This is a genomic window from Reichenbachiella ulvae (genome assembly GCF_025833875.1).
Taxonomy (GTDB): domain Bacteria; phylum Bacteroidota; class Bacteroidia; order Cytophagales; family Cyclobacteriaceae; genus Reichenbachiella; species Reichenbachiella ulvae.
Genome location: NZ_JAOYOD010000001.1, coordinates 2,768,232 through 2,825,902, shown reverse-complemented (window position 1 = coordinate 2,825,902; position 57,671 = coordinate 2,768,232). Strand labels below are relative to the sequence as shown.

Below are 57,671 nucleotides of genomic sequence, written 5' to 3'. Positions count from 1 at the left end.
GTGAAATAATGAAAAATCACACATCTGAGCAGCTAATTCCATTTCAGTGGTTTTGGACTGATACCCATGGCCAAAAAATGAGTTTCATTGAATGGTTTAAAAGCAGACCTTTTAGCATTATCTATTTCACTTTCATTTGGTCCATTGTTGGAATTTTAGGGTTTGCTTCCACCCGAAACTGTGATGACAGCTGGCAGCATGCATTTGCTTGTGATCGCGCTATTTGGATGGGGAAGATGATAAGCAACCCGATTGCCTATTTTTTTAGCTGGTTTACAGCTCCTTTTTTTCATAATGGAATTGATCACATTTTTTTTGTTACGATTTTTGGAATTCTACTAACCATTCAGTCTTTAGAAGTCCAATATGGCTACAAAAAAGCTTTGGTTGTTTTTTTTGGGTCCTATGTTTTCGTGGGTGTCTTCTTCGGTCTGTTTTTTAATGTTGGGTTATATCTATGGCCTCATATTGAGTTCTTTTCCTTCGGATTCGAGAGAAATTGGATGGGAGGATCTGTTGGTCTTTATTCAGCAGCAGGTGCATTGACCTATGATAGTCGTAAGAAATGGGCAATACCATTGATTATAGCTTCTTTTGAAACTCTTAATCTGACAGTCATAGGAATAGATATTCATATTTCATTCATACATGTGATGTCAGCTATAAGTGGGTACCTTACTTTCTGGAGTCTCAATAGAAAGTAGTCATTTCATTTCCTCGATCAGTCTTCGGTCCAATGAATTTTGCCAAATCGCTATTGGAATAAGAAATACAGTGATTGAAATACTAAAGAAAAAGTAAATGTCCATTCGGCCAAACAAACTGCATACCATCAATGCTGTGCGATGAACATTTGTTCCACCGACAAGAGCCCACCAGGTCAGGATAGATGTCTGAATTTTATTGTACTTGTCCTTGAATTTAGCGGATTCTTTACCTAAAGCCCATTGCTCGAACTGTTCTCTGACTGCCCGCTTTCTACCTTGAAACATGGCCTGCTTTTGGATATAGTCAATTTCCATGTAGTGCATTATTTTCAAGCCAATCCCTTTCTTTGGCGGATTTGCCATTACTTCTTCAATGTATGAGACTCGGTGACAACCCTTTCCCTCATTTAAGTAATAAATAAATTCGGTCTTATAAAATTCATAGACAGCAGACTTGATACTGTGAAAGTAACCCGCTCCCACTGCTAATGGCACTATCCACCAACCGTATCCATGATGAAAAAAGTAGAAGAGACCTCCTAAATAGGCAGCACTAAAAACCAAAATGTCTATTAGAGCGTCGACCTTTCTCCCAAACTCACTTGATTGTCCCGTCATTCTAGCCAGTTGTCCGTCTGCAGAATCAAGTAATCCTGCCAGAGTTATCAAAAAGCAGGCCGTCATCATAAGTGTGAAATTCTCTTGGAAATAAAATAGTACCCCTGCAATGAGACCAAAAAACAAGCTGCTGAGTGAAACTTGATTTGGCGTGAGGCTCATCCGTTTTGCAAGTACTGCAAAGTAGTATCCAAAAAACCGACTAAAATAGATGTCAAAAGTTTCTTCCACCTGAGGAAGTTTGATCGATTGATATGATTTTCTAAAATCTTGGCGGATTCTACTGATAATGTTCATCACTAATTCTTTTGCTTTTAGAAGGAAATCAAGCGATTCCTAAATTTACCGCGCAAGTTTAATGAATCACGCAGGTTTTAGGAACGATCTGGATAAGATATGACTTAACTTACTAACGATCTTCAATATCATTTTGGACTTTATGGAAGATACCCCATTGGGAAAGTATGGTTTAGATATTTCTTTCATTGGTCGTACAATCCTTGTTATGAACTCCTGGATCAAGGAGGTTTCCTGACAGACCACTACCACTTCCTGTTCGAAATGATAACTGATCAAATCATAATTGCTGCTTCCAAAAATTAGCTTTCTGCTATCAATTAATATGGCTTTTAGGTGGAACATTCCCGGGTGATGATATAAGTTGAACTGACCTTCAGAGCTTTGAGCTATCAAATAATTGTAAAAAAAACCTTTGTTGTTTTGCTCTGGAGAAATGATATCCACTTTGATCCCTGATTTGGCCTTCTCCATTAGAATGGGTAACAATGGATCTGAAATGTAGGGGGAGATGACTAGAATGTTTTTTTTTGCCTTTCGAATCAAATCAAAGAACTCTTCATACATTCTCTCGCTTTTTATTCCATTGAAAAAAAACAATTGATTGCTGTTAACGCTAATGTTTTTTGATTGATTAACTCCCTTCCAAGTTTGGAGGAAATCTTTAGATAACTCATCACTGGTACTGGGATCTTTCAACTCGACCATCATGTCATACCATTCAAAGTTGTGTTCACTAAAGTTGATTCCCCCAATAAAAGCATACTGTTGATCAACAATCATCATCTTCTTATGATTACGCAAAGGGTATCGCAGCATCATCGGACCCGTTGGGTTGATAAACTTCACCTGAATACCATGGGACCTGGCCTTATCGATCAAATGATAAGTGTTGTGAACTTCTGCTCTAAACTTGGAATCTTTTAAATACCTCGCTCCGAAAACGAAATGATCACTCACCACTACTTTGGAAAAAGAATCAATGATCAACCTTTTATCTTTAGCTGGGCTATGAATCATCAGATTTATTAGTGATTCACCTGCCGAATCTCCTTCAAAAGTCATCGCTTGAACATACAACGATTGGGTCGCTGCTAGAGCTCTAGATTTTAGAGCATTCATAAATTCCTTAGCACCTACAAGGATTTTTGATTGCATGCTGCATTATTCAATTGGTAGCTCACAAGGTTAGTTGAGCTTAGATAGAGACGCAAGGTTTAAATCAATAATAGTTCCGTTTGTTTAGAATAAAAACAAGTTTTCCCAAAGTCAATTCTACCACTAGTTTCACTGGGATAATGGTGTCTTCTTTTTTGGCCAACAAATAAGCGGGGCTTCCCTTCTCATATTCTTCAGTCTCAGGAAAAATCAAATCAAATCGATAATACTCATCCTCCATACCAGAATGAACAATTCCAAAAGGGTAAATGTCATTGGAAAAGTGCATTTTAACCATCGTCGTATCAGACCCATCATTCGAATAAACGATATCCCGAAGGTTCAAATAGGTGCTGAGTAGGTCTAAGACTAGGGTGTCCGAAATATTGACCTTAGCCACTTGGTGACGGTTGACATCCTCCACATAGGTAGATATAGTTACAGAATCGGCATATTCAAACCTGTCTGTACGTATATCCATGCTTTGTCCTATAAAAAATTGACGATAGGAGATCGTAGGTCTCAATGTAGCTACATCAATCCATGATTCTGCGCAGACATCTACAGAGGAAAAAAAATCAAAGACTCCGGTCGTTTGGATACGACATTGCAGGTAATAGTGAGGCTTACCTTGTATGTTCCAAAGTTCCTGATCCATTAAAATGGTGGCTTTTCCAATCGTAAACCATCCATAGTGCATGGAATAGATAAGCTCTTCTCCAGTTTCGAAATGGTGCTTAGGTACTTTTCGATTACTTTGAGCATTAACCAAACAATTTCCCGCCAGGATTAACAACATAATTGCTAATCTTGCCATATAAACAGGGAAGTATCCAAATGAAAATTGCTCAGGTTTGTCCATACGATTTTTCAAGACCAGGGGGAGTCAAAAACCACATTGAAAGCCTTACCAGGTATCTCACACTGGCTGGCCATGAGGTTGTTATCATTGCGCCTTTTCCCACAGTCAACCAATCAAAGGTATATCATTTGGATCCAATAGAAGTCTCCATGTTTGAGGTGCTAAGAATGATTTTTCTGAGCGTGGGTTGGTATTTTATTAGTGCCTGTCTTTTTAATAATTATCTTATCAAACTTGCGAGACGTCTATTTTCAAGATGACTTTTTATAAGTCATCCCATCTAAAACTATAGGAATAAACCGGTTTGGATCCAGCTCCACCAATCCCATCAGATACTTGGTAATCAATGGATTCTTCATCGTCAAGAAGTTCGTAAATTATGCTCCAAGGGTTTCCTCCAGAACAATCTGAACATTGAATGTTGATCAATTTTATAGTTACCGTTTCATCTCCAGTAGTAATGTGTTTAGTAATATCAACCTTAATGCTAACTCCTCCCAAATAACCGACTACATCACTTTCGTATATCAATTCATCATCTACGTATACTCTAGCTTGATCATCAATTTCATGGAAAAATATAACCTTTCTCGATTGACTTTTAGAGTAAAAGGACACCACGAATAGAATGCCTATAAATATTAATGTTCTAATAATTCTCTTATGCATAAAACCAATTCAAATTCAATTCCTTATTTCTATTCGTTTAACTTTTGAAACTAATTCAACCAAAAATGAGGTAATGAGCTTGCAGGCCAAAATGAAAATTATGAACCTCAACCTCGTCTTGATAATACCAATTTTTTCTATAGTTCCATGTTATTTCTGGCCTAATACTAAACTTATGAAAATAATGTACATAATCTATGCCAACACTAATTTCAAAATCAGCAGGGTAGGGGGGATATCGTTGATCCTTCTTTGAATTTACAAAATAGTCGTCATTAAATCTTATTCTGGAGTATGTGAGTCCTAATTTTCCATCTGTGTGGTACCAGTTAAAAGATAAAACACTACCATTTGACCCAGTGCCAATGCCTGCTCCCATGATCTGCCCTTGATTAGTGTATCCGCCAGGAACGTGTGCATGGACATAATATGGTGGGTTAGAATTTGCAGGTAATATCTGATTCTGATTTGCACTTAAAGTGGTGAATTCATAATTAACTTTCAGATAGTTCTTATCGTTAATATTAAATACTTTAGAAAGTCCCCAGTTAAGAGCTCTGCTTCTATCGAACTCTTCAAACCATCCAGCCAAATTGGAATGAAAATCATTCTTGGCATACTCTATATAGCAGACAAACCCCACTTCAGGGAATTGGTATTTAATGGTTACAGAAATCATCTGATCATAGTCATCATTCTTCAAGCTATCATTAAAAGTGTTTCGATAAAAAGCGGCCAAATAATCTAACATGGAATGGGTTTCCTTATTCCATGTTTTATATAATACTCTGTTGACACCTATGCCTAAACCTGGAACAAACTTAGGTTCATAACCTAAAGAAATTCCCGTAACATACTTTGTGTCATTTTTTTGGTTATCATCAAAAAAATCTGATTCATATGCTGCTCCCCAATAGATTTTTCCTTCAAATTTACCAACTCGTGTCTCAATAGGTGCTGGAGTTCCTAAATCCATATGAGGAATTCCTGGGGCGTTATTGCTCATTAAAATAGGATTCCAAATTGACGGCCCCCATTTAAAATTAGCTGTCGACAAACCAAGAGTAATTTTTTTATACACCAATCGGATCTCAGATTGTCCCAGGTTAAACTTAGAATAAGCTCCTTCACCGAATTGTTGCACGTAATCTATTTTGCCATTAAACGGGTATGAATATGGACTTTTATCAAAGTTGGTAACATTGGAAGGTATATTTATCGGAAGATTTTCTGACCAAGTGAAAATGGGGACAAATGTGTAATGTAAGAGGCCTAGTTTTCCCTGAAACCCTCCTGTCAAAGCAATGTTTGAACCTTTTCCTGACCAAATAGCCCCATCATTATACCCTCTTGGAGTGACAGTATTGGCACTATAGTTTATATATGGATCAACCCACGAGAATTGCCTACTTTTATTAGTCTTTTGGGTTAATCGAAATTTATCCCCCCAAAGGTTCCAGGATAAAGTAGAATCTATTTCATACTCAGATATTATTGCTGGATAAATATTAATAGGCTGTGATATTTCTGGATTTTTTAGTGTCAACAACTCATAATAATCTCGAAGATGACTGCCTGGTTGAATAACTTGTGATTGCACTGTAGCAGAACTTACTAACGAAATAATAAGGCAATAAAAGATTTTCCTGCTCATAAACGGGTGTTTTTATAAGGACAAACGTAGTAAGTCTCAATAAATGATTCTATTCTTTTTACATAAATTTGAGAAAATTCTAAGCCTTTGAATAAACCAAGAATCACAATACTAATGGCAGTATATAATGCTGCTAAAACTATTTCTGATTGTATCGAAAGCATTCTAAATCAAACTTATCAGGATTTTCAAGTTTTAATTGTTAATGATTGCTCAACTGATAATACAGTTGAGATTATCGAAAGATTTGGCAGTAACAAAATAGAGGTCTTACATTTTGACGAAAAAGGCTTTATAAAGGCTTTAAATACTGGCTTGGATAAATGTCGAACTGAATATATCTGCAGGATGGATGCTGACGACATTATGTTTAAAACCAAACTAGAAGAACAAATATGCTACATGGATAGTCACCCAGAAATAGCCGCTTCAGGGACCTATATCGAGGTTTTTGGTAAATATTCCAAAATTTGGAAGCGTTTCAGTCCAAATGATGAGCAGTGTCGAAGAAACATATTTTGGTTTAGTACTATTCAAAATCCATCAAGTATAATTCGTAATAGCGTAATCAAAGAGCACAATATTAGATATAAGAGAGAGTATGCCTTTATTGATGGAGATAAGGATTATGCGCTGGCAGAAGATTATAAGTTTTGGTATGATTTGTCTAGGGTAGGTAAATTATCTAACCTTCCAAAGGTCTTGCTTAAATATAGAATTCACCCTTCACAAGCGAGTACACGAAAAAAGAGAATTCAGGATATAGTGGCTAACAAAATCAGAAGAGAGGCTCTCATGGACTTTTTAAGAGATCAAGGTTTGGAATTCCAAAGTATCAATTGGTCAACAGATAAATCCTCGGTTTTTGAAAAAGTCAAGCAAATCAAAGTAGCTAAAATTGACCAGTGGCATTTGGCTATGACAAAGTATATGCTAATTCAAAGTACTAAAGAAATAGGTTTTTTTGAATTTCTTAAATTAGTTTTTTCCAGTAATTTCATTTTTGATAGAAACAGCCCTGAATTATGCGTTAAGATGATAAAGTCCAAATTTGGAAATGAAAGGTCGATGTTGTAATTCTTCATTTGAGGAATGACTCATCTAAACTCTTTTCCTGATCATTGATGGATTCAGAATGGTTAACTCAACTAATGATTATACTTGTTCCGTCCTAAGAAAAAGGAAGTATCCAAATGAAAATTGCTCAGGTTTGTCCATACGATTTTTCAAGACCAGGGGGAGTCAAAAACCACATTGAAAGCCTTACCAGGTATCTCACACTAGCTGGCCATGAGGTTGTTATCATTGCGCCTTTTCCCACAGTCAACCAATCAAAGGTATATCATTTTGGATCCAATAGAAGTCTCCATGTTGGAGGAACTAAGATTGATATCAATATTGCTTTGGGCAACGACCGAAAAGCCTTGAAGAATTTCCTAACTACTCAGCAATTTGACATCATTCATTTCCATACCTTCTGGAATCCGATACTTCCATGGCAAATCAGACGATTTAGCAAATCAAAGCATATTACCACTTTTCATGATACTCCTAAAAATCAATTTGTTGGTAAAAATATCATGCCTTTTGCAGCTAAGTTAGTTTTTAGGCTCATGGATGGAATCATTTCTGTTAGTGAAACTCAGGCTTCTTACATCAACCGGTTTTCGGATAGGGCAATAGAAATAATCCCAAATGGAATTGATCTGGATTACTATTTAAAGCCGGTTATTCCAATTGATAAATACAAAGATGGTAAGTTCAATTTGTTGTTTCTTGGACGCCTGGAGGAACGAAAAGGTTTAATATATGCATTGAAGAGTTACCTCGATCTTAAGCGAGATAATGACAATTTGCGGTTAATTATCGCAGGAGATGGTGAAGAACGAACTCTTGCTGAAGCATTCATTTCAAAACACCACCTTGAAGATGTTGAAATGCTTGGATTTGTATCTGAAGAGGATAAGTTAAGATTGCTTCATACAGCGGATTTATACATCGCACCGGCCTTGTTTGGCGAAAGCTTTGGCATTGTGCTGCTTGAAGCAATGGCTATGGGTACGCCAATTGCAGGGTTTTCTAATCAAGGGTATCTCAACGTGCTCTCCGCCGAGCAACAACAGTATTTTGCTGAACCGGGAAATTTAGAAGGACTTACAAATTGCATTAAGAATTTGATTGTATCCGAAGAATCCATGAAACATCTATCCAAACATGGGCTAGAAGTGGTCAAACAATATGACTGGAAAATTCATGTTCAAAAAATAGAAGAGCTTTACCGTAGCTTGATTTAACCTTCCATGTATTCAGTCACCTTCTTCATTACATGATGTATATCTTCTTGTTGTAAATCACCAATGATAGCTACCCTAAAGGTATTACATTCAGGAATAACTCCAGGATAGATGGTTATTTGGTGTTGGTACAAAAAGTCATGGAAGTCATTGAAATCCAATTCAGGCTTACTGTTCAGATCTAAAGCCAGTAGAATTTTAGATTCATAGGATTCAGGTAAGAAAAACTGAAATCCCAAATTTTTAAACCCATCATAGAGTATTTGCCAATTGTCCTGGTATCGTTTCCAACGCGCTTTCACTCCTTCTTCTAATGTTTCCTTGATGGCCTCCATAAAGGCGTAACAGATCTGAACTGGAGGAGTAAAACGTAACTGGTTCTTTTGCTGCAGATTGTTCCATTGGCTGTAAAGATCAAAATAAAAAGCCCGTTGATTGCGCTTCAATTCTTCGATTCGATCTTTATGAAATACGACAAAGGATAGTCCAGCCATCCCGTGGATACATTTGTTACTTGAGGAAAAAATATAATCAAGAGGAGTCTTTTTAAGGTCAATTGGATAGGCCCCGTAGGAACTCATGGCATCAACAATTAATTTCACATCCCGCTCCTTACAAACTTCTGCAATCTCTTCCAATGGATTCATCATGCCCGTGGAGGTTTCATGATGAATCATGGCCAAATGAGTGAATTGGCCATCTTCTAGCACTTTTTTAACCTTGGCTGCTTCAGGATAATCCCCAAAGCTAAAAGCTGTATCGTACTCCAATCCATAACTCTTGCAAATGGCTTCCATGCGCAGCCCGTAAGCTCCATTGGTAACAATAAGTACCCTGTCATCATCCCCAAGAGCCGATACTAAAGTGGCTTCCATAGCACCGGTTCCGCTGGCTACAAATAGCCCTACTTCATGTGTCTCCAGCCCATTACCAATTTCGAGAATTCCATCACATATCTGATGCATCAAATCTCCAAATTCACTTTCTCGTGGACAAATGTCTTCGATGATCATTGCTTCTTTGACTCTTTTGGAAGTAGTAGCAGGTCCTGGATTGAGAAGAATGTTTCTCTTGATGGATTTTTGATGAGTAAGCTTTCCCAGCATATTATTTCAGGTTATTCATGAAATCTATCTTGTTGTCAATCGGCTTAATAGTAGGTCTTCCCAGATCTTTTCTAGCACCTTTTTTTGTTTTGATTTCCAGGAAAACTGGACCTTTAGCTGCTATGAATTCATTCCAAATACCTGCTAACTCAGCCTTGGTTTTAACACTGAAAGAGGACTGATAGCCACATCCGGATGCGATCTTTTCTAAATCCAAATTAAACCCAATCGTAGGCTGGCCACCTACGGAATCATGGGCGCCATTATTGATTACTATATGGTAATAATTTTTTGGTTTTTGATCTGCAATAATGCCTGCAGATCCCATATGCATGATAAAGGCACCATCACCATCCAAACAAAATACTTTTCGTTCTTGCTTGGCTAAAGCAATGCCCAAAGCAATTTGAGAAGCATGTCCCATACAGCCCACAGTCAAAAAATCTCTTTGATGGCCCAAATGATCTGCAGCTCTTTTTTCAAATACTTCTCGGGAAGTCTTGCCGGTAGTCGAAACTACTACGTCTTGATCAGAGAGCTTATTCAGTATTTCCTTGACAGCATCCTCTCTGTTCATCTCATAGTCTGGGACTTGAGGGAGGTTCTGCATTTTATAAGGCGCGAAGGTGTCTTTTCTCACCAGTAAAATGTAAGGCGCCTGATTTGACTGCATGTAGCTCACAGCAGTCTCTACTTGAGATTGAGCCTCTTCGATATCCGATGACAATATATCGTGCCGTACTTCTAGTGCTTCAATAAGCGCTTCATTTATTCTTCCTTGTTTGATATGCTGGGGTTCATCTTTCACCCCCGGCTCACCACGCCAACCAACCATGATGAGCATTGGAATGCTATAAACCTCTGGATCAATTAAGGAAGTCAATGGATTGATAATATTACCGAATCCTGAGTTTTGCATATATACAAAAGGGATCTCTCCAGTGGCCAAATGATGGCCCGCGGCAAGTGCCACAGCACCACCTTCATTGGCAGCTATGATATCGGAACCTGAATCAACAATGCAAGCACAAAAATCTTTCAGCAAAGAATCAGGAACTCCAGTACTAAAGTGAATTCCCTGAGACTTAATCAGGTCCAAAAACACCTTCGGATCAAGCATATTAATTAGGTAAAATGGTCAAAATTTCTTTGATAGACATGCAGTATTGGTCAGCAGCTTCTTTAGATCTTTTATGCTCCAGAATGGATTGAGCAGTCTTCTGCATGGCTGGAAAAGCACTTCTTAGCAGATGGTTGGCATATATAACGATATTGAAACCTGCTGCCTGCAATTCATTCTCGGTAAATTGATTGTAAGAAGAAGGCACCGAAATGACAGGCACTTTCACCTCAAACTTGTCATACTTCTTCATAAATTCTAGAATCTCATTACCGTCTTTGTGACGACTGTGAATCATAATGCCATCTGCGCCTGCTTCAATGTAAGCCTTTGCTCGTTTTAGTGCATCTTCCATTCCTAACTCTGCGATTAGGCTTTCTAATCGAGCAAAAATCATGAAGTCATCTGTCATCTGAGCTTTCTTGCCTCTCGATATTTTCTCCGAAAACCCTTCAATGGTATCCAAAGTCTGTTCTACTTCTGTGCCAAAAAGAGAGTTTCTCTTAACCCCTGTTTTATCTTCAATCACGATGGCTGAAACACCAAGACGCTCCAGATTTTTAACCAACAGTTCGAAATGCTCGGGAATCCCTCCTGTATCTCCATCCAAAATAATTGGTTTGGTAGTTACATCTAGAATATCGTTGATTGTTTGAAATCTCGATGTTCTATCCACATACTCCGTATCCGGCTTCCCTTTGGCAGTAGAGTCGGTTAAACTACTGACCCACATTGCATCAAACTCTCGAATCTCACCTTCAGCTTCGAATTTTGTGTCCTCGACTATCAATCCAGAAATACCATTATGGGCTTCAAGCACGCGCACAATGTCTTTGGACTCCAACAACCTTTTCAACAGTCTTCTTCGGATGTCTGGGGTAGTCCCTACTTCTTTGAGTGCCTTGCGAAGGCCTGTAGAAGAAATGCCATGGGTATATTCTGGTTCTATTAATTCGCCTCCCCATTCTTTAAGCATGTCAATCACCTTTTGTCTAACATGACGCTGAGGGCCTGTTTTCCAGTCACTCCCATGCACTACATAATCTGGTTTCAATTTTTTTAAGTTCTCCTCATAGTCCAACTCGTACTGAGGAATGACTTCTTTCACACCTTTTAGATTTTCAAGAATTTTCTTTCGCTCGTCAAAAGACAAGAAAGGCATTCTGCTATATTTAGATACAGCTTTGTCGGACAACAAACCAACAGTAACTTCACCCAATTCTCTCGCTATTTCAATAATATTGATGTGTCCATGATGGATGAGATCAGTGCCCATTCCTACATATACTTGCTTCATGTATCTAGTTTTAATAAGATTCGTTCTAATTTCGGGCAAATTAAAGTGAATTTGGAAAGCAAGGGAAATAATGTCAAAAAGAATTGATACTGCGGTGATACTAGCTGCTGGCAAAGGGACCAGATTGCGTCCCTATACTCATGATATTCCTAAAGGTTTCATGCAAGTTGGTGAGGAGAAGCTCATCGAAAGATCCATTCGTCTATTAAAAAAAAATGGGATTGAAAATATAATTATTGGTACAGGTCACCTGCATGAGCAATATGAAAAACTGGCTGAGGCTGAGGGTTTAAAAACATTTCTTAGCCCTGATTTTGCGATTACTGGAAGCTTTCATACCCTCTGCTATGGTCAAGAATTGATAAATTCAGATTTTTTGCTTCTCGAATCGGATCTTCTTTTCGAAGAGTTAGCTATCACTGAACTTTTAATGTCTAAGAATAATGACATTATTCTATGTAGTGGCTTTACCCAATCCAATGATGAGGTGTACGTCTCTGAGCAAGATGGATTATTAAAAAAACTCTCCAAACAGAAGGAAGAACTTGATACTATCAATGCGGAACTTGTAGGAATCTGGAAGGTATCACAAAAACTTTATCAACAGCTACTAGCACTTCATTCATCAACTCCTGATTCGAAAAATATGGATTATGAGTTAGCAATTGCTAACCTTTGCTCCAAAGGTTACCATGTCAACGTACTCACTTGTGAAAATCTAATTTGGTGTGAAATTGACAATGAAGAACATCTCGAACGTGCCTATTATGATGTGTTACCAAGGCTTTAAATGAGCTTGCTAGGTGCATGTGGGTTGCCTACCATATATCTGGAGTCATTAATATTCTGACGCTTATCCGAATAATATTTAGCTCGCTTATCTCCTTCTTTCAAGGGGTTGTATACTCCGTATAGAATTCTTCTTGCTTTATTTGTTGTATTAGTTTTGGATCTGTGCGGTAGCCTTTCTGTAAAGAAAATCACATCGCCGGGTTGAGTTTCCAGTTGGACCCAGTTAAGTTGATCTTCCACTGATTGGGCAATTTTAGAAAAATTAGGTGCATGTGGATACGGTTTTTCCATAGGTAGAATGTTCATATTGTCTATTCCCCATGGTTCTACCACTTCAAAACACCCATTAGATTTTGTTGCAGAATCCACGCTAATTAGTACGGAAATGTAAGGCACTACTTTTGGATCAAAGGCTCCCAAATCCCCGCTTTCATATGCCACTCCATCCTGATGAGCGGCATGTGCACCACCCCCAGGAGGTTTGAAATTGATTCTTTCCTTATACAATACAGGGCTTTCTCCCATAAGTTCTTCTACTATGGCCAAGACCTCTGAGCCATTAATAATAGAAGCCAAGTCTGAGTGATAAGGAATGAAGTTTTCAATTCTACTTAACTTGGCTGCATCATCCATTTCATAGAAACTAAGCCATTTGGACATGTCTTCAGGCCATTTGGAAACCTCCTGAATCCAAGTAGAAATTTCACCAATTCTGTTTGCAAACAATCCTTTAAAAATGATATAAGAATGCTTGTCCCAAAATTCCTTTTGTTGATTATTTAATTTCATATTCTTTCCCAGAAACCTGTTTCTTTATTTCTTTTTGAATCCGTACCTAAATAACCATAAATGTACTCTAAGTATTCTTTTGGTTTGGCAGGAATCAAGCATTTCTTGTTCAGGAATCTCTCCCATTTTAATGGATAAACCAATTCCTTAGGCATCTCCCTGCGCTCGTTGGGCCATTGGGTGTTTTCATAGTTTCTTACCACATCGCCGAGATCTTCGTAGAAATAAATATCAACATCAAATCCTTTATAATTGAAATAGAGTTTTGGTCCACGGTGCCTATGCGAAGTGTCATAGAATTTGACCTTCTTTGATAATAATTTTTTGCTTTTCAGAACCTTCGTGTAAGATTTTTCATGCATACTAAAATCTGCATCAATATCATGTGGAATGATACCATTTTCACGGTAATAACCTAATAACGTTCCGAAATCTACCCAGTAATCTTCCCCCACTTCATTCAAAAAATCTACACTATAACCGTAAAGCTCAGTTAGTACCTCGATTTTTTTTTCTTGATGAGTTCCAAGTATCCTGTAAACGTAGACATGTATAAAACGCTGTATATATTGGCTAACACGCAAAAGGTTCATATTATCGCATTAAAATTTCTAAATGGCGAAGATAAAGGTAGATTTGGTATATACATGGGTTGATGGGGCAGATACTGAACATATCAACAAATGGACAAGCTATGCTGATGATCCGGGAGATGTAAATCCAGAAAGATATCGTGATACTTACCAGATGCTCAAGCATAGTTTGAGATCTGTAGAAAAATACCTTGACTGGTATCAAAACATTTTTATCGTAACTGCAAGACCGCAAGTGCCCGATTGGCTAGAACTATCTCATCCCAAAATAAAGATCGTTCATCACGATGAAATCATAGATAAAGATTTTCTTCCTACTTTTAACCCCAATTGTATAGAAAGCTTCCTTCATAAAATACCAGGCTTAGCCGAGCATTTTTTGTACATCAACGATGACTTTTTGTTTGGAAGTAAGACCAGTTTGGAAGATTTTATGCCTGGTGGAAAATATCGGATATTTAATACACTTTTTGGAGAAAACCTGAGTTGGAGAATTTTTGATGGTAAAAACGACATAGTTGGTCTCGGCATCATCGAACATACCCCTCTTTTCATCAAAAAGGAGTTTTGGGAAGAAATGACTGCATTATTTCCCGAAAAGCTGCTTCTGACTCGAACCAACAAGTTTCGACAGCCGGAAGATCTTATGACTTATAAATTATATCGCTACTATATGCTTTCGCAGCATAGAACACTGAGTAATCCGGTCTCTTTTTTTGAATTGCTGAAAATTAATACTTTTCATAAAATCACCAACAATCTTGCAAAACAACAAATGGCTATTAATAAATTGGAAACCAAAAAACCGAAGTTCTATTGTCTGAATGATGACCAGCGTGACAGTCCAAACCAGGAGGTAGTCAAACTGGTTCAGGGTTTTTTGAAAAGAAATTATCCCAATAAGAGTCAATTCGAAAAGTAATGTAATGCCTTAAAATTTGACATAATCAACAACTAGGTACAAACAAATGGCCCTAGTTAGCTCAGAGCTTTCTAGTTTTGGGCTACATAAAACAATTAGAGTCTTCTCATAATGAAAGTAATTTTACTTTTAGTCAAATCTTCTAAGTCACTTTTCCTTATCGCTGCAATTGCGAGTATCCTCACAGGCCTTAGCTCAACCATGGTCATTAAGAGTATTCATGAAGCTGTAAAGGATGATACTTTAGATGTTCAATCATTTGTTATAGCTTTCTTAAGTTACTGGTTATTATACGGGTTTCTTTCTCTTGTTGCGTCATATACAGTGGCTAGGTTGACAGAGAAAATCATCCAGCAACTACGGATGAATCTATCCTCCAAAATATTAAGCTCTACCTTCGAATCAATTGAGCACCATCAATCAAAACTACTTCCAATTCTAACAGAGGACATTAAAACGATTGCTTATTCAATGGACCGACTACCGGGGGTTACTACAGGACTAGCCACAGTTATCGGGATACTAGCTTACATGATATGGTACTCGCCCATTTTATCAGGAGCTACTCTTATCTTATTTGTATTAGTCTATCTTTTTACCAGATTTAGTTTGCCATTTGTACGAAAGTATGCCTATACTTCTCGGGATTATTTGAATGATCTCTTCATCAAGTTTGAAGGTTTGGTTTTTGGTATCAAAGAGTTAACCCTTAATAGAGATTTTAGTGAGTCATATTTAAACGATCAAATAGAACCAGTAAGCACACTTCAGAATAAATACTATCTGAAGGAAAATGTGGTTTCGGCTATCACTAACCGATCCACAGACATGATCCTTTTATTAGGTATGGGGATTTTGATTTTCTTGATTAATCACTATCAATTCGTTTCCTTACCTTTCTTCGGAGACTATATCACCTTGGTGCTATTCACCCTTGCGCCACTATCTACAGCTGCGGGTTTTTTGAGCAGTATCAAACGAATTGAAGCATCTCTAGAGCATATAGAAAACGTTGGTATCACAATCGACGAGGTGAAGTCGGAAAGTTTAGAGATTAACTCAGAAAACTGGGAGTCTAATTCACCTGTGATTTCTTTGAATGCGGTTGAAAGATCATACTATCATTCTGAAGAAGATGCACCTTTCACTTTAGGCCCCATTAACCTAAATATTAATAAGGGGGATTTGATTTTTCTTGTTGGAGGTAATGGTAGCGGAAAAACAACTCTTGCCAAGATGATACTCGGTCTATACAATCCTCAAAATGGTTCCATTTCATACAAAGGGAATAAGGTAGAGTCCAAACATCTAAGTTACTATCGGTCAAGATTTTCTGCTGTATTCACAGATTCATATGTGTTTGATCAACTATTGCATATAAAAGAACAACAGCTTCAGCAAAAAAGTGAGGAGCTTATTGATATGCTTGAGTTGAGTAAAAAAGTAAGAATTGAAAATGGGAAATTCAGTTCCAAAAGGCTTTCTGATGGTCAGAAAAAACGACTTTCACTAATAGTCTCCATTTTGGAAGATAAGGAGGTTTATTTGTTTGACGAATGGGCTGCCAATCAAGACCCACATTTTAAAGAGGTGTTTTATTATAAGATATTGAACTATCTCAAGGAAAATGGCAAAACAGTTATTGTCATTACTCATGATGATCGTTATTTCGATGTTGCCGATCGCATCATAAAATTGGTAAATGGAAAGATCGCACAATATGCCCAATAACAACTACATCGTCTCAGCGGCAAATAGTCGATACTACAAGAATTTTTGCCAACTGATGCATTCTTTTAACAAATTGAAAGAGTATCAAAATAGTCGTGTAATATTATATGATTTAGGTCTGAGTGAAAGTGAAGCTGAAATTATTCAAAATAAAGAGATAGCATTATTTGAGTATGTAGAATATCGCAAGTTTAAATTCGAAGAGTACCCGGAATTTGTGCGCCCTCAATTCAATACCTATTCATGGAAACCTATCATCATTCATACAGTAGCGAAGGAGATAAAGGCTAGTTTTTTATGGATGGATAGTGCTAATTGTATTTTGAAAAACCTTAATCCAATCTGGTCAGAAATAGAATCCACATACAGTTATGCCCCTATTAGTGGGTCAGGTACTTTGAAAGATTGGACAGTACAAGAGACTTTAGATTATTTGAATGTTCCTAAAAAATTCTATAACCAGCCTAATCGTGCTGGGAATACCTTCGGGTTTTTTAGTGGGAGTGAAGCAATCATGAGGCTGCTTGATAGATGGGAGAGTTTTGCTTTAATCAAAGAATGTATTCGGCCGGAGGGTGCAAATAGATCTAATCACAGAGACGATCAATCTTTACTAACCATATTGTTATTGGAAAGTCAAAGTTCTAAAGAATTAAACCTAACTCGAGACCGAGTTAACATAAGTGCATCTTTACCTACCCCTTATATTAGCGTCCGAAATATATTTCCAAAATGGATTAATTTGAAAGTGGGGGAGGTTGCGCATTATTATTTCTTTTGGTTAAGGTTTCTGGACATGTTGATCAATAAATTAAAAGGAAATTGATGGTAGTTTATTTTCTAACAGCGTCTATTGTATTATTAATTTTTATTGGAATTCATTCCTATAACTATCTATCTGGTAAGCGTCTTATTAAAAATATCCTTTATCAGAATTGCCTTAAGAAAAAGGATATCTCTGTTCTTGACAAAGAGCATAATGACATTTCAATAACTTCAGATATAATAATCTCATTGACTACTATCCCTGAGAGAATAAATGATATAGAGCTTACAATAAAAAGTTTACTTAATCAGTCTGTAAAACCTAAGTCGATCAATCTGTACATACCCTATCGATCATTAAGGAATAATAAAGAATACGTTATCCCTGAATGGCTTCATAAGCTCAAGAATGTAAAAGTTATTCGAATAGAAAAGGATTACGGATCAGCTTCTAAGTTTATCCCGGCTATTGAAAGCTGCTCCTCTGAACAGTATATTCTTGTAGTGGATGATGACAATATCTATCCTTCAAACTATGTTCGCGATTTTTCTGAAGCTTCTAGTAGTAATCCTGAAGTAGTTTTAGCAGCTTCTGGTTGGAGAGTTCCCAAAGACTTGATTGATCGATCAACTACTCTTTATAGCAATATTTTTAAAGTTCCTCCAACCCCAGTGCCAGGCACAAGGATTAAAGAGGTTTATCCGATTGATATTGTACAGGGTTATTCAGGTTTCCTTATCAAGCCTGCATTTTTTAATTTGGAAATATTAAAAGATTACTCAAATGTTCCAGAAGCAGTTTTTTTTGTAGACGATGTTTGGGTGAGTGCACATTGCAAAGTGCCTAAGTATGTTTTTCCAATTAGTCGTTTCTGCTTTGTTCCATTTGGGTTGCAAGATTATTTCAAGCAGTCCAGCCTAGCAAAAATCAATAATTGGGATAGAGTAAAAGATGAAGATCGTAACAATTCAATTGCCATAAAGTTTCTTAAGGATAAATGGGCTCATTAATCATACCTGTTATTTGATTACAGTATGCCCTTTCAGTAACAAAGTCTCACTAAATCTTAGATGAGTTTCACATGCCAATAAGTGAGGTTGCTTTTGTGAATGAGGAGGTAACTGAGATTGGAAATACAGATTTCTTTCATGTTTATGAGGAGACGGTCAAATGATTCTATGATTATTTTCAAAAATGAGTGGCTTACTCTTGAACGAGTTTCTGAAATAATCCAAAAATTAAAAGGAAGAACAATATGAATAGTTGGTGCTAGGCTTAGCATAGTCTTAAATTGTTTTTTTCTTTGCGGTCATAATAATTAGAAGCAAAAATGAACAACGATCCTGAATTGAATGGAAAATATCTCGGTACCATCACCGAGGATTTTGTGAAAGTGAGCGATAACCTTAAGGAAGCCTCTTATCACATCAGAGATAGGGGCTTTTCTGATTTTCCAATTTTCCCGATTAGTAAGCACGAAGTTTCTATTGGTCAAGTGCTGTTCAAGGCTAAGGAGTTGGAAAACGAATGGAACTATTCTGCCTCCTATTTAGACGAATTTGTTCAAAGAGAGGTGGTTCAAAAGGACAAAGTGGACCTGTTTAAGGAGGCTTACAAAAACCCAGATGAATTCTGCTGTCTATTTGTGATTGATCAGGAGTTTACCAATTTCATCTTTATTCCTTATCCTGAGGACTAAGTTTAGTTGAAAGTTGGAAAGTGAAAAGAAGAGGTGATTCTACCTGTCTTTGATTTTATCATTTCAATCTTCAATTTCGAACATCGAATATTGAACGCCGAATAATGAAGGTTTTAATTCTTTCAGAAATATTGGTTGATCCATTATAGTGGATGTCAATTTGTGCATTTGCTAGAAAAGTTTGAAGGAGATAAAAAAAAACGGCCCTACCGTCCGACAACCGGTAGAGCCTATAGACTTGAAAACATCAAATACACAGAGATGCTATGCAAAAAGGAATTTTCTTAACTTTTTATTATTAGCAAAATGTTATTGAACTAGTGGGTTTTTCTAAAACCCTACAATACAAATGTAGGGTCGAGTTCAAAACATTACTATGAACATCAGCAAGTCAATAGGAATTTTTTCAGGATTTTTAAACTGTGATATCGCAGTTCTTGGTGTCAGATGCTTATTGAGTGGCTTCAGACAGCTCTTTTACATAGTTTTTGTATTCTTTTCTGTATTCAGATAAGAATGCATCCACGCTGTTGATACACCATTCTTGCATTTTTTGACTCAAAAGAAAGGGCTCTTTTATCTCACAGGCAAACTTGTTGTTTCGAATGCGCTTGTCAAAATTGGCCATTACTACAGGTACGATCAGCGGTTCGCGTTCCATTTCGAGGATCCTCTCGAAGACATCTGGATTGAATACACCAGGTGATTGCTCTGTGGCATATGCGGTGTGCTCTGGTGCGATCAATACGTTGTTAAATTCAGTTAGAAACTCTTCTATCTGATCAGATACCCTTTCGTTCTTTTCGAAGCTGTCAGTCCCTTCTGAAGCCTCAGTATAAGCATTGATATAGCCGAGACGTTCGTAATAGGTCTGGTGACCATGCTCGATCTCACGACCACTCCTTACGATTTTCATCAGTACCTCTTCGTTGTAGGCATCAGCTACGATCGTACTCAACAGTTGGCAGTCTAGATTGATCTGAAACTGGTTTGGTAGCGCGTAGTAGGGCGGATTCAGAATGTGATTGTATATAAATAGATGTCCAGGTGTCTCTGGAATCAATTCTTTTCCTTTAACAAATGTACTGGCTAGCTCAAAAGTCTTTTGGGAAAGCTTAATGCATTCGCGATTGACCTTGTCAGGCATCATGATGGCTGGAGCAGAAACTACGGCGTTGTAGATGTCTTGGAGGCTTTCATAAAAGTTTACTTCTCGCTGCGTGTCGTGGAGATTGTCCAGACATAACGAAGCAATGTTCTTTTCTATTCCCCCACCATTTAGCTCCACATGATGTAGGATGCTTAGTCCGTCTGTAATCGTATGTTTGAAGCTCAACAAATGTGGAACCTTGTGCAATGGAGAGTTAAGTGATAAACTCGTACGATTGCTTTCGATCAGGTTGGTGGCCACAGTTACCTCTTCATTGAACTGTGCAGAAATCAATCGGGCGCGCAAGCCTCTTAGCTGATTGTTGATCAACCAGCTGATTCGCTTTTGTAAGTTCAGAGCGAACTCTGGTCTTTTGTTGCTAAGGTTTTTTAGCGCATCGTAGGGCAGGTGAAGGATTACCGAATCCTTTTTGGCCTTGGTAGTCATTACATTTTCAGCTCCCAAAAAGCCAGAAGGTCCTAGCAAGTAGCCAGGAGTAGAAATGGCACGTAGCGAGACTTTGTATTTGCCTTCCTCGTTGTATCTCGAAAAACGTATGTCACCCACACGCAATAGGTTGACCCCTTTACTCACTTCGTCTTGCAAATCGATGATGTTGCCCACCTTGTATTGCTTACGAACGAAGAATTTAGACAGTGCTCTCAAATCTTCCTCTTCGAAGATTTCGAAAAAGGGAGATTGTAGTAGGAATACTACCAGATCATCTTCGGTAAAACCAAGCGGCGAATCATAACCTTTAGACGCTTTTTGATTCGGATTGCTGGTTTTTGAAATCATCGCCGTGTTGGCAAAGAGATAACTCGACTCTTTGATCAATGTCAGCGCATTGGTGTTGATCATCTCATAAAAGAGGATCGCCTTGTCAATGTTTTTTTCCAGGTAAGCATTGAGTGCTTTTCTTTCCCATCTCAGGACAGTGACTGTATCTGAATAGGCCTCTATGGTCGAGTCATGACGAAAAGGTTCGTTCATGACATCCAGCCCTAAGGGGGAATTTACCGCCTTGTATCTCCCCAATTCAACTCTTCTCTTGTCACTACCCAAAAAGGAAAAAACACTCACTTCGCCTTCTTGTAAGAGAAAGTAATAATGGGTCTTTTCGAATTGACCAGCCAGTTTTTCGCCTTTTTTATAAGTCGCTTTTTCTGCTTTGGCGAAGACACTGTCAAGTGTGGTTACGGAAGATTTTTTATAGAAGTTGAACAAATTGATTGCGATTATTTCAAAGTGCAATTTTATTGAATAAACTTCAATATTAAAGTTAGATTAGTGAGAATTCATCAATAAATAATCATAAATTCTCTTCTATTCGTACAAAGTTGTTTCATGAATGATAATTAGATTTGAGTTATATGGCAGGTCAAAATATTGATATCAATTGTGATATAGGCGAGAGCAGTTCGGAACACATGGCAGGTCGAGAAGGAGACTTGATGCCATGGGTGAGTTCGTGCAACATTTCATGCGGATTTCATGCGGGTGATCCTTGGGTAATAGAACGTGCCCTGGACATGGCAATACGTAGGGGGATTCGAATTGGTGCCCACCCTTCTTACATGGACAGGGCTGGATTTGGTAGGCAGGAAATGGATATGGATCCAGATCAGTTGCGTTCAGTTATCAAGTATCAGGTAGCTATGATGAAGGCGCTGACTGAAAGTAAGGGAGGCAAGTTGACTTATGTCAAGCCTCATGGCGCGCTTTATAACCAGGCAAGCAGAGACGAAGAGATTTCGGAAGCGATCGTGGCATCATTGATTGAGATTGATTCTTCATTGGCTTTGATGGGGATGGCCGGTTCGGTGACAGAACATGTCGCCAAAGAATTTGGTGTTCCATTTATCAAAGAGGCCTTCATTGATCGTACGTATGAGGCAGATGGATATCTGACGCCTCGCGGCAAGGACAATGCTTTGATCGAAGACCCTGAAGTTGCTTTGTCGCAATTGCGTTCTATGGTTGACAAAGGAGTCGTTCCGGTCAATGGAGGTGGAGAGCTGACTATTCAGGCTGAAAGTTTTTGCGTACATGGAGACAATGAAGCGGCCCCTAAAATCCTTAGATACATTCATGAACAAATGAGTGGTTTAGGGTATGAAATCAAACCTGTATGACTTTTGAGATTAGCCCATATGGAGCGAATCACATTTTAATTCAATTCGAACAAATAGTAGACCTATCTGTCAATGCTCAGGTTCATGCGATGAAAATAGCATTGGATCAATCTGCATGGAAAGGTGTCGTTCAGGTCATTCCTGCTTATTGCTCCGTGATGGTGGAGTTTGATCCCAAAATGGTGAAGCAAGCCGATTTGCTGAGGAAAATCCAGAAGCTTTCGGTTGATCCTGAAGAGGAGGAGCAATCCTTGTTATATAGAATACCGGTCTGCTACGATGGCGATTTTGCTATGGATATGGAGGAGGTCAATCATATCACCTCCTTGTCAAAAGAGGATATTATTGCGCAACACTGTCAGTCGATCTATCACACTTTTATGATTGGGTTTTTGCCGGGGTTTCCTTATTTGGGTAAACTGGAGGAGAGCCTTCAAGTACCGAGAAGGTCTAAGGCCAGAACAATGGTACCTCGTGGTTCGGTAGGACTAGCAGGGAGCCAGACAGGTGTGTATCCCAGTGATGCACCCGGCGGTTGGCAGATTATTGGTCGTACCCCCATACCCATGTTTGATAGGCATTGGGATAAGCCAGCTTTGTTAGGAGAGGGAGATCGGGTACAGTTTTTTTCAATTAATTCCCATGATTTTCATTTGATAGAAAAAGATATTGCTTCAGGGCAGTTCAATTATAAGTCACTCCATGTCTGGTAGACTCACATTACATATCGAAAAGCCCGGATTGCAAACCACTGTACAAGATTATGGACGCCTGGGCTGTCAGGAGCAAGGGATACCTGTGGGCGGCGCGATGGGGATTGATCTTTATGCACTGGCCAATCAAATAGTTGGCAATGAGGATGGAGAGCCCGCTCTTGAAATCACCGTGGCTGGACCGAAAATCACCTTTGAAGGATTTGGTCTCCTGGCTATTACGGGAGCAGATTTGTCACCGAGTTTGAATGGTCTCCCCATCTCTAATGGTGAGCCAATATCTGTGTCTACGGGAGATTGTTTGGCCTTTGGTCGTGTAGTTTCGGGTTGCCGAGCTTATTTGGCTATCCGAGGCAAATGGCCCCAGCCCCAGTGGTTAGGTAGTGTTTCTCCCTTGAACAGTGCTGGATTTACTGAAAACCTGCTTCGAAAGGGTAGTCGTTTTACGATAGATACCTCTCTCGATCAACCACGAAAGGAAATTAGCGTGAAGGGAGCTTTTCCCAATTTGAGAAAAGCTATTCGTGTTACTGTAGCTCCCGAATCAAAATATTTTGAAGGGGCGATAGTACAATTGCTTGATCAGGAGCACATGGTGGCCCACGAAAGCAATCGAATGGGAATTAGACTGGAGGGGTGTTTGTCTTTGGATCAGAAACATGAGATTATTTCTTCTCCGGTATTTCCGGGTGTCATTCAATTGACACATTCTGGCCAGCCCATTATTCTAATGGCCGATGCACAGACGACTGGTGGCTATCCCCGAATTGCCGTAGTTGACAAACGGCAGCTCGGTCAGTTAGCTCAACTCAAACCTGGAGACAAACTCAGCTTTGAATGGAATAATTAATTCGAGCCTTTTTTTATTTTTGACCCAAATTTTGTTTTCAAATCAAAAGATTAACTAAGATGAAATATTCATGGATAGCTGCTTTCGTGTGTGCAACTCTTTTTTCTTGTCAGCAATCTTCCATTGGGACAGCCAGTGGTGAGATGGAAGATTTGCCTGAACATGCGGAAGTGGTAGACTACAGTGATGTCCCGGGACTGTCCAAGGCTACAATCAAATTTGGCAACAAGGTGGAGGAAGAAGGTCAATACTTCAATGGAAGACGAAATGGGGCCTGGACCGTATATCACAAGAATGGTATGCCAAAATCAGTCACTTCTTATGTGAATGGATTGAAGCAAGGAGTGCACATGGAATTTGAAGATAATGGTGATCTCAGTTTGTTAGCCAATTATGTGAATGGCTATAGAGATGGGGAATTCACTCTTTATGATAGAGGAAGAAAGTCAGAGTCCCGTTTTTATGTCTTAGATAAGTTGGAAGGGCCAAAGACCAAGTACTACACCAATGGCAAAATCATGGAACAAAGTATGTACAAGGATGGTAAAATTCATGGGACTGCAAAGTGGTTTGATCAGGAGGGAAATGTGACCATACAATATGAGTATGAGAACGGCGAACTGGTTAATTAAAAGTTGATTAGTTTTCTCTATGAGCTCATTCAAAAAAACGATATTCTGTCAAGAACTATTTCTATTATATTTGCGTTTTCAGAGGACAAGAATTAAAGGAATTAATTAAATTTTATAATCATGGGTAACAAAGCAATAGAAATTACTGACAGCAACTTCAACGAAGTTTTACAGTCTGATCAGCCAGTATTAGTGGATTTTTGGGCAGAGTGGTGTGGACCATGTAAGATGATCGGACCAGTTGTCGAAGAGCTAGCTGGTGATTATGAAGGAAAGGCCGTAGTAGGAAAGGTAGATGTAGATTCTAACCCAGAAGTATCTGCTAAGTATGGCGTAAGAAGCATCCCAACTTTGTTGGTATTCAAGAATGGTGAAGTAGTTGACAAGCAAGTAGGAGCAGTTCCAAAAAATGTTTTGGCTGGAAAACTTGATGCTCAATTGGCTTAAGAAATAGAAAGTACGAATCGAAACCCTGATCAATACATTGGTCAGGGTTTTTCTTTTTATAGACTTTGTCTAACTTCCCAGCATAACTAAGAACAGTATTATGAAGAACTACATGAAATTTGCACTAGCCTATATTATTGTTGGCGCCTTTTGTGTCTATTGGGCAATGACTCATTCTCCAAAGGCTGGATTGGGCGATATGATCAAGAATGAATTGTCTGGGTCATATACCATGAGCGAGAATGCATATTACCTCACCGTGTTCGTGGGGGCTGTAGCACTGGTATTGGGTGTGTTGAAACTAATCCGTAAAAAGTAATTGCATATCTGAATTTTGTAATTCAGGATAAAAAAAGCTTCATCGAACTGTTCGATGAAGCTTTTTTGCTTTATTTCCTTTTGATCTCTGACCCCTCTATCCTGACCATCGATGAGCCGTCCTCATCCAGCACTACGTCGATTTGTTTGGTCTCGACGATATGTTGTCCGATAGATTCGTTGACATAGGGAGACAGTACTTCTACACTTTTGTATTTCTTGTTAGATGCTTTGTCAATATTGAAAGCAAACAATTCTATACTTCCAATTTCCTTTTGATCTGCGTCCAGTAGATGCACAAAAAAGTCTATTTTTTGTAGGTCATAAGGAGAGTTGTTTTTTAGTCTGTATTGAATCTCCAGATTGTCCCAGCCATACTTTTCTACTCGTTTGATTTCAAGAATCTCGATGGTCACCTCTTTCTTGATTTGATAAGCCTGATAGGGGGTGATTTCCTGGGCCATGGTGCCGATGGCAGCCAATACTCCCACGACGATTAAACTAATTTTTTTCATAACACTTTCATTTTATTATACACACTATGAAAATAACCAAAAAGAAGGAGCTTTAGTATTTGAACTGTATGAATTTTAGATTGACAGTCAGTTAGTTATGGGTTGTGTCTTTTTTTGTCAATCCGCTATTTTTTCTTGTGTTTGACTTAGCTGCTGGGAAACAAGGTCCAAAACCTTTTCATTCCAAAGCATACGATAGTGTCCTGTTCCTTTGATCATGGTGAGAACGCTATTCGGCCATTGTGAAGCGACCTTTTCTGCATGCCTCTTGTCGATGATTTTATCTTTTTCATCATGGATGATAGTGAGGGAGCGACAGTCCACCTGGTTGCCCATCTTTGATACGCTTACTTGATCCACTGGCTCTCCTAGCAAGGAGGATCCAATATCCAGAACTTTTTGAAATGCAGGAGGGTTGAGTCCGACGAAATCCGCAAATTCCCGGAATACATCATCCAGCTGATCGGGTGTGCTGAGGTAAACCAATTGGTTGACAGGCCATTCCGATCTGGCCAGCGCGTAGGTGGTAACGGCAGATCCAAATGAGTGCGACACGACTGAAAAAGGCTCAACTGGTTTTATAAAATCAATGACTTGCAAAAATGCTTCTTTACAGATTTTGAGATTGGCTCGTTTCAGTTTCGAATAGCCATGAGCCGGTAGATTGAATGCAATGACTCGATGCCCCTCAGCAGCCAGACGGTCCGCAATGGCATAAAGACTCGCAGCACTAGACTCCCATCCATGTACTAAAAACACCAATGGCCCGTCCTCAGACCCCATGCTATAGGCTTGGATATCTTCCAACTGCCAGGGTATGGTAAAGGCTCTCGCCTTTTCAAAAAAAGGTAGCTCTTTGTCTCTGATTTTCTTATTCATTGGGACTTGAAATAAGCTGAAAGCTTGCTTTCCTGCCAGACTAGGTAGGAGTACTGACAGTGTCTTAAAATAGATTTTAATTATTCGTATCATAGGAAAATACCAATTGGTATATTTAGGTTTAAAATTTTTTAATTCTTCATTTCCCTATCAATCATTAGATCGATATGGTCCATCATGTTTTTCATGTTTTCGTTGCTTTTGCATACCACAGCCATAAAAATACTGCCCTGAATCTGGGCGTATATTTTGCTGGCATAGGAGCGTGCGTCCAATTCGCCTTTAATGCTTCCTTCTGATTGCGCTTGTTCGATCACTTCCTGTATGCCCTTAGTCATTTTTCCTATTACAGATACGACTCTATTGTATAGGGCATGGTTGTGATTGAGTGAATCAATGCCTACGTTAAGGACTGGGCAGCCCCCATATTCCGAGACATGATCATAGTAGTTTCTGTAAAAATCAGTGAGTGCCCTTAGCTTAGCAACACCAGTTTGTTGGCTATTGATTGCTTCTATTACTGGCCAGAGTCTGGTCTTTACAGTATAGTTGAAAGCTTTGATTGCCAGATCTTCCTTGTTTTCGAAATTGCCATAGACGGCCCCTTTTGTCAGGCCAGTGGCTTTAGTGATGTCAGACATACTTGTGCCTGTATATCCGTGCTTGTTGAAAAAGGGGGCTACCTTTTCAATGATGTATTGTTTGGTTTTATCAGCTTTAGTTACTGGCATACAAAAGCAAAGGTAGTGAAAATAATAAAATATACCAATTGGTATATTTTAAGGGTTCGTAATTTATCCTCTAGGTCAGACATTTTACCTAATTCTTAAATTAGGCATAAACCTTAGGATGGGATTGGCCAACTGGCTGCATTTTTGCATTGTCTGGATGTGAAACAATCGAGATGCAGCTATGAGTAAAAGAAAGGTATGGTTAGTAGTCTCTGTCCTTTGGGGATTGGGTACGATTCTAGCAGCCAGGGAGGTGATCTCTAATCATCGACCTGACTGGTGGGTGCAGGAGGGGGCTATGTTAGAAGAAACAGTGAGTTCTCAATCCTTCCATCTGGATAAGAGGTCGGATGGTAATTATTTTGTGTGGTCAGCCAGTGAGTTTGAAGGAGCTGTGCTTTTCGAAATGCAAATCAAATCTGCAGCAGATGCTGACTTTCGGACCTTGGAAAGTTGGCATGCCCATCAGGATAGCTATGAATACAAACTGAAGCCTCATCATCTACTCAGCGAGTATCGACTCAAGGTGGTTGGTGAGAACGAAGCGGTCTCCTACAGCGAAACGGTAGAGCTACAGCCAGGAGAGGCAGACGAACTTATGCTTTATCCTAATCCCACAAGAGGCAATGTGAAAATTACCGGACCTGAAATCCTTTCTTATCAATTAGTGGATGTAAGAGGAAATGTGCTGGTGACAGGAAATCCAAGTGCCAATATGGAGGTAGAAATGGTTGTTTCAGCAGAGCTATTCCGATCTGAGGATGGTTTGTATTTTTTGAAGTGCCAAACCACCCATGGGTCTCAAGTCATTCAAGTCAAGAAGATTTAGCTTTCTTTTCTATTTTATTGGAGATGAACTCGTCCATACGAGACAATAGTCTCCACCATTCAGAGCCGTCTTCACGAAAATCCCTGATGGCACCTGCACGAACCAGGATTTTTCGCAGCTCGTCATCGTCAAATCCTCCCAGGTGTTTTTTGATCACCTCGAAAGATCTATCAGTAAAGCTCTTATGACTCAAAAAATGCTTGACAGTTTCTTCGGCCATGAACTCTGTTTTGTTGGCCAGTTTTAATTTCTCTGTTTCGTGAGCAAATTGTCGTTTTTGAAAAAGGTAGCTCATGATGCCGCCTAGTGCCGTGCCGGCCAAAGCGGAAATAGCTGGTATCAGTGTTTCAATCATCGGCTAAAGATAATCGGCGAAACTCAATCTGTCAATCTATAAGCCCATCAAGAACTCCTGAAAACTTTCTGTATTGTATTTGGCCATCCCTGATCTACTAGCAGCAATCTTACCTTCTGGGCTGATCACGTAGGTGGTCGGGATTGCCTGACTCTGAAATACAGCGGGTCTCGCAGTGACCAATTGATAAATAGGGAAGGAGTATTCTTTTCTGGTTTTAAAGGCTTTGGCTTTTTCAAAATCATCATCTAAACTGACCATCACAAATGTCACAGCAGAGGGATCCATTTCCTCATATAAGTTGTGTATGTCAGGCATCTCGGCGATACATGGAGGACACCATGTTGCCCAAAAATTCAGAAATACTGTTTTGCCTTTGAAATTCTCGAAAGGCACGCGCTCTCCAGCTTCATTCAAGAGCATAAATCGATAGTCGGCCTTCAGATCTTTTTCTACGATGTCCGGTTGGAAAATTCTTGTTTCTAATAACCCACGTTGCAGCAATGCAGCTGCGTCCTTCAGATAGCCGGTAATATATAGTGTGCCAAATATCGCTGCTATTACACCCCATTCAATCCATTGTTTTTTCATCTCCTCGTCCCTTAAATATTGTGGATAATTTTTTCGTAATTAATACAATTCCTAGACCAAAATAATTCCCCGAAGGGGTTACTTTTGGCACCCCCAAAAATATAATTTGAACGAATACTATTAATCAAGGTCATGAGTCAACAACACATTTCGAAAATAGCTTCCGAACTGAACCTAAGTCCATCTAAAGTTACCGCTACCATCGCTCTACTAGACGAGGGGGCTACCGTTCCCTTTATCTCCCGATATCGAAAGGAGATGACTGGAAGCATGGATGAGGTGCAAGTAGCAGATGTCAAAGACATGATTCAGCGTCTGAGGGATTTGGACAAGCGTCGAGAGGCTATCTTGAAATCTATCGACGAACAGGGTAAGTTGACTCCTGAGCTGAAAAAGAAAATAGAGGCAACCGAAACGCTGGCTGTATTGGAAGATATTTATTTGCCTTACAAACCAAAAAGAAAAACCAAGGCATCCATTGCCAAAGAGAAAGGTTTGGAGCCGTTGGCAGAGGTATTGTTCAAGCAAGGACTCGATGATCCGGAAACGCTCGCAGAAAAATATGTGAGTGAAGAGAAGGAAGTAGCTGATGTAGATGCGGCCCTACAGGGAGCTAGAGATATCATTGCAGAATGGGTCAATGAGAACAGTGAGGTACGTGCAGCGATGAGAAAGCTTTTCTTGCAGGAAGGTGTGGTCAAGTCGACTGTGATGAAAGGCAAGGAAGAAGAAGGACAGAAATACAAAGACTACTTCGAATGGGACGAGCCGTTGAAGGGTATCCCTTCTCACAGGTTGCTGGCCATGAGACGTGGAGAGAAAGAAATGATTCTCTCTTTGGATATCTGCCCGGAAGAAGGTCGAGCCATTCAGTTGTTGGAAGATAAAGTGTTGACAGGCCAGAATGCGTGCGCGGAGCAAGTGAAATTGGCTGTCAGCGATTGTTATAAGAGACTATTGAAGCCATCGATGGAGACTGAATCCAGGGTCGAGTCGAAGAAGAAGGCTGATGAGGAGGCCATTGCTGTTTTCTCTGACAATTTGAGGCAATTACTGTTGGCACCAGCCTTAGGACAAAAGAATGTAATGGCGATTGATCCGGGCTTCCGTACGGGCTGCAAAGTAGTATGTCTGGATCGTCAGGGTAAGCTGTTGGAATTTGAAGCCATCTACCCCAATGCTCCTCAAAACAGAAGATTGGAATCAGGAGCAGTAGTTAAGCTCTTTGTAGAAAAGCACAACATAGAAGCCATTGCTATTGGTAATGGAACCGCCAGCCGTGAAACAGAGAGTTTCGTGAGAGGTCTCGGTTTACCATCTAACATCATCATCGCCATGGTCAATGAAAGTGGTGCTTCGATCTACTCGGCTTCTCAGGTGGCTCGTGAGGAATTTCCTGATCAGGATGTAACTGTACGTGGGGCTGTCTCGATTGGTAGAAGGATGATGGATCCATTGGCAGAACTGGTGAAAATCGATGCGAAATCTATCGGTGTAGGCCAGTATCAGCACGACGTAGACCAAAACTCCCTCAAGGGTTCTTTGGACGATGTAGTGGGTAGCTGTGTGAACGGCGTGGGAGTAGAGTTGAATACGGCGAGTAAGCAACTCTTGACCTATGTCTCTGGATTAGGTCCTCAGTTGGCTGACAATATCGTCAAGCACAGAGAGGCCAATGGCCCCTTCCAAAGCAGAAAGGATCTTTTGGAAGTCCCTCGTATGGGAGCTAAGGCTTTCGAGCAGGCGGCTGGTTTCTTGCGCATTCGCAATGGAAAGAATATTCTGGACAGAAGTGCCGTTCACCCTGAGCGATACAAACTGGTAGAAAAAATGGCTAAGGACATCAATGCTTCGGTAGAAAGTCTGATGTCCGATGCTGAGATGAGAGCGAAGATTAACCCTAAGAATTATGTGTCTGAAGAAGTAGGACTACCTACGCTGGAAGATATCATGAAGGAATTGGACAAACCGGGACGTGACCCTCGTGACAAGTATGAGGTGTTTTCTTTCCAGGAAGGAGTGAACGAAATGAGTGATCTCAAAGTAGGAATGAAGCTACCAGGTATCGTGACTAATATTACCAAGTTCGGGGCATTTGTAGATGTTGGGGTTCATCAGGATGGGTTGGTACACGTCAGCCAGTTGTCTGACAATTTCGTGAGTGATCCGTCTACTGTGGTGAAGCTTCAGCAACAAGTGATGGTGACTGTGACTGAAGTGAATATTGCTCAAAAGAGAATCTCTCTTTCTCTCAAGTCTGATCCTTTCGGAAAGGCCCCTGCGAATCGTAATGAAAGGAAACAAAACAAAAAAGCGGATCAGAATGTCCCAGATGGAGATTTGCAATCAAAATTGGCTATGCTCAAAGGGAAATTTAATAGCTAATATTTCGTTGCATAGACATGGCTATGGTTTTTCATCGGAAAATCCATAATTTCATGCTTTGAAAGTACCTTTAATTGGAACTGAATCTACGAAAACAAACACTATGTTGACTATAAGAAAACCTATTCTGACTCTCGTTTTTGCGTTGGTGGCTTTGAGCTCATTAGCACAAAGAATCAAATACAAGGATGTCTATCCTATGTTGGAGGTTAAGAATTATGATGCTGCTATACCCATGTTGAGGCAGTTCTTGTCTGATGATAAGAACGATGATCATGCCAATGCACACCTGCAGATGGGGATGTATTACGAAGGGAAAGTTGCAAATTACCATTTGATCGAAGACTCAACTGCGATCATTTCAGCGGCAGATTCTGCTTTGTTTTATTTTGAAAAAGCCAGTAAGCTTATCGATGACAAAGAGTTGCGTAAGAATGATGAGTACTATCAAATGTACTACCGAAGAGATTTGCGTACCGGTGATTTTGGAATCAAACTTTCGGATGTGCAACTGGATGTCGAGAATAAGATAAAGGCCACTCGAGCCATCGTAGAAAATGCTGGAGAAGTGTACCAAACGCTTTTCACGATTAACAAGAATTACGGCTTTTGTCATGATGCCTACGCGAGTTTTGTATCAAGGTATAGAACTAAGAAGAATTTCTACATCAGGTGTAATCAGGATCAACTGGATACTTTGGAGTTGATCATTAGCAAGATGTCCTTTATAGAGTCAGACTTCAAAAAAGTACGAGATGCTGTCAGTTTAACTGGCGTGAAGGGCTATAGTCCAGAATTGGAATTTATGCCGATTTATGAATTTGGGATAGATGGAGTCAGTGAAGTGAACTTTTTTGCCAATGATGTCAAAGCCTGGGACTTTGGTAACTGGGCTGATGAAAGCCTAAAGGATATCGAACGCAATGTGTTGACGATGAAAAAAGCAGTGGTGCATTTCGAGCACAAGCTGAAGGCAGAGCATGAACAGTTGGAAGGGCTCGCAACTCTTACTCCTGATCAACTGACTCTATCTATCGATAATGAGTTGTTGGCAAGTATGCATGAGCATGATACTGAGCCATTGCCTGAGAAACTATTTAATATCTGGATTAATCGAAACATCTACACTTATCTAACCAAGCCTTTACAAAACCCCAGGGTGGAGGATGAGTCTAATGTGGATTATCAATTGATGTTGACTGATAGTATCATGAGCATTCTTGATAAAATAGAGAAGGATGCGTCGACACTAAAAGAACCTTATATAACTGAAGGACGTCACAAATATCCTGCTTTGGTAGATGGAGAGTATGGTGGCGATTTTGGTCTCATCAAATTGAGACAGCAAATGGAAAGCTTTGTCGATCAGGGCCGTGTGAAATGGGAGGAGAAGAATGATTTGTTCAAAGAAAGAAGTAAATGGGGTGTAAGCCCAGATGGTGCAGATTCACTGTATTTGGCTGCTTCAGTAGATTCTCTGAGTGCGCCTAGATACTTGAGCGACTACTATGTGTTGGCTACAATGAGAGACGATTCAGCCAATATTTATGCAGTTGGCCTGGATTTTAAAAATGGAGACAAAGGCTTCCTGGCCATGATAGACAAAGGCAGAATCATTCAATGGAAAAAGGAATTTAATCTCAATGGCTTTAAATATGACAAGTCTAATCTGTTGGTGTTTGGAGAATTTATCCCAGCTCAGGAAGGAAATGTAGCGGCCTATATGTTCAGCCTGGCGGATGCCTCGACTAGTAGCATGATAGCGGTGTCTTATGATAAAAACGGGACGAAAAACTGGGTGAATCCTATGGATGCTCCGAGAAAACCCGTATCAGTGAAGTTGAATGATATTGTGAAAGAAACCATCTTTTATTTTATCACAGAGGAAGAATTAGAAACCTATGTGGGAGATGATCCCCCATACAAGGTGATCGATAGAACAGGAAATGTCAGATAAGATTAATTACATAAAACATACACTCAAAGCGCTTCTGATAGGAAGCGTTTTGTTTTCGTGTCAGGACGATATCACAACCAATTTCAAGGGTATTGAGGCCAATCGCCTGTTGTCAAACGACTTTTATAAAAGTTGGGAACGTGTGTTCTCGAATTGAGGATGGAGAGCAAATCGAGGTGTCTTCATGTGAAGATCTGAATACTCTCACCTTTGCTAATATCTCTAATGAGGAAGATGATCCTGACTCAGTATTTATTCTTAATCGTCCCTTTGACTGTGGCAATGGTGTGGATTCCCTGTTACTATATGCGGCAAATTATGTTGTTGATCAGGATGCTCAAGGCGTATTTGAAAATGGGGTGGTGTTTACAGATGAGGTTTTGTCTGATATCAATAGGATGGAGATTACAGAACTGACTTCTGAGTATTTGAGCGTAGAATATGTCCAGGACGGAAAAAGAGTTCAGGAATCTTACGTTCAATATCCCTGATCTAAGTAGCTAATAAACCTTTCTTTTAATACTCTCCTTTTCTTGGGTGCCTATTGAGGAATATCTTCTTATTTTTAGAGAAGACAACAAACCCAAGATGATGAAATACTATAACTCTATTATTGAAACCATAGGAGATACTCCTTTGGTTAAGCTCAGTCATGTGACGAAAGGAATACCCGGGACTATTCTGGTCAAGCTGGAATACTTCAATCCTGGGAATTCGATGAAGGACCGTATGGCACTGAAAATGATTGAAGATGCAGAAAAGGAGGGCTTATTAAAGCCCGGCGGTACGATCATAGAAGGTACTTCTGGCAATACCGGTATGGGACTTGCACTTGCGGCTATTGCTAAAGGCTACAAATGCATTTTTACCTTAGCTGACAAACAGAGTCAGGAAAAGATAGACATACTAAAAGCAGTGGGAGCGGAGGTCTATGTGTGCCCCACCAACGTATCTTCGGATGATCCACGATCTTATTATTCCGTAGCGAAAAAGCTGAATCAGGATATCCCGAATTCTTTCTATCCTAATCAATATGATAACCTGTCCAATAAGCTGGCTCACTATGAAAGTACGGGTCCGGAAATTTGGAGAGATACGGATGGAAAAATCACCCACTATGCTGCAGGAGTGGGGACAGGAGGGTCGATGTGCGGTGTTTCGCAATATCTGAAGGAGCACAATCCAGAGGTTGTGACGGTGGGGATTGATACCTATGGATCGGTGTTTAAGAAATATAAGGAAACCGGTCAGTTCGATCAAAATGAAATATATCCGTATCTGACGGAAGGAATAGGAGAGGATATTTTGCCCAAAAATGTAGAGTTCGATCTGATTGATCATTTTGTGAAGGTGACAGACAAAGATGGAGCGATCATGACCCGTCGTTTGGCTCGTGAAGAGGGGATGTTTGTGGGTTGGTCATGTGGCTCTGCTGTGCATGGGGCTCTGGAGTATGCCAAAGAGCATCTAACTGATGATGATGTGATGGTCATCATCATGCCGGACCATGGCACGCGATATCTCGGAAAGGTCTATAATGACAATTGGATGAAAGATCACGGTTTTTTGGAGGGTAGGAATTTTGCGACCGCTCGGCAGATCGTAAGTCAGAGGTCAGAGGACAATGAACTTTTTGTGCTGCCCTCTAAAAGCAGCATTGGAGAAGCCATTGCTCAGATGAATACCCATGGAATCGATCAGGCACCTGTCGTAGATGGGGATCAGTTCGTTGGGAGTGTTTCTGATTCCAAAATATTGAAAAATTTGATTGAAAAACCAGAGCTTAGAGAGCAGCCTGTCTCGGAAATCATGGATGGAAGTTTTAATTTTATTGCCATGGACACGACTGTGGATGTGATGTCGACTTTGCTCAACAAAGATTCCAAGGCACTACTCGTCAGAGATGAGAACAATCGGGTTCATATCATCACACAATCCGATTTGCTGGTGTCGCTTACTAATTAACAAACCAAGTTTATCTATGAAATATACCCATGTGTTATTCTTGTCGCTGATTCTGTTTTCCTGTAGTGGAGACGTATTTACTCAATCAGATATTCAAGTAGTTGAGGCTTTTACTGAGGCGATAGAAGAGAAGAATTTTGCGGTGCTTGATTCGCTGACCAAGGACGATTTTATATTGGTAGGTCCTGCTATAGGCGATACCATCAGCAAGAAGCAGTTTATTGACAACTGGAAGGCAAATACTGCCAATTATATCAAGTCTATTGAGTTTGAACATTCTCAGCTTTCGGGCCTTTCCATCCCAACTGATACGCTCTTTGGCAACTGGATAGGAAAATGGTCGGTGGCCAGAATTAATTATCAGGCAGATAGTCTGACGCCAGTTACACTACTATTGAGCAATGCTTTCCTGGTAGTGGAGGGGAAGCTATCCAAAGGAGTATTGATTTATGATCGAGCAGATATGTATGATCAACAGGACTATTTTTTTGGAAACCTCGAGGATCAATTGTCAGTAGGTAAGTTGATAAAGGACAAACGCTAAACCGATACTATGAAAATAAAAACCTATACGCTCGATTCTTTTACGAATCATCCCTTTAGCGGTAATCCCGCGGCTGTATGTCAGTTGAAGGAGACTCTGGACGAATTGATGATGCAGCAAATTGCTCAGGAATTCAACCTGTCAGAAACTGCTTTTTTGATTCCACAGGATGGATATTATGACATCCGATTTTTCTCTCCATTCAAGGAAATTCCACTCTGTGGGCATGCGACTTTGGCTTCTGCCAAGATGCTATTCACGACCAAACAAATGGATGAAGTGGCATTTAAGACGATCGAAGGGTTGATGCTAAAATGCTATAAGCGAGACAATCAGGTGATGATGAAATTTCCACTTTATGAAACACAGCCAGCTGATGCACCAAAGGCGATGATTGATGCTTTGGGGGATATTAATCTGATAGACGTGAGGCATTGTCGCGAGACGAATATGCTTTTGATCGAAATGGAATCTGCAGAACGATTGAAAGAGCTAGATCCTGATTTTGTTGCCTTGAAGAAAAGTCATGACAGCATTAGTGGGCTCATCGTTACCTCCTCAGGTGATCATATCTATGACTTTTATTCCAGGTATTTTTGGCCATGGTCTGGGGGCAATGAAGACCCGGTGACAGGTGCGGCCCATACGGTGCTGGCTAAATATTGGGGCGATAAATTGGCGAAAGTGAACATGAAAGCATATCAGTCCTCTGCCAGAGGAGGGTATATGGAACTCTTTATTGCTTCGGCAGACGAGTTGCAAATAACCAGTACTGCGGTAGTAGTGCATACGGGTGATTTTTTACTGCCTGATTAATTGGTAAGCCCCATCATTGAAACCAACCGTCAGTGGATTTAATTAAGTCGAGCAACGGTATTTTTAGTATATTGATTGCCCAAACATATTCAATTGACCCATGAGAAAATTCAGCTATTTATTTCTATTTGTCTTATTGTCATTTGGCTTAAATGCCCAATCTGTCATGACCCCAGAGCTTCTTTGGGAGCTGGGCAGGGTAAGTCCGGCAGGTCTTTCGGAGGATGGTCAGCAGGTGGTATATGCGGTGACCAGCTACAGCGTGGATCAGAACAATAAATCGACTCAATATTACTCTATTCCCATAACTGGTGGCGAGCCTAAGGAGATTTCAGATCCCTATGAATTGATAGAAAATCCGAATTATTCTAGAGATGGGAAATACAAATTGAGCCATAGGCCAGTGAAGGTTGCGAATGTATATGGAAGCGACTATTATCCCGATTTGGAAGAATCAGAGGCCCAGATCTACGATGACCTGATGTATAGACATTGGGATACCTGGGCGGATGGTAGTTACAACCACGTGATCATGACCAACCTCGAAACGGGAGAGGAGACCGATATCATGGCCAATAAATTATTTCACTGTCCTACTATGCCGTTCGGCGGGGAGGAAGATTATATATGGAATCCGAGAAGTCACCAAGTGCTGTATGTGACCAAAACGAAGGTAGGGTCGGCCTACGCAAAGAGTACCAATACGGACATTTTTGTTTATGATTTAAACTCTCAAACGACTATCAATCTGACCAAAGGAATGATGGGATATGACAATAGTCCCGCGTACAGTCCAAAAGGCGTATTAGCCTGGCTGAGTATGAAGCGAGATGGCTATGAGTCGGACAAGAATGATATTGTAGTTTTATACAGAGGAGGAAAGTTCAACCTCACAGAGAACTGGGATGGTACAGTCAATAGTTTCTTCTGGGGAGAAAAAGGGAAGTATATCTATTTCGTGGCTCCAGTAGGTGGGACACAGCAATTGTTTGTGGTTGATTTTCCTGGTAAGTCCAAGAAGCAGCCTACGGTTCGTCAGATTACTAATGGGCAGTTCGATGTAGTCAATATTGCAGGGCAGTCTGGAGATGTGATGGTCGTGGGTCGTAGAGACATGAATCATTCGACGGAGCTCTTTACAGTTAATCTGAAGGATGGGAAAATGAAGCAGCTGACCCATGTGAATGATGAGGCCTATGCCTCTATCGCGATGAGCAAAGTTGACAAGCGAATGGTCAAAACAACTGATGGTAAGGACATGGTCACCTGGGTGATATATCCGCCAAATTTTGATCCTACCAAAAAATACCCAACGCTGCTGTATTGCCAGGGAGGTCCTCAGGGAGCCTTGAGTCAGTTTTATTCTGTTCGTTGGAATTTTCAACTGATGGCAGCCAATGGCTATATCGTAGTAGCTCCAAATCGTCGAGGCATGCCGGGTCATGGAGTAGAATGGAATGAGCAAATCAGCAAGGATTACGGAGGACAAAATATGCAGGACTATCTATCGGCTATAGATGATGTGGCCAAGGAGCCTTATGTAGATACCGATCGATTGGGAGCTGTGGGTGCTAGTTATGGTGGCTATTCCGTGTTTTATCTGGCCGGAATCCATGAGGGTAGGTTCAAGAGTTTCATTGCACATGATGGCATCTTTAACTGGCGCAGTATGTATGGTACTACCGAAGAAATGTTCTTTGTGAACTGGGATCTGGGTGGACCATATTGGGAAAAGGATAATGAAGCTGCCCAAAGAACCTATGATGAATTCAATCCAATCAATTTTGTAGAGAAATGGGATACGCCGATTATGATCGTGCAGGGAGGTAAGGATTATCGAGTGCCTATTGGTCAGGGCTTAGAAGCTTTCCAGGCTGCTCAGCTGAAAGGGATCAAAAGTCGATTGCTTTATCTGCCAAATGAGAACCACTGGGTGCTGACTGCACAGAATGGAATCGTCTGGCAGAGGGAGTTTTTTCGATGGTTGTCAGAGACCCTTTGATGCTGCTATTATCAAGGGTGCTGTTGGTATAAAAAAACGATGAAAGTACACGATTGGCTAGGAGTAATTTGAACTGAGAATGCTTGAAATAAGCTGTATACGCTATTTAATAAGTAGATATACCTATTTTTTTATTTAAGAGTTTACTTTTTTGATGATGATAAAGCTTTGACTCTCTTTGTGCTAGGGATTAAATGTCATTAAAATGAGAAAAGTAGCTTTAGTATTAGCCATTCTAACCGTCACAGTAATGACGGCCAGTGCACAGAGAGAAACACTTTGGAAAAGCACAAATGTAGAATTAGAAGAGTATACCAAGGAAAGTGGTGAGGTAGTTTACCATGTATATTCTAAAGAAATGAAGTACGAGGAGATGTTTTATCTTCTGACCGTCAGCAGCGGTGAAATTGCAGAGGTTTATGAGGACATGCAGTACTTTGACAAGATCTGTGAATTGCCAAAAGGAACTTCTGAAACCAGAAAAGGAATGGATATTGCCTCGAGAGATGGCAGGTCAATCTTTGTCGTTGTGGAAGGTGAAGTAGGGTTTACAGCGATCTTTCACCACGATCTAAAACGTGTGATGAAGAAGTTGGAAAATAGAGCAGAAGAAAGAGGCGTGAGCCTAACGGGTACCACAGGTGCAGTAAGTCAGGCCGCAGATGCCACTCAAGCTAAGTAATTAGCTTTTGAGTTTCTGACGCTTTCGGCGTTTTTCTTTAAAGAAAGATTTAGAACTTATATAGATGGTCTTTTCCACTTCGGAGAAGACCATTTCTTTTTTACGGGCATCGGTGATTTGAACCTTTTTCACAATGTCGATTTCTCCTTTTTCAGATACATCTGATTTGATCTGATCGATCTCCTCCTGGCTAAATTTGAAACAAGCCCATGCATCTGCATGAGCAGGTCGGATAAAATGTATGGTAGATCTCTTGTCCCAGACCACATAGTCTTTGCCCAATATCTGTAGCAACTGAATCATATAGATAGGATCAGTAGCCGAAAATAAACTGCCTCCAAACATGGTCCCGACATAGTTACGGTTACGATAGGTCAGCGGGAGCTTCACATCTACTCGTAAGATATCGTCTGAAACATAGGTTAACCGTCCACAGCTCCTACGGTACATCGGCGCAATGTTGAACATCCATTTGAATATAGTAGAGGTCTTGAAAAAGCGATTCAAGAATTGAAAAATTCGGTCGTACATTTTAGGTATTGGGATAATTGTTAATGGTATTTCTTGTCGAAATATAGGTCAGAATTTCATGATAAACCTAGGGGGCAATCGCAAATGTCTGTTGGCTGCCTAAGACCTATCTGGTGACCGTCGGTCCTGATAATTCACATTCAACCATGAAAAACTTTCGGGTAAAAAACCATCTCAATTGTGAGATGAGACGGTTTTTGAAGAAAAAGTAAATCTTTTTTTGAATCCCATAAATCCAGCTGGTGAAGGGCTCTCGTAGGTATGAGTGTAATTGAAAAAGTAAAATCAAATATTAGAAAAATGCTAAATACTAAAAATTATCTACCGAGAATATGGAATGTACTGATGCTGGGAGTTGCCTTTGTTGGCCTGGTATCATGTAGCGAAGACGATGGAACGGATGGAGAGATGATGTCGATGAAATACGATTATGCTTTTCACAATGGACAGACCGTAGCGAGCGCCCCTTATGATGGAATGCACGACGCGACCTTGTCTGCACAGTTGATGTTAGAAGAAATGGATGGCGGAACAATGGTGACCGTCATGCTGATGAATACAGTGGATGGCGAGATGTATCCTGTCCATGCGCATGATGCAGCTGATCCTGCCTCTACTCCGAATGGTACTCCATACAACGAGTCGCCTAATTCAGATCTATTGGTTCAGATGGCTGCTGGTAACGGAGGGACTGTGACGGTATCACAGATGACCGAAATGAGCTATGAGGAAATCACTTCTTCGTACGAAGGCTTTTTGGTGGTGCATGATCCCTTGCAGGATATCAACACCGCTGATATCTCTACTTATTTGATCGTAGGGTCTTTCGCCAGAGAGCAAGCTATGCCAGCGTATGAATCGATGAGTTTCAGCTATGACTTCAATACAGGCCAGGTGGCAGAAGCCTATGCCTACAGTGGCAATCATGCAGATAACCTGAGCGCGATGATTACTGTACAAGAATTGGCTGAGGGTCAGTCAAGAGTGACAGTAGATATCATGAATACGATGGATGGCGAAACGTATCATACGCACTCACATGATGCAGCTGATCCAGCAGAGACACCAAATGGTACTCCATATATCGAATCTCCTAATTCTGATGTATTTGTACAGATGATCATGGGCAATGGTATGACAGCCAGAGGTTCTCAAATCAGCACCTATTCTTACACAGACCTGACGACTAGCTATGAGGCATTCTTCGTAGTGCACGATCCCTTGCAAACCATCACCACGACTGATCCTACTACTTATGTGATTTTAGGATCTTTCGCGAGATAAGAACTTAGTTGGTTAATTCTGTTCTCATGGAACAGGTTGAGTTTAGAGCCCCATTTTTGGGGCTCTTTTTCAATTATAGGGGATAGGAGCACGTATAGGCTGTTTTTGTTGAAAGTGTAAATGCTACACTTCACCGGAATAAAAATGAAGTTCACCGAAATCGTCTTTTGGCAAGGGGTTTGCTGTGCTATAATTGTATCGTAGTTAATCACAAAGAACTACTCGCCGATGAAACACTCGGCCACTGAAATAGAATAGTAATTTAGTCTTTCATAATCATGCTTAAGCTGCTGGTCCGGACGGGATGAGCAGCTTTTCTTTTTTATAGGGTTTTGTAAATCCAATTACTACTGACTCTTCCGGATCAGTCCGTATTTCGGATCAGTACTGTAAAGTACGGGATTTGGAAAAATCAAGAATCAGTCACTAAAGTTAGGGAGTTACTAAATTTTAGATTTTACCTTTTACATTTTTGATTTTCTGTTTTGTAGCGCATTAAATGAGCATCAAAATAATCAATTATAAATGTCGAATATTGAACACCGAATGTCGAAGTTTTTCGTCATCCCCCAGAAATATAGAATGATCCTTATTGTGCGGTTCAAAGGTGCATGATTTTGACTTTTTAGGGGAAAGACTAATTCTGATTTGTGAAAGCTATATGATCATTTTTACTGGATAGAAAAGGGAGAATAAGCATATAGCGCTATAGGAGTTACAAAGCCTCCGGCGGCCATTACAAAAGGGGTGGTAAGCGATACAAGGCCCCTGGCACCCGGTACAATCAGGTCGGTAGGCCATACAAAGGGAGTGACAAGCGATACAAGGACTATGGGGATCGATACAAATTGGTCGGTAAGTCAAACATTTGGATGGGGAAGGAATACAAAGCCCCCGACACCTGCTACAAAAGGGTTGGCAGGTATTACAATACCATCGGCACCCAATACAAAGCGATCGGCAAGTCAGTCATGAAAGGTGACAATCCTTACAAGAACAACGGCAGGCCAAACATCACAGTGAGCCACCTATACAAATCACCTGGCAGGTCAAGCATCTGGGTGGGGCATCTGAGTCTCTCAGTTGGCGAGTAATGCAGAGCGCTCGGGCAGGAAAGCAAATCGATGGGTAGTAAGAATATTAGCCTTGGAAACTAAGTAAAATTGGGGTTGTGTTATATTGCAGATATATCACGCACTGTGCGTGATTTAGAAATGTTAGATGTAATTTTTCCCTGATGAAACTACTTAGCCTAAGATTCTTAACGATTCAAGCACTATTTCTCAGCCTAGCTGGTTGTTCTTTGGATGAAGATCAGTTTAAGACTTGGAGGAAATACTCCAAACTGTCAGTTGACGATTTTCAGGCTGAAGCTCCATCTCCAGAAGGTCGAGAATTTGATGCATGGCTATTTGCAGGTTTGGCTATCGAACAGCAGAACGGAAGACCAGTGGTTAAGGCAGTAATCGACCGTTACAATTCATGGTTTGACAGTACGAGAAACAATGCTAGAGTTCTAAACCATGAAGTATATCATGCGAACCTACACTTGATTTTTGCCAACGAAACTAACAGACTGATTCGACAGAACCATCTTGATTGGGATGAATCAACAGAACTTACCAATAAAATGTCTTCTAAATCACATGAAGTTCAACTGATGTACGACGCAGATACGAAACATAGCCGAGACACTCTGCAACAAATGAGATGGCAATTGAGAATTGATTCCATTTTGAACGGTCAACTTGTATTTGAAGACATAGAAGAATTACAGTAAAAACATCTAACATGGCGTGATAGTGCATGTGCGAACTGAGCATTTAGCCAGTTTCGGCGGAACGAACCCGTGCATCTGCCGGCGGAATTTACTTCTCTGCATATAGTGAGATCAGTTCGCCGCATCGGAAGATCGGCGGAATGTAGCTCTTACCGGTTCGCTAGTAGGTTCGGCAGATTTTCACTACTTTGGCTGTATTATCAAACGACACGCACACGCACCATACGCAGGCGTTACCTCTCATAAGCATGAAGTTCATTAAACTGCTTTTCCTAATTTCTATTATTATTGGTTGTGATTCTACTGATGAGCCAACACTTTCTGAAGAACCATTCTCGGTGCTCATCAATGGTGAACTTTTCACCCCAGATCGAAGTGGTTCTGCTTCATACTATAATGGAAGGCTAGGGTTTGGAGCAATTGACACAATCGACAGAGTAGGTAATGACGAAAAATTCCAGATTTTCTTCACAATACTTAACCCCGAAATTGGAGTCAACTCCATTGATAATCTTAACAACAAAAGTAGTATTCAATTGTACAGATGGATTGGAGGACAGGGAGTTGGCCCATTTGCTACGAGTGGAGAATTTCATTTAACAGAGTTTGATACGATTAACAGGGTTTTTTCGGGAACTTTCAATTGCATTTTTGACTATCCTGAACATGATATTTATTACGAGTTAACTGACGGACAATTCAATGATTTTACCTTGTCAGAATTATTCTGCGCACCCGAGCTTCCCTTCCAACAGCCTGACTCAATATCGCTATTCAATAATTGGGGGCTAACTGGTTTCAAAAACCCAGACGGCTCGTATTCGTATCCGCCATGTGGAACGGAATCACGAATCAAAATAACTGAGTATTCAGCAGAGAATTCCATTGCATATTTTCAAGGAAAAGGACCAATCAATTCATTTAGTCTAAAACCTCAGATTCTTGAAAATAACAAATTCATTACTGGATCAATTGCAACCACAAGAGCAGGTGGATCGCAATGGGAAATGGATTATGAAAGTGATTTTATTGGTTTCCTGGATAACGATACCATTTCATTTGACATCCAAGATGATGAACTGACTTTAACTAACACTACTTGGAACTCTCAACTCGTATTTAGGACAATTGAGAAGTGAGAAACGAGAGATAACAGACTATATAGCGCATGGCCTTGCTTAGCCATTTGCCAAAAATTTGCTCAATATCCCGCTTATCAGCCGCCAAGAAAGCGAGGTATTTTCTGCATGAAACAAACTAAGATTAGGGACTTCCTGAAATACAACTGTGTGTAACAGCCTATATAGCAAAAACCCAAACTACTTCTTCCTCTTCAATAGCTTCCTGGCTTTTTCCCAGATGGTTTCGGGTTTCTTGTTGAGGAAGTCCGATATGATTTTGCCCATCTCGGGGGTGCGCAGGTAGCCAAAGGACTTGTGGGCATTGGCAGTCACCCAGTTTTTGTAGTCATTGTCTACCAGCATATCGGTAGGGGCGACATGGTTGGAGTTGGAGGCGAAGAATTGTGCCAGCTCGTCGAATACCGCAAAGTGATCTTCCTTGTCCGAGAGGTTGAACCAGTGCTTGATGTTTTCTGGTGTAGGCAGTAAGTCTCCTTCTTCATATTTGAATTTGTGATCCCTCGCGATATTCTCTCTGATCAAGGGGAGCCCAAGTGGTGAGCCCATCGAGATGAAAGTGTCTATTTCGTAGATGTTTTGTAGGAGCCATAATACATCGTAGGTGATGATGGATCCCATGGAGTGTGCTACGATCAGTATTCGTTTGTTGCGGTGCTTGTATAGGAATCTTCTGAGTCGATTGCGAATCAGTTTTTTGACCGGCAATTGATCCAAAAATTCCGCCTTGCTTTGCTCTTCGTCATAATATGCCGCCAGGTCTCTAAAGGATTTTTTGACGACAAAATTGAAAGGCAAGCGATAGTTGGCCAGACCATTTTTGCTGAGGAAGGCTATTTCCTTGATCTTATCAAAAGTGATTTTAGCCAGATGCCAGGGTGTGTATCGGATTTTGGGAGTGGGGATCGGCTCGGGGATATAGGGCTCCTCGATATGCAGCTCATGATCCGGGTCCTTGATCCGCGGGTTCAGCGGATAGGGATACATGATGTCTGCCCAGTACACCATCTCAAAATGAAAATGCTTTTTGGATCCCTCTACTTTCTTCAGACCCTCGATGATGGATTTTTTCCACCAAAGCTTGATCATAGGGTGCGGAGGCTTGTTGCCTAAACCATGTACACCTAGAATCAGTGTGCCTGGTTCTTTGCGCTTCTTCTTTTTTAGCTTAAAAAATCTCCTCCCCGTCATGAATGCAACTTACAAAACAGATTTGATTTTTTTGAGTAAATAATCTCTCCCCAAAATTTCGGTACAAGTGACCACAGAACTGATCGTAGCGCCCAGTACGCCGTGGAGGATGATGTTCTGCCCGGTGAAAAACATGTTTTTCATTTTCGTGCGGGTGTTGATCTGTGACTTCAGCGGGAAGTTGTGATCGCGAGAGATCCCATAGAGCGAACCATCCGTCGTATTCAGATAGTCCCGCTGGGTCAGTGGGGTAGAGGTATGGTAGCTCTTGATATGCTTGTTGATACCAGGCATATAGTTCTCTAATCTTTTGAGTAAGATTTGAGCCTTTCGTTCTTTGAAATCCTGGTAACTCTCCGATCGATCACTCACCTGAAGCGTGGTGTTGTAGGTTTCGATCCAGGGCTGAACTTCATCCATTTTCATGTAAGCCATCACCGTGATCACGCCGGCATATTCTGGTTTTTTCTCGTCTGGCAAATAGAAGATCGCGATGTCTTTGCCCCAGTCGTCGAGTTTGTAATCGGTCAGACCCCAGACCTTCTCCTGACTGAAGTTGTAAAAGTTTGAGTTGACATATTTCACTGTTTCAGGCTTCAATACCAGATACAGGGTGAAAACGGATACAGTGTTTTCCAGGCTCGCGATTCTGGAAGTATAGGATTTTCGCATCAGGGACTGATCCATCAGTTTGATGGTTTCTGATGGGTGTACGTTGGAGATGAAAATGTCCCCTTTGATGGTACGTCCATCTGCCAGGGTCACACTCTCTACAGTTCTTTCATTGTGATTGATAGAGGTGACCTCTGCATTTCTTACGATGTTGCCACCTCGGTCTTTGATCGAATAGTTGAGCGAGCGGCTGATCTGACTCCCGCCCTTGTGGAATTTGTAGGCACTCATCATATATGAGTTGATGATCAGTGCATGTACATAAAATGGCGTTTTGTTTTCCTCTCCTGCATAGAGGAGGTTAGAGCCTGCCAGTACTTTTTGAAGCTTTTCATTGGAGGTATAGCTGTTGATTTTTTCGCTAGCCCCGGTGTACATGTACTCTAGCTCATTGCTCTTTTCGGGCAGGTCGTAGATGTTGTAGAGGGCAAATTTCTTACAAAGCTCCTTGATGTCGTGAATATATCGATCCAGGTTGGCCTCTTCGTCGGGGAAGAATTGGAGCAATTGGTTTTTGAAATTATCATAGCCTTGCGCATGCGGATACTGGTTGTCGTCTCCAGCGAAGGTGATGATGTCATAGCCGTTTTCGTCCAGCTTCATGATGTCGACATCCTTGAAGATGTCCAGATACTTGAAGTAGGGATAAAGAGGCTGTCCTTCCTCCAGACCACCAACATAGTGCACGCCGGTATCGAATTTGCCCCCATCACGCTTGAAGGTCTGCAAAGTACCGCCGATCTGAGCGTTTTTCTCCAGGATACAAACGGATTTGCCTTCCATGGCCAGCATCAGTCCACAGGCCAATCCGCCCATGCCTGATCCTATGATTACTACCTCGTATTTGTCGTCTATCTTTTTCACTTAATTGCCTCTCTTTTGTCCACGAATCTGCGGGGTTTTCTACTGCCTTTCGGGAGTATCTCGCTGGAAATATAAGCAGCCGTATTTTGTTCCAGTATTGGATTGACTCTTAATCGTTGCTGGAGTAGTCTCTGGGCACGATCTATGATCCCCTGATCCAGATGGTCAGGTAGGATCACTTTGAGTTTGTCCAGCCCCAAGTCATCCAGAGATAGTTCGATGATATAGTTGTCAATCTCAGAGATATGGTTCAATACGTTTTCGATCTGCTGGGGAAAAAGCGTTGTGCCTTTCCATTTGATCATCTGACCTTTTCGTCCTTCGATCGGCCCCAGTCGGAGGGTATTGCGACCGCAGCTACAAGCGTCCGAATGTACTCGGGCCAGGTCACCTGTTTTGAATCTGAGCAGTGGCATGCCCTTGATCCCAAAAGGAGTCACCGTCACTTCACCCACCTGTCCATGGGGTACAGGTTGATTGTTTTCGTCCAGTATCTCTATGTGAATCAGCTCTGGCAACAGGTGCCCTCCTTTTCCTTCCTTACATTCGGTAAAAGCGGTGGCCATCTCTGTACTGGCATAGGTAGAGTACAACTCTACATCCCAGATCTCACTTAGTTTTTCATTCAGCGTATTCGGTTCGAATTCCTCGTCCTTGATCGGCTCCCCGATGCATACAATTTTTTTGATTGAAGTGGTTTTGGGGTCTATGCCCTTGCCCAGCAGATAGTTGCCAAACTTGTAGGCAAAAGAAGGGACTGCCACGAGCACGGTGGGTTTGAATCTTTTTATGTTGTCCAGCTGAAAGTCCGGATCTCCTATGCCTGATCGAATCACTGCAGCACCCAGAGCCGTGGCTCCCAGGTAGTAGGCCATTCCAGCCATGAACCGTTTGTCTAGTGTAGTGGTGATCTGTATTACATCATGGGCAGTGATACCGCACATCTCCAGGGATCTACGCTCATTCCATTCCAGTCTTTTCTGGTCCTCTCTGGTGAGGCCTATGCTGATAGGATCACCCAATGTCCCGGAGGTAGTAACATACTCGATGATGTCCTGATTGCTCACTGTCTGGAATTCCAGATTGTACATTTCCACCTCTTCTTTGGTAGTGACAGGGAGCAGATGGATGTCCTCCAGGCTCTTGATGTTCTGCCAATCCAATCCTGATTTTGCGAACTTCTTTTGATAGTATTTTGAGTTTTCCCGGATGTATGTCAAATGGGAAAGAAACTGCTCGTTCTGCAGTTTTTTGATGTTTTCTAAACTCGAATAGTCCTGTTCTATCTCCACGTTTGCCTACTTGGTTATGGTCACATAAGCGACCGCATATTCGGCGGTATGGCTTATGGATACAAATATGTCTTTCAGTTCTGATTTATCAAAATATGATTGGGTTGCTCCATGTAGTTGGATGATAGGAGCTCCCTCTTCATTGTGGGCCACTTCGATTTCCTTAAAATCGGCTCCCTGTGCCCAACCCGTACCCAGGGCCTTCATATAGGATTCCTTGGCTGCAAATCGTGCGGCCAGATGCTGTTCGGGATGTCCTTGAGACATGCAGTATTGTTGTTCTTCAGGACTGAAGACCAAATCAAGGAATTTTTGATTCTTCAGTTTCTTCTTGAAACGAGCCGTTTCTGCGATATCCGTACCTATGCCATGAATCATTGCTGAAGGCTTTTGATTTGCTCTTCGATAAAAACCTTGTCCTCCATGTAGGCGATATCCAACTGCAGTGCCTTTTGGTATTGTGCAATGGCTTTTTCTTTGTTGCCAAGAGCTGCATGGTAGTTGCCTAGCAGACGGTGGGTTTCGTAGTACATGGGGTTACTGTTTTCGAACGCTGCTAGCTGCTCCTCGCTGAGTGGTTTTTCTTCTTGTGTCGCAGAGATCAATTCAGCTTTCAGGGATTTGAATTTTTCGAAAGTCTGAAAATCCGTACTTTGGTAGAAGCTGTCAGGCGCCAACTGCAAAGAATCTATGCTAACGCCCAAGGCGTTTCCTTTCCATAGATCGAAATCATCCAGATCATAGGCATCAAATACATTTTCCTGAAAGGGGTAGTTCGATACCCAAACGCGCTTTTCTACATTGTCGAAAATCACCGCATGATGAGCCAGCAGTTGGTTGATGGCTTTTGGATTTCCTATCCCCAGGTCTTTGCCATCGATGCCCTTTTGGTTTCTCAGTATTTTGGCAATGTTGTCAGGCGAGGTAGAGTCGATTCGGGTGCAAAGCTGCTCAGTTCTCAGAAAGCGGTCTTCCGATTCAGAAGTGGCCAAATGGTCTAGATTGATCGGTAGGTCTTTCATTTCCGGACTTTGATAGTGGTTGGCCACTACCAGTGTGTCATCCTTTGGGTAATAGTAGCCTGTACGCTCTGGGGACTTTTCTATCACCATCATTTTTTCATCCTCCAGAGAGGAGATCGTAAAGAGTTCGGACACAAAGCTGTCATACTTTTCTGCAATGGCTTTTGCCTCGGCTATATTGGAAGCATACTGCAAGATGTCTCTGGCGATAATCGAAACGGGAGTCCCTGACTGGCTTGGGATCTCAGATTTGGCAGAGTTGAGGGTAATGCTGAGCCCTTTTTCGTTCATACCAGATACCACTCCGCAGAAGCCTCCCCAGGTGACTGATAGATACTGATAGCCCTGGTCAGGATTACAAAGCAAAACGATTTTGTCCTTGGCAAAGTCATCCCCGAAATAGAAATCGAAATTGCGACCCGACATCATGAGCTGGGTGCTGTCACTGAAGTTCCAGATTCCAACAGAGGTGCAGCCAACTAAATGCATATTTTGAACGGCATGCCCGATATCATGTGCTGCGTGATAGTTGACGATGCGGTTGAATTTGGGGCCGATGAAATCATACTCGTCCGAAAAGAACTCCGATACACCGTATATTTCTTGTCGATATTCTAGCGGTATGTACTCATCCAGGTCTCTATTGAACCAGGCGATACCTAATAAGAGTACTTTTCTCAAGAACCAGGAGGGTACATTGGTGTTGATTTCATCCACGAAGATTTGTTCTTGATTTTGGATCAGCTGCTTGTGTAGAATGCCCATGGTTCTGCCACGATCGTAGGCATTGCCTTCTATGTAGCTTTCCCAATTGCCGTTTTCGTTTTGACGAATCCAGCTATTGCCCAGCTGGTAATGGTTTTCTGCTACTACCACCATCTGGTCAGCTGTGATTTCGCTTTCACCTGTCTCTGGGGCAGGGTAGACCACTCTCATCACAAAATAGACGGCTCCTATCAGTAACAAAGAAGCGAGAATGATGAGGGTGATGTAGCGTTTTTTCATATTAGACAATGAGACTCGGTTCTATACCTGAAGTCTTCGGTATGACTTCATGCGGTGAGGGTTTACATGGACGAATCCAACCCGTGGCTCGAAATTAATCTAAAAGTCAGATATGTCTAGCTGCTCACAAGGCTTTGTGTGAAGGCAAGCTAAGAAAGGGTAGCTTTCCGACACATGATGGTTACAGACTAAACCTGCTGTACACGCAGCTGCTATGCCTTTTTACACTCTATAATGGTGTGGAAATTGTCTTCCATCAGAAGATGCGTGTTGATGATTTTTAAACCAGCCTGGTCGATCATGCTTTCAAACTGAGGTAGCTTGTACATCTTGCTGTTGCCATTGGCGATGCAGCTGAAATAAAGTGAGGTAGCAGCGAGTGAATAGCTAGCGGCTTCATAGGGTTGATTGTCAATGAAAGGCTCCATGATAAATATAGAAGTGTCAGCATCAGCAGCCTCTTTGCATTTAGATAGTATATCAATGATTTGCTCTTTGGAAAAGCAATCCAGAAACTGACTCATCCATATGATATCTGCACCTTTTGGAATGGCATGTTCTGGATCGAGAATGTTCATTGGATGAAATTCAATCCTGTGCTCCAATCCTTTTTTTAGCACATTCGCTTTGGCCATTTCGATCTGTCCTGGTAGATCCAGGATTTTAATCTTTACGTTTTCATCGTAATCACAGCATTTGAACGACCATTTTCCCGTATTGCCACCAATGTCAAATAGTGTTTTCGGCTTCTTTTCAAAAACTATTTTCAAAGCAGAGTCAAAAGCATCCTGAGAGTAGAAATGATCGAACTCCAACCAGGATTTTCTCACATCGTCTTCTAGATGGGCCAGCGCTTCGTAGACGGTAGGCCAGCTGCCAAATACTTTCAGACCTGAGGGCTTCCCCTGTTTTAGAGAATCTTCCAAAAATGCAGAACCATTGTAGCATACATCATGGGAGAAATTCATATTGACTCGTGTGAGCTCGTCTCTTAATAGGAAGTATCCAATTTTGCTGAGCTGTATTCGTCCGTCCTCGACCTCTATTACATTCATGACTTCTGCTGTGTCGAGTAGTATTTCGACCGTATAGTCATCCAGATCCAGATCGGCCATGATCGACTCCTTGGTGGCCTGGCCTTGGCTGCTGCGGATGTTTTCCATCACTCCCAAATTTTTCATGGCTCTAATCGCCTGAAAGGTCAATGGCGCAAAAGCGATTTTTTGTGCTTCAAATTTTGCGTCAATGGCTGAGAGTTTCTGTTTGTTCATGCTTTTTTGATTGATAAATCCTATTAATAGAAAATGAAAGCACAAGTAAATAAGGAAAGCGCTAAAATTTATTTATTAAAGAGAATTTTAATCAGATTCTAATGTGCATGGATTTGATGTTTTGTTTTTATGTTGCATTAAAAGTACTATTAGAGCGAGGAGCGTTATTTCAAATCTTATTATTTTTGAATTCAATTAAGAGACTAATTGATCCTATAGGGACGGTTTACAAGAATGTGAACCAAAATAAGGAGAGTCACGAATCAGCCATTTGGTCTCAAAATAATAATTCAACAAATCTATGAAGGATGTATTGGTGATTGGAGCAGGACCTGCAGGGAGTGTAGCGGCGGCTTATTTGGTGAATCAAGGTTTTAGTGTGACGGTGGTTGAAAAATCTAAGTTTCCCCGTTTTACCATTGGCGAAAGTTTATTGCCACTGAGTATGGAGCATTTCAAAGAGGTAGGAATGCTGGAAGCCTTAGAAGCGGCCAATTTTGAAGTAAAGTCTGGAGCGCTGTTCGTGCGAAAAGATCAGGAAATGGATATTTCCTTTGATGAGAATTTTACACCTGGGTGGACTTGGACCTGGCAAGTACCACGCGATGAGTTTGATCACATTCTGGCTAAAGAAGCCGAAAAGAAAGGTGCGGAATTCAAATATGAAACGGTCATTTCTAAAATTGACTTTCAAGAAGATAAAGTGGTAGCCGATATCGATGAGCAGGGAAGCGTGAGCACCGAGGAGTTTCGCTATGTGTTAGACTCTAGCGGCAATGCAGGTGTGCTGGCCAAGATGCTGAATTTTGATGTGGAGTATCAGGCGACCAACAGAAGATCACTTTTCACTCAGGTAAAAGAGGAAGATCGATCTCCCTACAAACGTCCTATGAGGATTACTTTCGAAGTGCTACAGCAGGATTTGTGGTATTGGGTGATTCCTTTCTCGAATGGCAACACTTCTTTGGGTTTTGTCGGGAACAAAAAATGGTTCGACCTACCGGCAGAAGATAACAATGAGCTATTCAGAAAAATGATGGCTCAGTCAGATCATTTCGTTGAGCGATTCGAGGGGAAAGAATTTTTGTATGATGTACGTGGTGCGAATGATTACACCAATTCTGCTACCAAACTATACGGACACCGATTTGCACTGGCAGGTAATACCACTGGTTTTATCGATCCGGTATTTTCTTCAGGGGTGGCGATTGCTACTGAGTCTGCTATCAAAAGTGCCAAACTGATCGAACGTGAATTGAATGGGGGAAAGCCTGATTGGGAAATGGAATATGTAGCCCATATGAAACAAGCCAGTGAGGTGTTCAGAGCAGTAGTAGAAACCTGGTACAATGGAGATTTACAAAAGATTTTCTTCCATTCGGATATCAAGTTGGAAATCAAGAAGCAAATCACTTCTATATTGGCTGGATACGTTTGGGATATGAGTAATCCATTTGTGAAGCGAAACAAGAAGCTAATTAAGACGGTAGCTCATGTGGTTGGTATGGAAGAGCAAGCGACACTTTTGGAAAAATAGAGGGTAAAGAAAAATCAGTAAAAAAGCCTTGACAGACGTGTGTTTGTCAAGGCTTTTTTTGTTTCATCAGATGCTATGATTATTGTCATATGATTATATCATTTATACATGTGTAATAAATTGCTCAAGACAAAAATTTTCGCTAAATTCCTCTAAAGGTAAATCCCTACTTTGGAATTTTTAGCTACGTACATTTTTTCCCTTCAGCAGGATAGTAAAATGTGATTGTCAGCTCCAGGCTGATTAGATACCCTCACTCCTTTATGGAGATTATTAAACGCATGAACACATAGAAAGATGACCACTAAACCCGATGAAATTACCCTTAACGTATTTGGCAAAATACTCTACGCTCTGGCAATGGCGGATGGAGAAGTCCAACAAGAAGAGCTCGACGAATTAGAAAGAATAGTTCAGGAAGACGAATGGGCCAAAGAGATAAAATTGTCTTTTGACTCTGCCATGGAATTGGATATGGATCCACAGATTGTCTTCTTTAAAAATGTGAGAATATTCCAAACTTTAAGTAGGGATGAACACATGCCCTTCTTTTTGGACCTGATGCGTAGAGTCGCTGAGGCCTATGATGGAATCGTTCCTGAAGAACACGACCTTATCCTCAAATTCAGCGGCAAGGTGCCGGGGGAGTATCTGGTAGAAATGGACTGAGATTATTCCTCTGACGACACCACTGATACTTCCTGGTGTAGCACACCTGCGGCCCATTTCAATTCACCAATCGACTGACCATATTTAGCACGCAATTCAATAAGCTTGAGTTCACTTTCAAGCTTTTTGTTTTCGCGGCTATTGAGCAGGAATACTGAACTTTCTCCATTTTCAAATTTGGTTTGCTCGGCTCTCAAGAGTCTCTGGTAGTTGGCCAGAATTTGTTCTTGCTGATCGATCATCTGACGCAGCGTTAATACCTTGTTGTAAGATTGCCTTACCTTATTTAGGGTTTGACGTGTCTTTTCGTCGATCTTATATTCATTTTCCTGAATTTTCAACTTGGTCGCTTGCAGTTTGGCTCTTTCCTTACGGATAAGTAGCGGGAACTCAAATTCGACACCTACTTTATAGTTGTTGTTAAAATAGTTGTTGTATTCATCATCTTGCTGATAGAGCAAAAAGTTGTAGTTGACATCCAATACAGGTTTGATCTGCTCAACGCTCAACTTTCTGTCCAGTTCCAGCATTTCGTTTTTGATGGATAGTTTTTTGAGTTCTGGATGAGCAGCCAGAATTTGGTCCTCGATCTCTACATAATCAGGTGTGGTAAGAGGAGCGGTCGTGGACGGATGGAAATAAGCTATATCCAGACTGTCGGACCATATGTAGTTAGACATGTACAAAGAGCTGTTTTGTAGCGAAAGCTCAGTGTCTCTGTAAGAATTTCTCCATTTCTGAACTTGAATCAGTGTTTCGACAGAGTCAATGGCAGCACTCTCTCCATTGGCTACAGACTGTTTGATTCCATCATAGCGTTCGAGCATCAGTGTCAGACTATTCTCGATCACCGAGTACTTTTGGAAGTATTCGAACCACCACCAGTAGGCATAGTTAGCGTCAAAGAGTAGGTTGTTCATGACCAAAACAGACTCATTGATAAACTGTTGTTCTTCAAAACGGCTTTTTTGAAGGTTGATTTTCCTTGGGTTGTGAATCAATCCCTGACCTAAAGGAACAGAAATCCCTGCGTAGTAAAGGCCGTCTGTGGGTACGTTGTGTTCTGGGTTGAGATAAGTTCCATTGTTTCTTTCATAGCCCGCCTTTAGGTCTACATTGAGAAGCGTAGGCATTTCCAAGTAGCTATTCCATAGACTGTAATAGTCCTTTCCACCATATTCTTTGTTGTTGAATTGGGATTTTAGCTTTGGATCGAATTGTCCTCTGGCCTGTTTCACAGCTAACTCGCCCCGGGCTTGCAACAGTATCGCCTGTTGAGCGACCGGGTGGAAGTCGCCCACCAGTTGGTAAAACTCCTCCAGGGTAAGAGTGTTTCCATCATCCTGAGCCCTTGAGCCAAAGGAGTAGAATGACAGAGCGATGATGACAATATATTTGCTGACTCTCATCATTTTACTTGACCTTTTGCTTTCATTTTTTTCAAATCTTCGTTGGTATAAAAATCTGGAGGGAAGCCATTTAGATTTCGCCAGAGTTCATACCAGATAGGTACGTTTTTCAACAAGGCGATACCATAAGCGCCAGAACCAATGCGTAGAAGTTTTGGCCATTCTGGTGATTCAGGGTCTGGTGCTACCAGTACTCTGAATTCTCCATTGGCTGAAGCAGCCTTGTCATAAGCGACTACCGTTCCTCTGTAAGTACCAAAGGAAAGGTTTGGCCATCCGCTAAATACTAAAGCTGGCCATCCATCGAACTGGATTTGAACCTTGCGACCTTCATGGATCAATGGAAGATCTATCGGTCGGATATATAACTGCACGGCCAGGTCATAGTTAGCAGGGATGAAACTAAAGATGGCATCCCCTTCTTTTACCGTTTCGCCGATACCTGTTGTGATTGCTTTGGTCACATAGCCATCTTGAGGAGCTGTGATGTGGTAAAATCCCGATCTTCTGGAATAGTTGGATTGTTGGATCGAAAGTTTGTTGAAGTCACTTACGGCTTCTAGTGATTTGGAAATGGCAGATTGTAAATCAGATTGAGCCTTGGCGATTTTTTCCTGAAATTCTCCTTCGATCGTATTGATGTTCAGTTCCGCATTGATCAACTGATTCTGACTGGTAAACCATTTGTTTTGGTAATAGTTGCTCTTGTTTACAGCCTCTTGAAGCTTTTGTTTTCTGGCTTCCAGTTCGGTCAAAGACTTCAGTCCTTGCTCGTACAATTTCTCTTGACGGGCAAATTGCTTCTGAGCGATATCCAGATTGACCAATGCAGTTTGATATTCTATACTATCAGAATTGACCTTCAACCTGTTTTGATTCAGGTAGTTTTTGGCCTGCTTTAGTTTTAATTTTCTATTGTTTTGAAGTGCGGTAATTTGTCTTCTCAGTGCGTCTGCTTTGTCATCATAAGATTTGACTGAGGCTCCTTTGGCATCAGCTTGATTTTGAGATTTCTGAATCAAGTCAGGATCCAGGTACTCAGATTTCATCTCAGATATAAATATGATCGTATCTCCTTTGCTTACAAATTGACCTTCTCGGACATACCATTTTTCCACTCGTCCTGAGATCACTGAATGAATCTCCTGCTCTCGATTTTCAGGTCGCAAGGTAGTGAGTGTGCCTCTGGCTCTGATATTTTGAGTCCATGGAAAGAATAACAGGATGAATCCTATTAGAAACAATGCGGTGAGTAGGCGAACCAAAGATTTGGATGCCTTGGATTTCATCACATCCTGATAGGAGGATTGATCCTTTAGTATTTCTTCTCTGTCGATCGAATTGTGCGAAATATTAAGCATACTATCTCCTTTTTTGGTTTGAAGGTTTTTGAGTTTTGATATCCACTACTGTTCCTTTTTCCAGGGTTACGATTTTGTCACAGCCATCCATCATGAGTGGGTCGCTGGTCACGGCTAGCAAAGTCCAGGGCTGATCCGGTGAGGTTAAAATCTGACTGATCTGCTTGCGGTCTTCGAACTCTAGTCCCTGTAATGTTTTATCCATCACAATGATTTTTGGTCGTTCGGCTATGGTTCGGGCCAAAATGATTTTTTGTCTTATACTCGAAGAGAGTCCTTGCCCTTCTGGTTGTATCATGGTGTTGAGGCCTTTGGATAAGCCTTTGAAATAGTTATTTAGTCCTACCTTTTCGATGGCCCAAAGAATGTCTTCTATTTCTATCTCCTCTTTTCCTACAGTGATGTTTTCTTCCAGCGTACCAAAGAACAAATCCTGCATGCCTAGATTGTCTCCGATTACAGATCGGAAGCTCATGATGCTAATATTGTTGAGTGGTACTCCATTGAATAATATAGAGCCCTGATAGTGACTGTAAAGTCCTGAAATCAGAGCGATTAGTGTAGACTTACCAGATTCGTTTATCCCAGTGATGGCCACTTTTTCTCCACCTTCGACCTTCAGGTTCAGGTTTTGGATGGCGGGTTTGGTATCTGATGGATATGTGAAACTGAGATCTGACAGTTCCACCGATATTTTCTTTCCTTTGGTGATGGCTTCCAAATCCAACCCTTCGTCACTTTCCATTTCGATATCTGTTACCTGACCTAACTTTTCGATTCCTGTCAGTACATCGTACACTGTTTCCATGCTTAGGATGAGTTTTTCAACTGAACTTAAAACCAAAAGAATGATGATCTCAGATGCTACAAACTGCCCCAGGTTGATCTCCTGGTTGATGACCAGAGCACTACCCAAAATCAATAGACCTGCCGTAATCACGGTTTTGAATCCTACGATGTTTGAAAACTGAAGGATGAGGATGTTGAAGTGTTGCTTTCTGAATTTCAGGTAGTTGCCTACATATTCATTCATTTTCCTAATAGGAAGGTCGGTTTTTCCTGCAAGTTTGAAGG

The 57,671-nt window shown here is 40.9% G+C and carries 56 protein-coding genes (1 of these 56 only partly in view); 30 read left to right on the top strand and 26 right to left on the bottom strand.

Translation table 11 applies throughout. From position 1 onward, the window contains the following. The first annotated feature begins 8 nt into the window (after positions 1-8). On the top strand, positions 9-704 hold the full coding sequence (locus N7U62_RS11285; RefSeq protein ID WP_264138076.1) for a hypothetical protein: 696 nt from the start codon (positions 9-11) through the stop codon (positions 702-704). Here N7U62_RS11285 and N7U62_RS11280 read toward each other — a convergent pair whose 3' ends face one another. The 5 genes from N7U62_RS11280 to N7U62_RS11260 form a co-directional block, all read right to left on the bottom strand. Next, on the bottom strand, positions 705-1,622 hold the full coding sequence (locus N7U62_RS11280; RefSeq protein WP_264138075.1) for a CDP-alcohol phosphatidyltransferase family protein: 918 nt from the start codon (positions 1,620-1,622) through the stop codon (positions 705-707). It lies immediately after the preceding gene. Positions 1,623-1,688: 66 nt separating this feature from the next. Continuing rightward, the gene (locus N7U62_RS11275; RefSeq protein WP_264138074.1) at positions 1,689-2,780 is read right to left on the bottom strand and encodes a phospholipase D-like domain-containing protein; all 1,092 of its coding nucleotides are present in this window, start codon (positions 2,778-2,780) and stop codon (positions 1,689-1,691) included. Positions 2,781-2,844: 64 nt separating this feature from the next. Beyond that, entirely contained in the window at positions 2,845-3,654 is an 810-nt protein-coding gene (locus N7U62_RS11270) for a DUF3108 domain-containing protein (RefSeq protein WP_264138073.1), read from the bottom strand. A 252-nt stretch (positions 3,655-3,906) separates the two neighbouring features. Further along, positions 3,907-4,311 (bottom strand): hypothetical protein, encoded by a 405-nt coding sequence (locus N7U62_RS11265; protein ID WP_264138072.1) that lies wholly within the window; start codon positions 4,309-4,311, stop codon positions 3,907-3,909. Positions 4,312-4,366: 55 nt separating this feature from the next. Continuing rightward, positions 4,367-5,965 carry a capsule assembly Wzi family protein gene (locus N7U62_RS11260; RefSeq protein WP_264138071.1) on the bottom strand — a complete coding sequence of 533 codons (1,599 nt, stop codon included), beginning with the start codon at positions 5,963-5,965 and terminating at the stop codon, positions 4,367-4,369. Between the two features lie 87 nt (positions 5,966-6,052). On the opposite strand from N7U62_RS11260, the gene N7U62_RS11255 reads away from it, so the two are divergent. Both N7U62_RS11255 and N7U62_RS11250 read left to right on the top strand, forming a co-directional pair. Beyond that, positions 6,053-7,042, top strand: a complete 990-nt coding sequence (locus tag N7U62_RS11255; RefSeq protein ID WP_264138070.1) for a glycosyltransferase family 2 protein — start codon at positions 6,053-6,055, stop codon at positions 7,040-7,042. 116 nt (positions 7,043-7,158) lie between these two features. After that, positions 7,159-8,259 (top strand): glycosyltransferase family 4 protein, encoded by a 1,101-nt coding sequence (locus tag N7U62_RS11250; protein ID WP_264138069.1) that lies wholly within the window; start codon positions 7,159-7,161, stop codon positions 8,257-8,259. Here the strand turns inward: N7U62_RS11250 and N7U62_RS11245 are convergent. From N7U62_RS11245 to aepX, 3 genes are read right to left on the bottom strand one after another with little or no spacing between them, the layout of a single operon-like run. Continuing rightward, positions 8,256-9,365, bottom strand: a complete 1,110-nt coding sequence (locus N7U62_RS11245) for a 2-aminoethylphosphonate aminotransferase (protein ID WP_264138068.1) — start codon at positions 9,363-9,365, stop codon at positions 8,256-8,258. The two genes, N7U62_RS11250 and N7U62_RS11245, sit on opposite strands and share 4 nt — an antisense overlap. 1 nt (position 9,366) lies before the next feature. Then, a complete protein-coding gene (aepY, locus tag N7U62_RS11240; protein WP_264138067.1) occupies positions 9,367-10,485 on the bottom strand; it encodes a phosphonopyruvate decarboxylase in 1,119 nt (372 codons plus the stop codon). Position 10,486: 1 nt separating this feature from the next. Further along, positions 10,487-11,782 (bottom strand): phosphoenolpyruvate mutase, encoded by a 1,296-nt coding sequence (aepX, locus tag N7U62_RS11235; protein WP_264138066.1) that lies wholly within the window; start codon positions 11,780-11,782, stop codon positions 10,487-10,489. A gap of 70 nt (positions 11,783-11,852) precedes the next feature. On the opposite strand from aepX, the gene N7U62_RS11230 reads away from it, so the two are divergent. Next, on the top strand, positions 11,853-12,572 hold the full coding sequence (locus tag N7U62_RS11230) for a phosphocholine cytidylyltransferase family protein (RefSeq protein ID WP_264138065.1): 720 nt from the start codon (positions 11,853-11,855) through the stop codon (positions 12,570-12,572). On the opposite strand, the gene N7U62_RS11225 is transcribed toward N7U62_RS11230, so the two are convergent. Together N7U62_RS11225 and N7U62_RS11220 are read right to left on the bottom strand one after the other, a co-directional pair. Continuing rightward, a complete protein-coding gene (locus N7U62_RS11225) occupies positions 12,569-13,363 on the bottom strand; it encodes a phytanoyl-CoA dioxygenase family protein (protein ID WP_264138064.1) in 795 nt (264 codons plus the stop codon). The genes N7U62_RS11230 and N7U62_RS11225 overlap by 4 nt on opposite strands. After that, positions 13,360-13,956 carry a LicD family protein gene (locus N7U62_RS11220; RefSeq protein ID WP_264138063.1) on the bottom strand — a complete coding sequence of 199 codons (597 nt, stop codon included), beginning with the start codon at positions 13,954-13,956 and terminating at the stop codon, positions 13,360-13,362. The genes N7U62_RS11225 and N7U62_RS11220 overlap by 4 nt, the downstream gene beginning before the upstream one ends. 22 nt (positions 13,957-13,978) lie before the next feature. On the opposite strand from N7U62_RS11220, the gene N7U62_RS11215 reads away from it, so the two are divergent. The 5 genes from N7U62_RS11215 (at position 13,979) to N7U62_RS11195 (ending at position 19,074) form a co-directional block, all read left to right on the top strand. After that, positions 13,979-14,878: a stealth family protein gene (locus tag N7U62_RS11215; protein WP_264138062.1), complete on the top strand. Its 900-nt coding sequence runs from the start codon at positions 13,979-13,981 to the stop codon at positions 14,876-14,878. 111 nt (positions 14,879-14,989) lie between these two features. Continuing rightward, complete coding sequence (locus N7U62_RS11210; protein ID WP_264138061.1) at positions 14,990-16,609, top strand: cyclic peptide export ABC transporter; 1,620 nt, start codon at positions 14,990-14,992, stop codon at positions 16,607-16,609. Next, on the top strand, positions 16,581-17,435 hold the full coding sequence (locus tag N7U62_RS11205) for a DUF1647 domain-containing protein (protein ID WP_318840676.1): 855 nt from the start codon (positions 16,581-16,583) through the stop codon (positions 17,433-17,435). The genes N7U62_RS11210 and N7U62_RS11205 overlap by 29 nt, the downstream gene beginning before the upstream one ends. Next, positions 17,435-18,385: a glycosyltransferase family A protein gene (locus tag N7U62_RS11200; protein ID WP_264138060.1), complete on the top strand. Its 951-nt coding sequence runs from the start codon at positions 17,435-17,437 to the stop codon at positions 18,383-18,385. Before N7U62_RS11205 ends, N7U62_RS11200 begins: the two co-directional genes overlap by 1 nt. 320 nt (positions 18,386-18,705) lie before the next feature. Beyond that, the gene (locus N7U62_RS11195) at positions 18,706-19,074 is read left to right on the top strand and encodes a hypothetical protein (RefSeq protein ID WP_264138059.1); all 369 of its coding nucleotides are present in this window, start codon (positions 18,706-18,708) and stop codon (positions 19,072-19,074) included. Between the two features lie 451 nt (positions 19,075-19,525). Here the strand turns inward: N7U62_RS11195 and N7U62_RS11190 are convergent, their stop codons facing one another. Continuing rightward, a complete protein-coding gene (locus tag N7U62_RS11190; protein WP_264138058.1) occupies positions 19,526-21,478 on the bottom strand; it encodes a cyclic nucleotide-binding domain-containing protein in 1,953 nt (650 codons plus the stop codon). A 119-nt stretch (positions 21,479-21,597) separates the two neighbouring features. On the opposite strand from N7U62_RS11190, the gene N7U62_RS11185 reads away from it, so the two are divergent. The 6 genes from N7U62_RS11185 (at position 21,598) to N7U62_RS11160 (ending at position 25,320) form a co-directional block, all read left to right on the top strand. Continuing rightward, positions 21,598-22,359, top strand: coding sequence for a 5-oxoprolinase subunit PxpA (locus N7U62_RS11185; RefSeq protein WP_264138057.1), 762 nt, complete (start codon positions 21,598-21,600; stop codon positions 22,357-22,359). Next, positions 22,356-23,072, top strand: a complete 717-nt coding sequence (pxpB, locus tag N7U62_RS11180) for a 5-oxoprolinase subunit PxpB (RefSeq protein WP_264138056.1) — start codon at positions 22,356-22,358, stop codon at positions 23,070-23,072. The genes N7U62_RS11185 and pxpB overlap by 4 nt, the downstream gene beginning before the upstream one ends. Then, on the top strand, positions 23,062-23,922 hold the full coding sequence (locus tag N7U62_RS11175) for a 5-oxoprolinase subunit C family protein (protein WP_264138055.1): 861 nt from the start codon (positions 23,062-23,064) through the stop codon (positions 23,920-23,922). Before pxpB ends, N7U62_RS11175 begins: the two co-directional genes overlap by 11 nt. A gap of 59 nt (positions 23,923-23,981) precedes the next feature. After that, positions 23,982-24,554: a toxin-antitoxin system YwqK family antitoxin gene (locus N7U62_RS11170; protein ID WP_264138054.1), complete on the top strand. Its 573-nt coding sequence runs from the start codon at positions 23,982-23,984 to the stop codon at positions 24,552-24,554. A 120-nt stretch (positions 24,555-24,674) separates the two neighbouring features. Further along, the gene (gene trxA, locus N7U62_RS11165; protein WP_264138053.1) at positions 24,675-25,001 is read left to right on the top strand and encodes a thioredoxin; all 327 of its coding nucleotides are present in this window, start codon (positions 24,675-24,677) and stop codon (positions 24,999-25,001) included. Positions 25,002-25,101: 100 nt separating this feature from the next. Further along, positions 25,102-25,320, top strand: coding sequence for a hypothetical protein (locus N7U62_RS11160; RefSeq protein ID WP_264138052.1), 219 nt, complete (start codon positions 25,102-25,104; stop codon positions 25,318-25,320). Between the two features lie 70 nt (positions 25,321-25,390). On the opposite strand, the gene N7U62_RS11155 is transcribed toward N7U62_RS11160, so the two are convergent. The 3 genes from N7U62_RS11155 to N7U62_RS11145 all read right to left on the bottom strand — a co-directional run bounded on the left by N7U62_RS11155 (position 25,391) and on the right by N7U62_RS11145 (position 27,444). Then, a complete protein-coding gene (locus tag N7U62_RS11155) occupies positions 25,391-25,834 on the bottom strand; it encodes a hypothetical protein (protein WP_264138051.1) in 444 nt (147 codons plus the stop codon). Between the two features lie 117 nt (positions 25,835-25,951). Further along, positions 25,952-26,806 (bottom strand): alpha/beta fold hydrolase, encoded by an 855-nt coding sequence (locus N7U62_RS11150; protein ID WP_264138050.1) that lies wholly within the window; start codon positions 26,804-26,806, stop codon positions 25,952-25,954. A 38-nt stretch (positions 26,807-26,844) separates the two neighbouring features. Further along, complete coding sequence (locus tag N7U62_RS11145; RefSeq protein WP_264138049.1) at positions 26,845-27,444, bottom strand: TetR/AcrR family transcriptional regulator; 600 nt, start codon at positions 27,442-27,444, stop codon at positions 26,845-26,847. Positions 27,445-27,625: 181 nt separating this feature from the next. Between N7U62_RS11145 and N7U62_RS11140 the strand changes: the two genes are divergently transcribed. Continuing rightward, the gene (locus tag N7U62_RS11140) at positions 27,626-28,273 is read left to right on the top strand and encodes a T9SS type A sorting domain-containing protein (protein ID WP_264138048.1); all 648 of its coding nucleotides are present in this window, start codon (positions 27,626-27,628) and stop codon (positions 28,271-28,273) included. Here N7U62_RS11140 and N7U62_RS11135 read toward each other — a convergent pair. Together N7U62_RS11135 and N7U62_RS11130 are read right to left on the bottom strand one after the other, a co-directional pair. After that, complete coding sequence (locus N7U62_RS11135) at positions 28,260-28,628, bottom strand: hypothetical protein (protein WP_264138047.1); 369 nt, start codon at positions 28,626-28,628, stop codon at positions 28,260-28,262. The two genes, N7U62_RS11140 and N7U62_RS11135, sit on opposite strands and share 14 nt — an antisense overlap. Before the next feature lie 36 nt (positions 28,629-28,664). Next, positions 28,665-29,219 (bottom strand): TlpA family protein disulfide reductase, encoded by a 555-nt coding sequence (locus tag N7U62_RS11130; RefSeq protein ID WP_264138046.1) that lies wholly within the window; start codon positions 29,217-29,219, stop codon positions 28,665-28,667. Between the two features lie 132 nt (positions 29,220-29,351). Here N7U62_RS11130 and N7U62_RS11125 point away from each other — a divergent pair, with 132 nt between their 5' ends. From N7U62_RS11125 to N7U62_RS11090, 8 genes are all read left to right on the top strand, one after another. Further along, positions 29,352-31,604: a Tex family protein gene (locus N7U62_RS11125; RefSeq protein WP_264138045.1), complete on the top strand. Its 2,253-nt coding sequence runs from the start codon at positions 29,352-29,354 to the stop codon at positions 31,602-31,604. A 103-nt stretch (positions 31,605-31,707) separates the two neighbouring features. Beyond that, on the top strand, positions 31,708-33,561 hold the full coding sequence (locus N7U62_RS11120) for a hypothetical protein (RefSeq protein ID WP_264138044.1): 1,854 nt from the start codon (positions 31,708-31,710) through the stop codon (positions 33,559-33,561). Positions 33,562-33,701: 140 nt separating this feature from the next. Then, entirely contained in the window at positions 33,702-34,052 is a 351-nt protein-coding gene (locus N7U62_RS11115; protein ID WP_264138043.1) for a hypothetical protein, read from the top strand. Between the two features lie 100 nt (positions 34,053-34,152). After that, positions 34,153-35,526, top strand: a complete 1,374-nt coding sequence (locus N7U62_RS11110) for a pyridoxal-phosphate dependent enzyme (RefSeq protein WP_264140429.1) — start codon at positions 34,153-34,155, stop codon at positions 35,524-35,526. Positions 35,527-35,542: 16 nt separating this feature from the next. Then, complete coding sequence (locus tag N7U62_RS11105) at positions 35,543-36,070, top strand: nuclear transport factor 2 family protein (protein ID WP_264138042.1); 528 nt, start codon at positions 35,543-35,545, stop codon at positions 36,068-36,070. A gap of 9 nt (positions 36,071-36,079) precedes the next feature. After that, positions 36,080-36,886 (top strand): PhzF family phenazine biosynthesis protein, encoded by an 807-nt coding sequence (locus N7U62_RS11100; RefSeq protein WP_264138041.1) that lies wholly within the window; start codon positions 36,080-36,082, stop codon positions 36,884-36,886. A 100-nt stretch (positions 36,887-36,986) separates the two neighbouring features. Further along, positions 36,987-38,888 carry a S9 family peptidase gene (locus N7U62_RS11095; protein ID WP_264138040.1) on the top strand — a complete coding sequence of 634 codons (1,902 nt, stop codon included), beginning with the start codon at positions 36,987-36,989 and terminating at the stop codon, positions 38,886-38,888. A gap of 205 nt (positions 38,889-39,093) precedes the next feature. Continuing rightward, positions 39,094-39,570, top strand: coding sequence for a hypothetical protein (locus N7U62_RS11090; protein WP_264138039.1), 477 nt, complete (start codon positions 39,094-39,096; stop codon positions 39,568-39,570). Here N7U62_RS11090 and N7U62_RS11085 read toward each other — a convergent pair whose 3' ends face one another. Continuing rightward, complete coding sequence (locus N7U62_RS11085) at positions 39,571-40,101, bottom strand: DUF4442 domain-containing protein (protein WP_264138038.1); 531 nt, start codon at positions 40,099-40,101, stop codon at positions 39,571-39,573. Between the two features lie 300 nt (positions 40,102-40,401). On the opposite strand from N7U62_RS11085, the gene N7U62_RS11080 reads away from it, so the two are divergent. The 4 genes from N7U62_RS11080 to N7U62_RS11065 all read left to right on the top strand — a co-directional run bounded on the left by N7U62_RS11080 (position 40,402) and on the right by N7U62_RS11065 (position 44,304). Continuing rightward, a complete protein-coding gene (locus N7U62_RS11080; RefSeq protein ID WP_264138037.1) occupies positions 40,402-41,385 on the top strand; it encodes a hypothetical protein in 984 nt (327 codons plus the stop codon). 872 nt (positions 41,386-42,257) lie between these two features. Next, positions 42,258-42,479 (top strand): hypothetical protein, encoded by a 222-nt coding sequence (locus N7U62_RS11075; RefSeq protein ID WP_264138036.1) that lies wholly within the window; start codon positions 42,258-42,260, stop codon positions 42,477-42,479. Positions 42,480-42,622: 143 nt separating this feature from the next. Next, positions 42,623-43,165 carry a hypothetical protein gene (locus N7U62_RS11070; protein WP_264138035.1) on the top strand — a complete coding sequence of 181 codons (543 nt, stop codon included), beginning with the start codon at positions 42,623-42,625 and terminating at the stop codon, positions 43,163-43,165. Between the two features lie 248 nt (positions 43,166-43,413). After that, on the top strand, positions 43,414-44,304 hold the full coding sequence (locus N7U62_RS11065) for an META domain-containing protein (protein ID WP_264138034.1): 891 nt from the start codon (positions 43,414-43,416) through the stop codon (positions 44,302-44,304). A gap of 180 nt (positions 44,305-44,484) precedes the next feature. Here the strand turns inward: N7U62_RS11065 and N7U62_RS11060 are convergent, their stop codons facing one another. From N7U62_RS11060 to N7U62_RS11035, 6 genes are all read right to left on the bottom strand, one after another. Beyond that, the gene (locus N7U62_RS11060; RefSeq protein ID WP_264138033.1) at positions 44,485-45,495 is read right to left on the bottom strand and encodes a lipase/acyltransferase domain-containing protein; all 1,011 of its coding nucleotides are present in this window, start codon (positions 45,493-45,495) and stop codon (positions 44,485-44,487) included. 9 nt (positions 45,496-45,504) lie between these two features. Beyond that, entirely contained in the window at positions 45,505-47,031 is a 1,527-nt protein-coding gene (locus N7U62_RS11055; protein WP_264138032.1) for a phytoene desaturase family protein, read from the bottom strand. After that, on the bottom strand, positions 47,028-48,323 hold the full coding sequence (gene flxY, locus N7U62_RS11050) for a flexirubin biosynthesis putative acyl-CoA ligase FlxY (RefSeq protein ID WP_264138031.1): 1,296 nt from the start codon (positions 48,321-48,323) through the stop codon (positions 47,028-47,030). The genes N7U62_RS11055 and flxY overlap by 4 nt, the downstream gene beginning before the upstream one ends. A gap of 6 nt (positions 48,324-48,329) precedes the next feature. Next, a complete protein-coding gene (acpS, locus tag N7U62_RS11045) occupies positions 48,330-48,701 on the bottom strand; it encodes a holo-ACP synthase (protein WP_264138030.1) in 372 nt (123 codons plus the stop codon). Continuing rightward, complete coding sequence (locus N7U62_RS11040; protein ID WP_264138029.1) at positions 48,698-50,350, bottom strand: C45 family autoproteolytic acyltransferase/hydrolase; 1,653 nt, start codon at positions 50,348-50,350, stop codon at positions 48,698-48,700. Before N7U62_RS11040 ends, acpS begins: the two co-directional genes overlap by 4 nt. A 212-nt stretch (positions 50,351-50,562) precedes the next feature. Continuing rightward, positions 50,563-51,621, bottom strand: a complete 1,059-nt coding sequence (locus N7U62_RS11035) for a methyltransferase (protein ID WP_264138028.1) — start codon at positions 51,619-51,621, stop codon at positions 50,563-50,565. Between the two features lie 301 nt (positions 51,622-51,922). Between N7U62_RS11035 and N7U62_RS11030 the strand changes: the two genes are divergently transcribed. Together N7U62_RS11030 and N7U62_RS11025 are read left to right on the top strand one after the other, a co-directional pair. Beyond that, positions 51,923-53,158, top strand: a complete 1,236-nt coding sequence (locus N7U62_RS11030) for an NAD(P)/FAD-dependent oxidoreductase (protein ID WP_264138027.1) — start codon at positions 51,923-51,925, stop codon at positions 53,156-53,158. Positions 53,159-53,455: 297 nt separating this feature from the next. Further along, entirely contained in the window at positions 53,456-53,827 is a 372-nt protein-coding gene (locus N7U62_RS11025; RefSeq protein WP_264138026.1) for a tellurite resistance TerB family protein, read from the top strand. 2 nt (positions 53,828-53,829) lie between these two features. On the opposite strand, the gene N7U62_RS11020 is transcribed toward N7U62_RS11025, so the two are convergent. The 3 genes in view from N7U62_RS11020 to N7U62_RS11010 are tightly spaced (at most 1 nt apart) and all read right to left on the bottom strand, a layout consistent with a single transcriptional unit that may run on beyond the window. Beyond that, positions 53,830-55,239: a TolC family protein gene (locus N7U62_RS11020; RefSeq protein WP_264138025.1), complete on the bottom strand. Its 1,410-nt coding sequence runs from the start codon at positions 55,237-55,239 to the stop codon at positions 53,830-53,832. Beyond that, positions 55,236-56,597, bottom strand: a complete 1,362-nt coding sequence (locus N7U62_RS11015; RefSeq protein WP_264138024.1) for an HlyD family secretion protein — start codon at positions 56,595-56,597, stop codon at positions 55,236-55,238. Before N7U62_RS11015 ends, N7U62_RS11020 begins: the two co-directional genes overlap by 4 nt. Before the next feature lies 1 nt (position 56,598). Continuing rightward, a protein-coding gene (locus N7U62_RS11010) for a peptidase domain-containing ABC transporter (RefSeq protein WP_264138023.1) crosses the window boundary here: on the bottom strand, positions 56,599-57,671 show its 3' portion. The gene runs 649 nt beyond the window's last position; the window shows 1,073 of its 1,722 coding nt (coding positions 650-1,722); its start codon lies off the right edge, out of view — the gene reads right to left on this strand; its stop codon occupies positions 56,599-56,601.

What these genes read in the sequence shown, in the direction of transcription:
- N7U62_RS11020 (WP_264138025.1), bottom strand. Translation starts at nt 55,239, where the DNA reads ATGATGAGAGTCAGCAAATATATTGTCATCATCGCTCTGTCATTCTAC.
- N7U62_RS11100 (WP_264138041.1), top strand. Translation starts at nt 36,080, where the DNA reads ATGAAAATAAAAACCTATACGCTCGATTCTTTTACGAATCATCCCTTT.
- N7U62_RS11230 (WP_264138065.1), top strand. Translation starts at nt 11,853, where the DNA reads ATGTCAAAAAGAATTGATACTGCGGTGATACTAGCTGCTGGCAAAGGG.
- N7U62_RS11125 (WP_264138045.1), top strand. Translation starts at nt 29,352, where the DNA reads ATGAGTCAACAACACATTTCGAAAATAGCTTCCGAACTGAACCTAAGT.
- N7U62_RS11260 (WP_264138071.1), bottom strand. Translation starts at nt 5,965, where the DNA reads ATGAGCAGGAAAATCTTTTATTGCCTTATTATTTCGTTAGTAAGTTCT.
- N7U62_RS11135 (WP_264138047.1), bottom strand. Translation starts at nt 28,628, where the DNA reads ATGATTGAAACACTGATACCAGCTATTTCCGCTTTGGCCGGCACGGCA.
- N7U62_RS11210 (WP_264138061.1), top strand. Translation starts at nt 14,990, where the DNA reads ATGAAAGTAATTTTACTTTTAGTCAAATCTTCTAAGTCACTTTTCCTT.
- N7U62_RS11280 (WP_264138075.1), bottom strand. Translation starts at nt 1,622, where the DNA reads ATGAACATTATCAGTAGAATCCGCCAAGATTTTAGAAAATCATATCAA.
- N7U62_RS11145 (WP_264138049.1), bottom strand. Translation starts at nt 27,444, where the DNA reads ATGCCAGTAACTAAAGCTGATAAAACCAAACAATACATCATTGAAAAG.
- N7U62_RS11090 (WP_264138039.1), top strand. Translation starts at nt 39,094, where the DNA reads ATGAGAAAAGTAGCTTTAGTATTAGCCATTCTAACCGTCACAGTAATG.
- N7U62_RS11015 (WP_264138024.1), bottom strand. Translation starts at nt 56,597, where the DNA reads ATGCTTAATATTTCGCACAATTCGATCGACAGAGAAGAAATACTAAAG.
- N7U62_RS11215 (WP_264138062.1), top strand. Translation starts at nt 13,979, where the DNA reads ATGGCGAAGATAAAGGTAGATTTGGTATATACATGGGTTGATGGGGCA.
- N7U62_RS11225 (WP_264138064.1), bottom strand. Translation starts at nt 13,363, where the DNA reads ATGAAATTAAATAATCAACAAAAGGAATTTTGGGACAAGCATTCTTAT.
- N7U62_RS11275 (WP_264138074.1), bottom strand. Translation starts at nt 2,780, where the DNA reads ATGCAATCAAAAATCCTTGTAGGTGCTAAGGAATTTATGAATGCTCTA.
- N7U62_RS11170 (WP_264138054.1), top strand. Translation starts at nt 23,982, where the DNA reads ATGAAATATTCATGGATAGCTGCTTTCGTGTGTGCAACTCTTTTTTCT.
- N7U62_RS11040 (WP_264138029.1), bottom strand. Translation starts at nt 50,350, where the DNA reads ATGAAAAAACGCTACATCACCCTCATCATTCTCGCTTCTTTGTTACTG.
- N7U62_RS11030 (WP_264138027.1), top strand. Translation starts at nt 51,923, where the DNA reads ATGAAGGATGTATTGGTGATTGGAGCAGGACCTGCAGGGAGTGTAGCG.
- N7U62_RS11220 (WP_264138063.1), bottom strand. Translation starts at nt 13,956, where the DNA reads ATGAACCTTTTGCGTGTTAGCCAATATATACAGCGTTTTATACATGTC.
- N7U62_RS11070 (WP_264138035.1), top strand. Translation starts at nt 42,623, where the DNA reads ATGAAACTACTTAGCCTAAGATTCTTAACGATTCAAGCACTATTTCTC.
- N7U62_RS11200 (WP_264138060.1), top strand. Translation starts at nt 17,435, where the DNA reads ATGGTAGTTTATTTTCTAACAGCGTCTATTGTATTATTAATTTTTATT.
- N7U62_RS11245 (WP_264138068.1), bottom strand. Translation starts at nt 9,365, where the DNA reads ATGCTGGGAAAGCTTACTCATCAAAAATCCATCAAGAGAAACATTCTT.
- N7U62_RS11175 (WP_264138055.1), top strand. Translation starts at nt 23,062, where the DNA reads ATGTCTGGTAGACTCACATTACATATCGAAAAGCCCGGATTGCAAACC.
- N7U62_RS11205 (WP_318840676.1), top strand. Translation starts at nt 16,581, where the DNA reads ATGGAAAGATCGCACAATATGCCCAATAACAACTACATCGTCTCAGCG.
- N7U62_RS11035 (WP_264138028.1), bottom strand. Translation starts at nt 51,621, where the DNA reads ATGAACAAACAGAAACTCTCAGCCATTGACGCAAAATTTGAAGCACAA.
- N7U62_RS11250 (WP_264138069.1), top strand. Translation starts at nt 7,159, where the DNA reads ATGAAAATTGCTCAGGTTTGTCCATACGATTTTTCAAGACCAGGGGGA.
- N7U62_RS11265 (WP_264138072.1), bottom strand. Translation starts at nt 4,311, where the DNA reads ATGCATAAGAGAATTATTAGAACATTAATATTTATAGGCATTCTATTC.
- aepY (WP_264138067.1), bottom strand. Translation starts at nt 10,485, where the DNA reads ATGCTTGATCCGAAGGTGTTTTTGGACCTGATTAAGTCTCAGGGAATT.
- N7U62_RS11025 (WP_264138026.1), top strand. Translation starts at nt 53,456, where the DNA reads ATGACCACTAAACCCGATGAAATTACCCTTAACGTATTTGGCAAAATA.
- N7U62_RS11120 (WP_264138044.1), top strand. Translation starts at nt 31,708, where the DNA reads ATGTTGACTATAAGAAAACCTATTCTGACTCTCGTTTTTGCGTTGGTG.
- N7U62_RS11095 (WP_264138040.1), top strand. Translation starts at nt 36,987, where the DNA reads ATGAGAAAATTCAGCTATTTATTTCTATTTGTCTTATTGTCATTTGGC.
- aepX (WP_264138066.1), bottom strand. Translation starts at nt 11,782, where the DNA reads ATGAAGCAAGTATATGTAGGAATGGGCACTGATCTCATCCATCATGGA.
- N7U62_RS11140 (WP_264138048.1), top strand. Translation starts at nt 27,626, where the DNA reads ATGAGTAAAAGAAAGGTATGGTTAGTAGTCTCTGTCCTTTGGGGATTG.
- N7U62_RS11285 (WP_264138076.1), top strand. Translation starts at nt 9, where the DNA reads ATGAAAAATCACACATCTGAGCAGCTAATTCCATTTCAGTGGTTTTGG.
- acpS (WP_264138030.1), bottom strand. Translation starts at nt 48,701, where the DNA reads ATGATTCATGGCATAGGTACGGATATCGCAGAAACGGCTCGTTTCAAG.
- N7U62_RS11130 (WP_264138046.1), bottom strand. Translation starts at nt 29,219, where the DNA reads ATGAAAAAACAATGGATTGAATGGGGTGTAATAGCAGCGATATTTGGC.
- N7U62_RS11105 (WP_264138042.1), top strand. Translation starts at nt 35,543, where the DNA reads ATGAAATATACCCATGTGTTATTCTTGTCGCTGATTCTGTTTTCCTGT.
- N7U62_RS11155 (WP_264138051.1), bottom strand. Translation starts at nt 25,834, where the DNA reads ATGAAAAAAATTAGTTTAATCGTCGTGGGAGTATTGGCTGCCATCGGC.
- N7U62_RS11075 (WP_264138036.1), top strand. Translation starts at nt 42,258, where the DNA reads ATGGGGAAGGAATACAAAGCCCCCGACACCTGCTACAAAAGGGTTGGC.
- pxpB (WP_264138056.1), top strand. Translation starts at nt 22,356, where the DNA reads ATGACTTTTGAGATTAGCCCATATGGAGCGAATCACATTTTAATTCAA.
- N7U62_RS11150 (WP_264138050.1), bottom strand. Translation starts at nt 26,806, where the DNA reads ATGATACGAATAATTAAAATCTATTTTAAGACACTGTCAGTACTCCTA.
- trxA (WP_264138053.1), top strand. Translation starts at nt 24,675, where the DNA reads ATGGGTAACAAAGCAATAGAAATTACTGACAGCAACTTCAACGAAGTT.
- N7U62_RS11110 (WP_264140429.1), top strand. Translation starts at nt 34,153, where the DNA reads ATGAAATACTATAACTCTATTATTGAAACCATAGGAGATACTCCTTTG.
- N7U62_RS11065 (WP_264138034.1), top strand. Translation starts at nt 43,414, where the DNA reads ATGAAGTTCATTAAACTGCTTTTCCTAATTTCTATTATTATTGGTTGT.
- N7U62_RS11160 (WP_264138052.1), top strand. Translation starts at nt 25,102, where the DNA reads ATGAAGAACTACATGAAATTTGCACTAGCCTATATTATTGTTGGCGCC.
- N7U62_RS11195 (WP_264138059.1), top strand. Translation starts at nt 18,706, where the DNA reads ATGAACAACGATCCTGAATTGAATGGAAAATATCTCGGTACCATCACC.
- N7U62_RS11060 (WP_264138033.1), bottom strand. Translation starts at nt 45,495, where the DNA reads ATGACGGGGAGGAGATTTTTTAAGCTAAAAAAGAAGAAGCGCAAAGAA.
- N7U62_RS11185 (WP_264138057.1), top strand. Translation starts at nt 21,598, where the DNA reads ATGGCAGGTCAAAATATTGATATCAATTGTGATATAGGCGAGAGCAGT.
- N7U62_RS11080 (WP_264138037.1), top strand. Translation starts at nt 40,402, where the DNA reads ATGCTAAATACTAAAAATTATCTACCGAGAATATGGAATGTACTGATG.
- N7U62_RS11085 (WP_264138038.1), bottom strand. Translation starts at nt 40,101, where the DNA reads ATGTACGACCGAATTTTTCAATTCTTGAATCGCTTTTTCAAGACCTCT.